This is a genomic window from Nonomuraea cypriaca, from assembly GCF_015645445.1.
In the GTDB taxonomy this organism is placed as follows: Bacteria; Actinomycetota; Actinomycetes; order Streptosporangiales; family Streptosporangiaceae; genus Nonomuraea; species Nonomuraea cypriaca.
Genome location: NZ_JADOGI010000089.1, coordinates 1 through 40,380 on the forward strand (window position 1 = coordinate 1; position 40,380 = coordinate 40,380).

Genomic DNA, 40,380 nt, shown 5'->3' on the forward strand with positions numbered 1-40,380 from the left:
CGGGGGCATGCCCCCCGCGACCCCCCCATCAAAGTCAAAGGCTTGGAAGAGGCTTCTTTTTTCGCAGGAAGCGAGCTTCCTGCGCTTGGACGAGGCTTTCGCCCTTCCAAGGGGTGGCTGGGGTCCCTTGGGGTGACTCCCCCCCAAAGGGGAGGGTTCTGAAGGGTGACTTCCCCAGGGTTCCGAAGGGTGGGCTCACTGAGGGGGTGCGAACCCGCCCGGAGTTGCCTGCGGCGGCTCCGGTGCGGGTGCGGCCGGCGGCCGGCGAGCCCCGTTGCCTCCCGAATACGGCTGCGGACCCGGCTGCGGGTACGACTGCGGCTGCGTATACGGCTGGGAGCCCGGTTGCGGCTGCGCGTAGGGCTGAGGGCTCTGTTGCGGCTGTGTGTAGGGCTGAGGGCCGGGCTGCGGGTGTGCGTAGGGCGGTGGGGGAGTGGTCTGTGGGTACGCGCCCCGCGCCGCCTGCCGCGCGAAACGCTCCTGCTCCCTCCTCCTGCGCTCGGCGAGAACGGCGCTCAGGTACGCGTGCGGCGGCACCCCGGCCGGCGCGGCGGGCGAGACGAACGACGCGACCTGGGTCGCGATCCGGATGCCCATCTCGTGCTGGACCTGCGGCGACAGGTCGTGCCATCGCGACAGGTACTGTCTGGCGGCCTGCGCCACCTCGCTGGGGAGCTGGGAGAGCTCCAGCGTGGCCGCCCAGTGCGCCAGCGAAGGCGGCATCATGATCCACTGCCCGCGGTCGCGCGGCGCCCGGTCGGAGATCACGATCGTGCCCGCGAAGACGTCGCCGAGCCGCTTGCCCCGCTGCGACACCAGCGAGGCGATCAGCGCGGGCGCACCCGAGAGCAGCCAGAACTCCACCACCCCTGCCAGCCCGCGGAACAACGCCTGCCTGAAGCGCTCAGGGCTGCCGTCGTCGCTGACCACCCGGAGTCCGAGCGCCAGCTTGCCGAGGCTGCGACCCCTGCTCAACGACTCGAAGAGCACGGGGTAGCCCACCAGCGCGAGCACGACCAGCACGATCATGGTGGCCTGCAGCATGGCGGGGTCCGAGATCGGCGCGAACGCGCCCACGATGGCGTAGGCGCCGAACAGCACGGTGATCTGCACGACCATGTCGATGATGATCGCCAGCGCGCGCGAGGGCGTCTGGGCCACCCGCACCTCGACGACGACGGCATCGCCGGTCACAACCTCTGACATATGTGGAGCCTAACGGCTATGTGCCACTGATCGAGCGGCCACAATGTTCAGGTGGACATCGATGCGTTCGTCACAGCTCACCGCCCCGCATGGGACCGGCTCGACCACCTGGTCAAGAACCGCTCGTCGCTGACGGGCGCAGAGGTGGACGAGCTGGTCGACCTCTACCAGCGGGTGGCGACGCACCTGTCCATCGTCCGCTCCTCCTCCGGCGACCCTACGCTCACCGGGCGGTTGTCCGCGCTGGTGGCCAGGGCCAGGTCCGCGGTGACCGGCGCGCACACGCCGGCCTGGCGAGAGCTGGCGAGGTTCTTCACGGTGTCGTTCCCCGTGGTGGCCTACCGGGCGCGCTGGTGGTGGCTGGCCGCCTCGGCGGCGTCCCTGGCGGTGGCCTGGCTGATCGGCGCGTGGGTGGCGGCCAATCCCGACGTCCAGGCGTCGATCGCCTCGCCCGAGCAGATCACCCAGCTCGTCGAGCACGACTTCGCCGACTACTACTCCGAGAACCCCGCCTCCTCCTTCGCCGGCCTCGTGTGGGCCAACAACGCGTGGCTCTCGGCTCAGATGATCGTCTACTCGGTCGTGCTCGGCCTCCCGATCCCGTACGCGCTCTACGCGAACGCCGAGAACGTCGCCATCTCCGGCGGCCTCATGGCCTCCAGGGACAAGCTGGACATCTTCTTCGGCCTGATCATGCCGCACGGGCTGCTGGAGCTGACCGCCGTGTTCCTGGCGGCCGCCGTGGGCATGCGGCTGGGCTGGACGGTCATCGACCCCGGGCCGCGCAGGCGGGTCGAGGTGCTGGCCGAGCAGGGGCGGGCGGTGATGAGCGTGGCGCTGGGGCTGGTCGTGGTGCTGTTCGCGTCGGGGTTGATCGAGGCGTTCGTGACGCCGTCCGGGTTGCCGACGTGGGCGCGCGTAGGCATCGGCGTGCTCGCCGAGCTGGTCTTCCTGGCGTACGTGATCCTCTTCGGGCGGCGCGCCGTACGCCAGAACGAGACCGGTGACATCGAACGCGCCCCGGACATCGCCCCATCAACCTGACCGGCGTCAAAGCCGCCCCATCGACCTGAGCGGCCTCATCAACCTGACCGGCGTCAGAGCCGCCCCGGTCGACCTGACCGGCGTCAGAGACGGCCTGCGGCCTTGAGCGCCAGGTACGCGTCCGCCAGGGCGGGTGCGATGTCCTCCGGGGGCGCGTCCACGACCTCAACCCCGTGCCGCCGCAGCTTGGCCGTGATGCGCCGGCGTTCGAGCTGCGTGTGCTCGGCCGCCGCCGCGTCGTAGACCTCCTCGGCCGACCCGCGCCGGGACGCCATGGCCGCGACGCGCGGATCGGACACCCCGGCCACCAGCACCAGATGGCGCGAGGAGAGCTGCGGGAGCACCGGCATGAGCCCCTCGTCCAGCGCCGCCGAGTTGAGGTCGGTGAGCAGCACGACCAGGCAGCGCCGCTTGGCCCGCGACAGGATCGCCGCCACCATGCCCTGCGAGTCGGCCTCGACCAGCTCAGCCTCGATCGGCGCCATCACGTTGACCAGCGACGACAGCAGCTCGGTGCGCGACGCCCCGCTCACCCAGGCGCGTACGGCCCGGTCGTGGGCGAGGAAGTCCACCTGGTCGCCGGCCCGCGCGGCGAGCGCGGCCAGCAGCAGCGCGGCGTCCATCGACCAGTCGAGCCGGGGCCAGCCGGGCGTCGGCCGCGGCTCCGGCCTGACCAGCAGCCCGCCGCCGGTCGCCCAGGCGCCCGCCATGGGGACCGGCGCGTCGCCCACCCGGCCCGCCGAGGTCCTGCCGGTGTCGAGCACGATCAGCACACGGCGGTCGCGTTCCGGGCGCCAGGTGCGTACGACCACGTCATGGCGGCGCGCGGTGGCCCGCCAGTCGATGGAACGCACGTCGTCGCCCACCACGTACTCGCGCAGGGAGTCGAACTCGGTGCCCTGCCCGCGTACGAGAGCGGGATGCTGGCCGTCCAGCTCGCGGAGCCTGGCCAGCCTGGAGGGCAGGTGCTTGCGAGACAGGAACGGCGGCAGCACGCGTACCGTCCACGGCGCCTGGTGGTCACCCTGGCGGGCGGCCAGGCCGAGCGGGCCGAGCGAGCGCACGGTGACGCCCGTCGACGACCGGTCACCGCGCCTGGTCGGCTCCAGCGTCAGGACGATCCTGCGGCGCTCGCCCCGGGGCACGTCGAGCTCGGTGACGCGCGGGGTGGCGCCCGCGGAGGGCTGCCAGGCGTCCCTGAGCACGCCGCGTACGCGCCTGCCGCCCGGGTTCTCCACGATCAACTCGACCGTGGCGCGCTGCCCGAGACGTACGAGAGTGTCGCCGGAGCGGTGGAACCGCAGCGGGCGCACCGCCCCGGCGAACAGCAGGTCCACCACGATCGCCGCGGCCAGCAGCAGACAGACCCCGGCCAGCGCGGCCCCAGGACGCGGCGCGAACAACACCACCACGATCCCGGCCACCGCGACCAGCCCGGCACGCCCCGTAAGAGCCATCAGCCCACCACCGCGTTCCCGCTCCCGGCCGGCGCCGCGTTCCCGAGCGAGGCCGGCGCCGCCACCACGACAGTCGGAGTCATCAGCGTGGGACCGGGACGGAGGCGAGGATGCCGTCCAGCAGGCCGTCGGTGGTCGCCCCCTCCAGCTCGGCCTCGGGGCGGAGCTGGACGCGGTGCCGGAGCGCGGGCCTGGCCAGCGCCTTCACGTCGTCGGGAGTGACGTACGGGCGCCCGGACAACCACGCCCACGCCCGCGCGGCCGCCAGCAGGGCCGTAGCACCACGGGGCGAGACGCCGAGCTGCAGCGACGGCGAGTTTCTTGTCGCGCGGGCCACGTCCACGATGTAGCCGAGCACCTCGGGCGCCACGTGAACCTGGGCGACCGCCTCCCGGCCCGCCGCCAGGTCCTCGGCCGACGCGACCGCCTTTACCTCCGACAGGTCGCGGGGGTCGAAGCCGCGGGCGTGCCGTTCGAGCACCGAGATCTCCTGCTCGCGCGGCGGCAACGGCACGGTCAGCTTGAGCAGGAACCGGTCGAGCTGCGCCTCGGGCAGCTGGTACGTGCCTTCGTACTCGACGGGGTTCTGGGTCGCGCACACCACGAACGGGTCGGGCAGGAGCCGGGCCGAGCCCTCCACGCTGACCTGCCGTTCCTCCATCGCCTCGAGCAGCGCGGCCTGCGTCTTCGGCGGGGTGCGGTTGATCTCGTCGGCGAGCAGCAGGTTGGTGAACACCGGCCCCTCACGGAACTCGAACTCCGCGGTCCTCGCGTCATAGATCAACGACCCGGTCACGTCACCGGGCATCAGGTCGGGCGTGAACTGCACGCGTTTGAAGTCCAGGGACAGGGCCGCCGACAGCGTGCGTACCATCAACGTCTTGGCCACGCCTGGCACGCCTTCGAGCAGCACGTGCCCCTTGCACAGAAGCGCGATGACCAGCCCCGTCACGACCGCGTCCTGCCCGACGACGGCCTTGGACACCTCGGTGCGCAGCGCGCCGAGTGCCTCCCTGGCGGAGTCGGCCGAGGTCGTCACGCGGTAAGTCTCCTCAGAGTTCACTGACCTGCCTTTCGATGAAGTCCAAGTATCCGGCCAGCCCGACGAGCCCGGAGTCGTCCGTGGGCGGGGGTCCGAAGAGCGCCGCCCCGAGCCGCCCCGCATCCTCTCCGGTACGGGCGGCGAGCGCCGGGACGACCTCCTGCGGTCCCGCGCCTGCGCCGAGCCCGAGCCTGGGCGTGAGCCGGTCGATCGTGCCCGCCCGCAACGCCTCGGCGGCCCGCTGCCTGGCGCGTCTGGCCCGGTAGAGCCGGCCGCGTCCCTCGACCGTCTCGGCCGCCCTGACGATGACCGGCAGCCGCTCCGTCACCACCGGCCCCAGGCGCCGGCCCCGCCAGAACGCGGTGAGCAGCACGGCGACGATCGCCATGAACACGGTCCAGCGGACGGATTCGGGCATCAGGTCGTACATCGTCTCGCCGCGCTCGCCCGCCAGCTGACCCGGGGGCGGGGTCTCCGGTCGCACCAGCCAGGTCACGGCCCTGCCGGTGCCGATCAGGTTGAGCGCGAGCGCCGCGTTGCCGTCCTCGGCCAGGTGCTGGTTGGTCATGAACGCGCCGTCGCCGACGACCGTGGTGACGCCGCCGTCGCGCGGGAACGTGACCAGCGCGTGTCCTTCGCCCGCCGGGTAGCAGCCGACGGCCCCCGCAGGGCCGCGGAAGGCGGCGCCGCCCATGAACGCGGTGCCCGCGGCGGTGGCGGCGGGCAGCGCGCAGGCGGGCTCGCGGGAACGGGTGCGCGGCACCTCGCCGTACCCGCTGCGCACTCCGGGGGCCAGGATGTCCAGGCCGTAGAGGTCGCCGACGATCAGCCGGTCGCCGTCGAGCCCGGCCAGGCGGAACTCGTCGAAGTACGCGGTGTCGGTGATCAGCAGCAGCCGGTTTCCCGTCCCCGACTTCTCGACCGCCGCGGCCACGGAGTCGACCCGGTCCACGGTGACGCCCCTGGCGCGCAGCAGCTCGGCCAGCGCCTTGGAGCCGGCCAGTGAGGTGTCCTGCGGGTCGAGCGGGCGTGACGGGCCCCTGTCCGGGCTGATCAGCACGCCGACTACGGCGGCCAGCACGATGAGCGCGCCGAGCAGCACGACGAGCCGCCCGGCCCGCCACGTGGAACGCGCGGTGGGGCTGGTGGGGTAGGACCCGCCGACCTCGGGCGGCCCGGTGACGACGCTCACGCCATGCCTCCCGGCGCCGCCGCCGTGGTCGCGAGGGCTACTGGGCGAGCCTGGCGGAGCCGGCCGTCGAGCCCGCTCATCGTCTCGTACGCCTCCCGCGTGCCGGGCACGCCACCGTACGTCACATCGTCGAACGACCGGGCGGCCGCGGCCAGCTCATCGGCGAAGGCGGGCAGCGCGACGGCGGCCTCCGCGGCCAGTTCGTCGGCCGTGCGCCCCGGCATGCCGTCGACCAGCGCGCGCTCCTCCAGGTCACGCGCGATGGCCCGGAGCCGCTCCTGTACGGCCTCGCTCCAGCGCCCCTCGGCGGCCAGCGTTTCCGCGGCCCGGCGGTGCTCCGCGGCGCTCATCGCCCGTTCGCCGAACAGCCCGCCCGAGGCGAGCGCGTTCTTGCGGGCGGTCTTGCGCAGCCGCCACGAGATCAGCGCGATCAGGCCGACGAGGATCAGCACGATCACCGCCGCCGCGATGATCCCGCCGGCGGTGCCGCCGCCCGTCGCCGCGTCCAGCAGGTCGCCGAGGAACTGCATGACGTGCCGGTAGATCTGGTCGACCAGCGACTCCTTCTCGTATTCCGGCTTGATCAGCTCGCCCGCGGCGCGGCCCGCGCCCTCCCCTCTGCCGATCGGACTCAGGACGGCCCCCACTGCCGAGCTCACAGCGGCGCTCACTGCCTGTTGGCCGAGTTGGACGGGTGCCAGAGCTCGTCGGCCGAGGCGTGCACCCAGCCCTGGCGCTGCTGCTCGATGGCCGCGGTCTGCAGCACGAGATCGAACGCCTCGGCGCGCATCCGCCGGTCGGCGTAGAGCAGGCCGGCGACCCCGGCTTCGAACGGGTAGGTGAACATCGAGCCGAGGGTGGTGCCGGCCGCGATCAGCACGGCCGACACCACGCTCGTGGCCACGGAGCCCACGCCGAGCACGCCGAACAGCGTGCCCGCGAGCGTGAACGGCACCGACAACACGCCCGCCACCAGCGCGACCATCACCGAGGTGAGCAGCAGGATGCCGAACACCCGCCAGAAGCTGCCTGTCACGAGGTTCCATGAGCGCCGCATGGCGTCGATCGGGCCGCGGCCCTCCAGCACCACGGCAGGCGCCGCGAACGCGAAGCGGGTCCTGAAGAACAGGTAGTAGGCGATGTACAGGATGACGAACGCGATCACCAGCAGGGCCAGCAGGCCGAGGCCGTCCTGGCCGGTGTTCGCGGCGAGCGCCACCAGGAGCACCACGAAGAGGATCATGGGGACGATCATGATGACCGCCATCAGCCCCACGACGCCGAACAGCGCGGGGATCCGGCCCTTGACGAGCTGCCAGGCCTCGCCCGCCGTGATGGCGCCGCCGAAGACGGCCCGGCCGAGTATGCGCGTCAGCACGCCGGTCAGCAGCGTGACCACGACGAACTGGACCGCGTACGACAGGAGGGTGCCGCCGTACTCGGTGAGGAAGCCGTAGAAGCCGGCGAGGTCGGCGGGGGTGCTGTCGGGGTCGCTCAGCACGGAGCCCATGGAGTTGAGCAGCAGCACCTGGCCGATGGCCAGCGGCACGGCGACGAGCAGCGCGGCGACGGCCGACAGGCCGAGCACGGCCTTCGGGTTGGACCTGATGAGCTTGATCGTGCCGTCGAGCAGGTCGCCGAGCCCCAGCGGGCGCAGCGGGATGATGCCGGGCCGCAGCGCGGGCGGTGGCGGCATGTAGCCGTAACCCGGCTGCGGCTGGGGCGGATATGGTGTTCGGGGCCCCTGGGGCTGCTGGGGAGCCTGCCCCCACGGCTGCCCGTACGGCGCCTGCTGCGGGGAGCCGGGCGCGGTCCACGGGGAAGCCTGCGGTGCGCTGTAGGGCGGGGGCTGTTCGGCCGACCAACCTGATGGCGTCGTCTCGGGCGGGGGACCGTGACCGTCTGACATATCCCAATCCTGGCATGCTGGGCGGGCCATTGGTGTCACGGAGGCCATTCGCCGGCCCATCTTGCCCGCATTCTCCGGCGAATCCGGTCAAGGTTCGCGTCCGGGGATGGCAGAAAGTCGCTCAGTTACCGCAGACTGAGATTGCGGTCGCGAGGGGCGGAGCTAAAATTCGCCTTTTGCGGGGCTCATGTCCCACTCATGGGCCTACCAAGGGTAACCTTCAGCGATCGTGCGGGTATGTCCCACAATGCGTAGAACGAATGAGGGGCCATGAAAGGTCGCGTGCTGGTCGTCGACGACGACGCCGCTCTCGCCGAGATGCTGGGGATCGTGCTGCGGGGAGAGGGCTTCGAGCCGTCATTTGTCTCCGACGGCGACAAGGCCCTGGACGCGTTCCGGGATACACGCCCGGATCTGGTGCTGCTCGACCTGATGTTGCCGGGCGCCGACGGCATAGACGTCGCGCGCCGGATCAGGGCCGAATCGGGCGTGCCCATCGTCATGCTCACGGCCAAGAGCGACACGATCGACGTCGTGCTGGGGTTGGAGTCGGGCGCCGACGACTACATCGTCAAGCCGTTCAAACCGAAGGAACTGGTCGCCAGGGTGCGGGCGCGGCTGCGCCGTACCGACGAGCCGACCCCCGAGATCCTGCAGATCGGCGACATCACCATCGACGTGGCGGGCCACTCGGTCAAGCGCGGCGAGGAGACGATCAACCTCACGCCGCTGGAGTTCGACCTGCTCGTCGCGCTGGCCCGCAAGCCGCGCCAGGTGTTCACCCGCGAGGTCCTGCTCGAGCAGGTGTGGGGTTACCGGCACGCGGCCGACACGCGGCTGGTCAACGTCCACGTCCAGCGGCTCAGGGCCAAGATCGAGAAGGACCCCGAACACCCCGAGATCGTGGTGACGGTCCGCGGGGTGGGCTACAAAGCCGGCCCGGCCTAGCCTGCCCCTGCCCCTGCCATGCCCCCGACCACGAACAAGAGGTTCCGCCGACGGACACTCCGCCAGATTCTCGGCGGCGTTCGCCGGCGGGTTCGTCGTGCGGCGGGCAGGACGCGCAGCGTGTGGCGGCGCTCGCTGCACATCCAGGTGGTCACCAGCACACTGGTGATCTCGGTGGTCGTCGTGGTCGTGCTGGGGGCGTTCCTGTCCACCCAGATCAACCAGTCCGTCATCAAGAGCAGGACGCAGTCCTCGGTCAGCGAGGCGTTCGCCGACCGCCTGCAGATCGCCGACGCGCTCGCCCCCGAGTCCGACGAGGTCAAGGCCGCGGAGGGCGGCAAGGTCTCCGCCAACCCGCTGGACGACGTCATGGACGCCGTCACCGGGGCTGGTGAGGACGGCTCGGAAAAGCGCTATGACGTGCTCATACTCAACTCGGCCAGCCCCGGCAGGTCGCGGGCGTCCGGCAGCGTCGTGCCCCAGAACGTGCCCGCCGACCTCCGGCTGGACCTGCAGCGCCTCGTGCTGAAGTTCGAGTACGAGAAGCCGGTCCACGCGATCGAGCGGATCAAGTTCCCCGACCAGAGCCAGGAAGCGCTCACGTACGTGGTCGGCGGTGTCGTACACGAGCCGTCCAGCGGCGAGAACTACGAGGTCTACCACTTCTTCCCGCTCGACGACGAAGAGGAGCTGCTGTCCAACGTCCGGCTCGCCATCGTCGTGGTGGGCCTCGGGCTCGTCCTGTTGCTCGCCGCCATCGCCTACCTGGTCGCCCGGCAGGTCGTCACCCCCGTACGGCTCGCCCGCCAGGCCGCGGAACGCCTGGCGTCCGGCAAGCTCGACGAACGCCTGAAGGTGCGCGGCGAGGACGACCTGGCCCGCCTCGGCAACTCGTTCAACGAGATGGCCGCCAACCTGGCGCTGAAGATCCACCAGCTGGAGGAGCTGTCGCAGGTCCAGCGCCAGTTCGTCTCCGACGTCTCCCATGAGCTGCGCACGCCGCTGACGACCGTGCGCATGGCCGCCGACCTGCTCTACGACGCCCGCGAGGACTTCGACCCGATGGCCGCCCGCTCGGCCGAGCTGATGCAGGCCCAGCTGGAGCGGTTCGAGTCGATGCTGGCCGACCTGCTGGAGATCAGCCGTTACGACGCCGGCGCCGCCACGCTCGACCTCGACTCCGTGGACGTGCGCGACGTGGTGCTGCGGGCCATCGCGGACTCCGAGGCGCTGGCCGAGCGGCACACGACCCGGTTCGAGCTCAGGCTGCCCAACGAGCCGTGCATGGCCGAGATCGACAACCGCAGGGTCGAGCGGATCCTGCGCAACCTGCTGTTCAACGCCATCGAGCACGGTGAGGGCCGTGACGTCGTGGTCACCGTGGGCGCCGACAGGGACGCCGTGGCCATCGCGGTACGCGACCACGGGATCGGGCTGAAGTCCGGCGAGGACACCATGGTGTTCGACCGGTTCTGGCGGGCCGACCCCTCGCGGGCGCGCACCATCGGCGGCACCGGTCTCGGCCTCGCGATCTCGCGCGAGGACGCCACGCTGCACGGCGGCTGGCTGCAGGCGTGGGGGCAGCAGGGCGAGGGCTCGCAGTTCAGGCTGACGCTCCCGAGGTCGGCCGGGGTCGACCTGAAGGGCTCGCCGCTGTCGCTGGTGCCGCCCGAGATCGAGATGCGGCGTACGTGGCGCGGCGCCATGACGCCCGTGCTGCTGCCCGCGTCGGCGGACGGGGGCGCGCATGAGGAGGTCTAGGCGGCTCGGCGTGGTGGTCGTGATCGCGACCGTCGTCGCCTGGGGCGGCTCCGGCTGCACGGTGATACCCGTGCAAGGTCCGAGCACCGTCACCGACGCCGGCAGCGGCGACCCGCTGGACAAGCCGTTCCAGCGCATGATCGCCATCGAGCCCCAGAAGACCTGGGGGCCGGAGCAGACCATCAGGGGCATGCAGGCCGCGATGGCCGCCTACGCCGACGATCCGACGATCCTGCCCCGATACCTGACGCCCGAGGCCCGGGCCAAGTGGAGCGCCTCGGGGCCGGTGACGGTGATCGAGGACGGGTTCGGCGTGGCGTACCCGACCGAGCCGGACGCCGACGAGACGACCGAGCAGATCGAGATCAAGACGCGCCAGGTGGCCCGCATCGACGAGGACGACGCCTACATCCCCTCCACCGGCCCCTGGGAGCGGTCCTTCGAGCTGACGAAGGCCCAGGGGGGCGGCTACCGGGTCAGCTACCTGCCCGAGGGGCTCGGGCTCGTGCTGACCAGGGCCGACGTGGCACGCGCGTACCGTGCGACCAACCTCTACTACCTCAACCGCACGCAGGACAGGCTCGTCGCCGACCGGGTGCGCCTGCGGATCCGCCCGACGGAGAGCTTCGCGCGGACCATCCTGGAGCGCCTGCTCCAGGAGCCGAGCTCGGCGCTGAAGGGCGCGGTGCTCACCAGCTTCGCCGCCGGCACGAAGGTCGAGTCCGTCAGGTCGGGCGAGGAACGCGTGGTGATCAACCTGTCCGGCCCACTCGGCCCGCTGGACCCCGGCGGCAAGGACGCCCTCATGGCCCAGATCAGGTGGAGCCTCAACGAGAACGGCATCGCCAAGGGCCGCGGCATCGAGGTCCAGGTCGACGGCGAGCTGTACCGCAGCGACCGGCCCAACTCCCACCAGCGCTGGCTCGACGACAGCGGCGACAGCGCCTACTACGTCAACAGGGGCGCGCTGCACTACATGCGCGACGACGGCCCGGGCGGCGCCGTCCCCGGCGCGGCCGGGAAGCAGCGCGCGGACCACTCCCACTTCGCCCTGGCCAAGCAGAGCGCCGCGATGGTCGCGGCCAAGACCTCGACCGGCATCTCGGTGGCCAGTCTGTCCCAGGACGGGCAGTGGCAGGAGGTCATTCAGGGGGCCGAGTTGACGCCGCCATCCTGGCATCGGGATGGCTCCCTATGGACGTACGACATCCAGAACGGGGTTGCTTTGCGGTATGACCCTGTTGGTGGGCGGGGGGCTGAGAGGATTTCCGCGCCCTATCTCAAGGGGCTGGATGTCACTCGGCTCAGGATCGCCAGGGACGGTGTGCGGGTGGTGGTGACCACCGGGAAGAACACCGTGCAGATCGGGGCGCTCACCGGGGCGGCGGCCGGGGTCATGCTGGGCAACTTCCAGCCCCTGACCACCACCGAGGGGGGAAACGAGATCGAGGACGTCGCCTGGGGGGATGACGAGCATCTGTTCGTGCTGGCCAAGAGCAAGGCCGGGCAGATTCTGAACGAGATCAACGTGGGGGACGGGGAGACCGTCGAGGTGCCGCTGAAGGATCGGCTGGAGTCCGTGGCCGCGCTGAACGACCGGGTTCTCGCAGAGGCGGACATGGACGGCGGGAAACCCAAGATCCTTGAGCTGAACCAGGATCGGCAGACGTGGAGCCCCAAGATCGATTCGGAGGCCAACACGCCGCTGTTCCCCCTGGGGTGATCTCGCGGTTCGGGGGCGGGCTGGAATTGTCAGTGGTCACCGGCATCGTGGGGCGGGTGCTGAGTGCCGTACTCGATCTTGTCATTCCGCCTGCCTGCGCCGGTTGCGGGGCCAAGGGGGCGCGCTGTTGCGCGGGCTGCCTCGCCGCGCTGGCCGGTGCGCCGGCCAGGCGCCTGCCAAGGCCGTTGCCCGCGGGGCTGCCCGACTGCTGGTCGGCGGGGTCCTACGACGGGGCGGCCCGGCGGGCGATCGTGGCTTACAAGGAGCGGGGCGCGGTGGGGCTGGCGGTGGTGCTGGCCGAGGTCGTGGCCTTCACCGCGATCACGGCGATCGCGCACACGGAGGTGTTGCGCGGCGGGTTCGCCGTGGTGCCTGTGCCCAGCGGCCGGCGGGCCAGGCGGGCCAGGGGGCACGATCCGGTCGGGCGGCTGGCCTGGCTCGTGGCGCGGCGGTTGCGGGCGGCCGGCCTGCCCGCGGTGCCGTGGGCAGGGCTGAGCCAGGCCAGGCGGGTGGCCGACCAGGCGGGCCTGAGCTCCGCTGAGAGGGGCGGCAACCTCGCCGGGTCCCTCTGTGTCCGCGGCGCCGCGAAAGGGCCTCCAGCGCGCTCTGCGCTGCTCGTGGACGACATCGTCACCACCGGCGCCACCCTCGCGGAAGCCGCCAGGGCGCTGCGGTCGGCCGGGGTCGCGACGCCCCTCGCGGTGACGGTCGCCGCGACACGCCGAAGATCTTGAAAAGCATTACGGTCACAGTCGGTAAAGAAAGATCCAAATCGGAACCCTGGCCCGGAGGTAACATGTCACTTCCTCCCAGGCGGCTGTGGGACTGCTCAGTAGGCGGGACTCCCGTACGCATAAGGGTTGTCGATCGGTTGTATAGGGCATTTGCCCCCACCTCCGGACCCATGGGAAGTCACGGAAAGTGATCCTTTGGCCGAGTCCCCGGCTGACATTCGCCCTGGATGCGGATAGCGTTCTGACATGGCACCCGTTCGGGTCCGTGGTTGCGCAGGGTCGGGGTTCCCGGCTCTGCTAGCCGATGCCAGCCGCAGGCAAAACGGTCCACGTAAGGCGACTTTTTGTCGACCGATCACGGTGCGGCTTAGGGATAAGTCCTGCCTTCCCGAGGGTCCAGATGTCCCTCGTCAGAAGAGAAGGGCAGTAGTGGCGACAGAGCTGCGAAATCCTCAGCAGGCGGATGTGGGGTCGAAGACCAGGTCGGCCGGATGGGTGCCAACCGCGTTCCCGGTGACCGCGAGCCGGAAGAGGGTAACGGTGACAGAAAGGCAGGCAGAAGACCCCGCCCGGCAGGCTCGTCGTCGGGCGCTCTTGCTCAGTCGTTAGACGAAGGGGGGCTGTTGCATGGACATCATCGTCAAGGGCCGGCACACCGGAGTGAGTGATCGGTTCCGCGACCTCGTGACGACCAAGCTGGCCAGGATCGAACGTCTGGACAACAAACTCATCCGAGTCGATGTGGAGGTGTCGAAAGAGCGCAATCTGCGCGTCGCCGATCAGCGGGAGCGGGTCGAGCTCACCATTCACTCGCGAGGGCCGGCGATCCGCGCCGAGGCCTCGGCCGACGATCGATTCGCAGCTCTCGACCTGGCTCTCGACAAGCTGGAAGGCCGCCTCAGGCGCATGGCCGACCGGCGCAAGGTCCACCACGGCAACCACTGCCCGCCCTCGGTGTCGGAGATCACCTCGGCGCTCCCCTCGGCCGGCTCACTCCCGCCGCTGACGGAGGAACCCACCGTCTCCAAGCAGGCCGAATCGGACGAGGACGAGCTCGTCCGGAGCGACGAACGTTACGACGACATCGTCCCGATCGAGATGGACGGCGATGGGCCGCTCATCGTACGCGAGAAGTACCATCGAGCAGAACCGATGACCATCGACCAGGCCCTCCTCGAGATGGAGCTGGTCGGGCACGACTTCTACCTGTTCCGCGACAAGGAGAGCGGCCAGCCGTGCGTCGTCTACAACAGACGCGGGTACAACTACGGCGTGTTGCGACTCGTTGAGCCCTGATCATGGGCTAAAAGATCTTCTCGACCACCCGAGAACCGTGGCGTACATGCCATCATGGCGGTTCGACGGCTCTGGCCCCCCGACGAGGAGGAGACGTGAGCGAGCTCAGTCAGGTTCAGTTGAGCGAGCGAAGCGAGGGTAAGACAGTCGCGAGGCGGAGCAGGGAGGCCTCGTGACGGAGTCTGACGAGGTCCGCCCGTCAGAGAGCGAGCCGATTCGCGTGCTGATCGTTGACGATCACGAGCTGATCAGGCGGAGCCTGGCGCTGGCGCTGGCCGCCGAGCCTGACATCGAGGTGGTCGGTGAGGCGAGCGACGGGCAGGAGGCGGTCGAACTGGCCGACCGCCTCATGCCCGATGTCGCCCTCATGGACGTACGCATGCCGCGGCAGGACGGGATCGAGGCGACGAAGGGCATCAAGGCCTCCGTGCCGAGCACCCGCATCATCATGCTGACGGTGAGCGACGAGGAAGAGGACCTCTTCGAGGCCATCAAGGCGGGAGCCACCGGCTACCTGCTCAAGGACGTCCAGATCAACGACGTTCCCGCCGCGGTGCGGGGCGTGCACGAGGGACAGTCGTTGATCAACCCGGCGATGGCGGCGAAGCTGATCAGCGAGTTCGCCAACATGAGCCGCAAGGAGTCCGAGCGCCCGCCCCAGCTCCCGGTGCCCCGGCTGACGGACCGCGAGATGGAGGTCCTGCGCCTGGTGGCCAAGGGCATGAACAACCGCGAGATCGCCAAGCAGTTGTTCATCTCGGAGAACACCGTGAAGAACCACGTGCGCAACATCCTCGACAAACTGCAACTCCATTCGCGGATGGAGGCCGTGGTCTACGCGGTCCGCGAACGCATGCTGGAAATCACCTAGTAGCGCGCGCCCGGAGTCATCCAGCGGCGCTACGGGCGAAGCCGATTCCAGTCGAGACGGACCCGGATCGGCCCTTCAGCCAGCGTTCCAGAGCCGGGTTCGAGGAGGGAGACGAGCCGGTAGCCGCCGATCCCGTGGTCCAGCGCGAGGATCTCGATGCTGGAAACGCCCTGATCGTCCAACCTGACGATCCAGTACCACGGGATGCCGGCAGCGGCGTATTCGGCGCGTTTGTCGACTGTATCGACTCTGCCCGTGCCAGAGACGACCTCGACGACGAGTAGCACCATGTGCGCCGGGAGAGGTTTCTCTTCTTCGGGCGCACATCGGAACAGGGCCGCATCGGGCCGTCGGATCTGCGCACGTGGCAGCTTCCAGAGCACCACGTCGAAGTCCATGTTGGCTTCGAGGCATTCTTCATGTTGGGCGCTGTGCCGTTGGGCAGCACGCTCAAGCATGTTGGTCAGACGTCGAGCTACCGTCTGGTGCAACCTTGAAGGCGATTCGCAGCGAATTGCTTGGCCGTCGACAACTTCGACCTGGCGGCAGAACTCCTCTGGAAGCCGCTTCCAGATGTCCACCGTGATGGGCTCCGGCTGGATTCCCGCCTTGTGTACCCAGTCGAAGATCTCCGACATGATGCCCTTCCGATCTCGAGATCGTGCTTACTTCACCGTACTGGTCATGCTCAGGATCGGCACGAGTTCGGGTGGGTCGGCGTGGTCGACGCGTACGGCGTCGCAGCCCACCCACTCGGCGGCCGACCACAGGGCATCCAGTAAGGCGCCGGCCCACTTGGCGGGCGAGAGGCCGGGCTCCAGGCTGAGTCGCCGGATCACCAGCGTGCTGCCCTCGCGGGCCGGGTCGACGCGGCCGATCAGGCGGCCGCCGGCCAGCACCGGCATCGTGAAGTAGCCGTGCACGCGCTTGTGCTTGGGGACGTAGAGCTCCAGCGTGTAGTGGAAGCCGAAGACACGCTCGGTGCGGCCGCGGTGCCAGATGAGGGAGTCGAACGGCGAGACCAGCGTCGTGCGGTGCCGGCCGCGCGGCTCCGATGCCAGGGCCTCGGGGTCGGCCCAGGCGTTGGCCTGGCCCTTCTTGCCCGGCCAACCGGAGACGGCCACGGGCACCAGCCCCGCGGCGCCGCTGAGCAGGACCTCGTCGAGCATCGCCGCGTAGCGGCCCTTGAGGCGCAGGAAGTCGATCAGGTCGGTCCTGTTGGCCACGCCCAGCGAACGGCCCGCGACGGCGGCCAGGCGCAGGACGCACTCCTCGTCGGAGAGGTCGTCGGCCAGGAGGCCGGCGGGGACGACGCGCTCGGCCAGGTCGTAGACGCGGCGCCAGCCGGTCCTGCGGGTGCAGACCAGCTCACCGATGTCGAGCAGCCACTCCAGGCCGATCTTGGACTCCGACCAGTCCCACCACGGGCCGCCGTTCTTCGCGCCGCCCACGTCGGAGGTCATCAGCGGGCCGGACTCGCGCACCCGCGCCAGGAGCTTGTCCACGTTGTCCGGCATCTGGTGCCAGCGGTATCGCCGCTCGCGGTAGGCCCTGCGCCTGAACGAGTAAAGAGGCCAGTGCTCGATGGGCAGGATGCAGGCGGCGTGGCACCAGTATTCGAAGCTCTGGGCGGGATTGTGCCAGTAGGCGCGCTCGATCGTGCTCCTGGCGACCGCGCCCAGCCTGGCGTACGCGACCAGCTCGTGGGAACGGGCGAGGACCGAGATCGTGTCGAGTTGCACGGCGCCCAGCCTGCGCAGCATGGCGTGCACCCCGCCCCTGCGCACGTCGGCGCCCATCAGGCCCTGCGAACGCAGGATCAACCGGCGCGCCTCGTCGGCGGTCAGATCGGTCACAGCGGTCATGTCCGCGACTCCGTACGGCGATGCATGCGAGCAATCTAGCGACGGGCACCGACAAAACCGCCTGGGGTCGTGGGACCCGAATGATGAGCGGGGTCTGAGGTCGCGTGGGACCCAGGATTGTCAGGGATCCAGTGGGACCCATGGCGCGCGTCAGGATCCAGTGGGACCCATGGTGCGCGATCCAGTGGGACCCATGGTGCGCGGGGAACCGCCGGTGGAAAAGGAAACGGCGGGCGGCCCGGAGTCGGGCGCCCGCCGTGTGAAACCGGCCTCAGCGGTGATCTTCAGCACGCATGCCCACGCGCGGCGCGTCGATCACGACGTCGGTGAAGATATCGAAGACGAGGGCGAGGATGCCGCCCACGACGAACAGGCCGGCGCCGATCCAGACCAGCGTCCAGTTGGCGGCCGTGAGTCCGAAGCCGGCGACGACGGTGCCGACCAGCATCACCGTCACGGCCAGCCACGAAGACGCCCGCCCGCCGTGGCTGCCGAGATTCTCCGTATGCTCCGACTTCTTCCCCTCAACCATGACAAATCCTTCCTTTGCCGGATATCCCGCATATGGTGCGAGCCGGCGCTCAACCGGCATACCCTCTGCCTAGACCCATTCTCCCAGACGAGTCTGGCAGCCTCGCCGTCACGGTGGCTGTGTCTGGTTGCGGAACCGCCTACGATGGCAAGCGGGGAAGTTTGTCTCAGCCTCTCCTCCTGGCGGCGCCGCCGGGGTAGACCTGCGAGGAGCTTTACATAAAGTGGCAGCCATTCTCGACAAGATCCTACGTGCCGGCGAAGGCAGAACCCTGCGCAAGCTCAGGCAGATGGCAGATCAGGTCAACTCCATCGAGGACGACTTCACGGCCATGTCCGACGCGGAGTTGCGCGCGCTGACTGCGGAGTTCAAGCAGCGCCATGCCGGCGGCGAAACGCTCGACGATCTGCTTCCCGAAGCGTTCGCGGCCGTGCGCGAGGCGGCCCGCCGCGTGCTCGGCCAGCGTCCCTACGACGTGCAGCTCATGGGCGGCGCCAACCTCCACATGGGCAACATCTCCGAGATGAAGACCGGTGAGGGCAAGACGCTGACCTGCACCCTGCCGGCCTACCTCAACGCGCTGTCCGGCAAGGGCGTGCACGTCGTCACGGTCAACGACTACCTGGCCAAGCGCGACGCCGAGAACATGGGGCGCGTCCACCGCTTCCTCGGCATGGAAGTGGGCGTGATCCTTTCCGGCCAGCAGCCGGACGAGCGCCGCAAGCAGTACGAAGCCGACATCACGTACGGCACCAACAACGAGTTCGGCTTCGACTACCTGCGCGACAACATGGCGTGGTCGCTCGAGGAGTGCGTGCAGCGCGGCCACAACTTCGCGGTCGTCGACGAGGTCGACTCGATCCTGATCGACGAGGCCCGCACGCCGCTGATCATCTCCGGCCCGACCAACCAGAATTCGCGCTGGTTCGAGGAGATGGCCAGGATCTCGATGCGCATGCGCGGCGTCGAGATCCGGCCGGAGCTGCTCAAGGGTCCCGACGGCGAGAAGTGGGCCGAGGAGCAGCGGGCCAAGTTCGACTACGAGTACGACCCCAAGAAGCGCACGGTCGGCGTGACCGAGCGAGGCGTCCAGAAGGTCGAGGACGAGCTCGGCATCACCAACCTCTACGAGGACAAGCACACGCACCTGATCGGCTACCTCAACAACGCGCTCAAGGCCAAGGAGCACTTCAAGAAGGACAAGGACTACATCGTCGCGGACAAGGAAGTCCTGATCGTCGATGAGTTCACCGGCCGCATCCTGCACGGGCGCCGTTACAACGAGGGCATGCACCAGGCCATCGAGGCCAAGGAAAACGTGCCGATCAAGGACGAGAACCAGACGCTGGCCACCGTCACGCTGCAAAACTACTTCAGGCTCTACGCCAAGCTCTCCGGCATGACCGGCACCGCGGCGACCGAGGCCAACGAGTTCCACCAGACGTACAAACTCGGTGTGGTGTCCATCCCGACCAACCGGCCGATGATCCGCAAGGACCAGGCGGACGCGGTCTACAAGACCGAGGACGCCAAGTTCAACGCGGTGGTCGAGGACATCAAGGAGCGCTACGAGGCCGGGCAGCCGGTCCTCGTCGGCACCACCTCGGTGGCGAAGTCCGAGCGGCTGTCCAAGGCGCTCAAGCTCCGCGGCGTGAATCACGAGGTCCTCAACGCGAAGAACCACGCGCGTGAGGCGGCGATCATCGCCGAGGCGGGCCGCAAGGGCGCCGTCACCGTCGCCACCAACATGGCCGGTCGAGGCACCGACATCATGCTCGGCGGCAACTCCGAGTTCCGCGCCGACCAGGAGCTGCGCCAGCGCGGCCTCGATCCGGTCGAGACGCCGGAGGAATACGACAAGGCCTACCCCGAGGCGCTGGAGAAGGCCAGGGCCGCGGTCAAGGCCGAGCACGACGAGGTCACCCAGCTCGGCGGCCTCTACGTCCTCGGCACCGAGCGGCACGAGTCGCGTCGCATCGACAACCAGCTCCGCGGCCGCTCCGGCCGCCAGGGCGACCCCGGCGAGTCGCGGTTCTACCTGTCGCTCGGCGACGACCTCATGCGCCTGTTCAACTCGGCCAGAGTCGAGGTCATCATGAACCGGCTGCAGATCCCCGACGACCAGCCGATCGAGTCCGGCATCGTCTCCAAGGCCATCGCCTCCGCCCAGCACCAGGTCGAGCAGCAGAACTTCGAGATCCGCAAGGAAGTTCTGAAGTACGACGAGGTGATGAACCGCCAGCGCAAGGTCATCTACGCCGAGCGGCTCCGCGTCCTGGAGGGCGCCGACCTGCACGAGCAGGTGCGCGGCTTCATCGGCGCCGTGATCGACGGCTACGTCGCGGGCGCCACGAGCGACGGCTTCGCGGAGGAGTGGGACCTCGAGAAGCTGTGGAAGGCGTTCAGCGAGCTCTACCCGGTCTCCGTCAACATCGCGGACCTCGAGGAGGAGGCCGGCGGCCGCGAGGAGCTGAGCGCCGAGTTCATCAGCGAGAAGATCAAGAAGGACGCGCTGGAGGCGTACGACAGGCGCGAGGCGGAGTTCGGGGCCGAGACCACGCGTGACCTCGAGCGCCGGGTGATCCTCTCGGTCCTCGACCGCAAGTGGCGCGAGCACCTCTACGAGATGGACTACCTGCGCGAGGGCATCGGCATGCGGGCCTACGCGCAGAAGGATCCGCAGGTCGAGTACCAGCGCGAGGGCTTCGAGATGTTCACCGCGATGATGGAGGGCATCAAGGAGGACTCCGTCGGGTTCCTGTTCAACCTCGAGGTGGAGGTGCAGGAAAACCCGATCGTCGAAGAAGAGGACGCGGTGCTGGCGGAGACCCGTTCGATCATCGCGCGCGGGCTGCGCGGGCCTGAGCGGCCGGCCGAGCTCGAATACTCCGCTCCCGGCGAGCAGGGTGACGTCGAGCACACCCGCGTCACCACCACGGCCGAGCGGGCGGCGTACGGCAACGTCGAGCGCAACGCGCCCTGCCCCTGCGGGTCGGGCAAGAAGTACAAGCGCTGCCACGGCGACCCGAAGCACGCCGGCTGACCGCTGTTCCACTTCGGGACCCCCGCTTTCCGCCCCGTCGGAAGGTGGGGGTCCGTGGTCTCATCGGGGCATCACGCCGTTTCGAAGTCCGTGCACAGCCAATGGACGCCGCGTCGTTCCAGCCGGATGGCGAGGACGTGGTTGCGTTCGCCGCAGTGGACGAGCACGCACATCTCCACCGCGCCGTCGCGGGGTTCCTTCATGTGCACGCTTCCCGCGAACGGCGGGCGGTCCGTCTCGATCATCCGCCCCGCCCGTACGAGGTCGCGGTACGCCCGGTCGGTCAGCCGGTCGGCGACGCTCTCCGGCGGGCGGCGGCCGGCCAGCACCTCGGCCATGGCCTGACCGAGGTGGCGTAGCCTGCGCTCGTCCGGCATGGCGCCCGGCGGCCCCCACACCAGCGGGTACGTGTCCAGGGCGAGGGATCCGTGGACCTGCGGTTGTTCCGCTCTGTCACAGGGCGGATCTGGGGCCGGGGTGGCGTCGACGTGAGGTGCTGCGGACACGCATCCTCCAATTCCTGAACGGGGAAAGACTCGATATAAGGAGTTTTCGGGCCGCGCCGGCCATAACCTGGGTCGCCAACTTCCCCGATTCCCGCCCGATTTTGTCCGCCGAGGTGCAGAACGTTTTCCGCAGTTGGATTCCCCGCCCTTTTGTTTCGGCCATGATGGATCCTCTTTGCGGATGGGCCCAAAACGGTTATCGCCAATAGGTCCGAATCCAGGGGGTCAGGTCGGCCGGGGTGACTCCTCCGGGGGTTCGCGGCCGGGGGTGGGGATGTCGAGGTAGCGGATGAGCATGGTGAAAAGGACGTAGTAGAGGACGAAGTAGACCAGGCCGAAGCCGATGATCAGGCCCAGGTCGTGCGTGTTCGACTTGCCGGCGTTCAGGAGCATGTCGATGGCGCCGCCAGAGAAGGTGAACCCCAGACGGGCGCCCAGTTCGGCCATCAACGCCATCGACAGGCCCGTCAGCAGCGCGTGCACGACGAACAGGACCGGCGCCACGAAGATGAACGCGAACTCCAGAGGCTCGGTGATGCCGGTGACGAACGCGGTCAGTCCGGCGGAGAGCATGATGCCGCCCACCGTCGTACGCCGGTCGGGCGGGGCGGCGCGCCACATGGCGATGGCCGCCCCCAGGAGGCCGAACATCATGACGGGGAAGAAGCCGGTCATGAAGATGCCCGCGCCTTGCTCGCCCGCGAAATAGCAGTTCAGGTCGCCTGCCGCGTCCCTGGTCGCGCCGTTCACGCCCGCGCGGCACTCGGGGAGGGTGAACCAGACGATGGTGTTGAGGAAATGGTGCAGGCCGATGGGGATGAGGAGCCGGTTGATCACGCCGTAGATGCCGGTGCCGGCCGTGCCGTGGGCCGAGAGCCAGTCGCCCACCACCGTCAGCCAGTCGCCGATGGGCCGCCACAGCAGGCCGAAGACGACTCCCAGGACGAGGGCGGCGACGGCGGTGATGATCGGGACCGAGCGGCGGCCGCCGAAGAAGGCCAGCCAGGCGGGCGGCTTCAGGCGGTGGAAGCGCTGCCAGAGCAGGGCCGCCGTCAGGCCGATGACGATGCCGCCGAGCACGCCGGTCGGGTTCTGGGCGCCCAGGTTGAGCATGGGGGCGCCGTCGGCCCTGAGCGCGACCTTGTCGTAGACCGCGCCGCGTCCGGCCTCGAAGAAGAGCGACTTGCTGACGCGGTCGAAGACGAGGTAGCCGACCAGGGCGGCGAGCGCCGTCGAGCCGTCGGAGCGACGGGCGAAGCCGATGGCCACGCCCACGGCGAACAGGAGGGGCAGGTTGTCGAAGAGCGCGCCGCCGGCGGCGGCCAGCACCGACGCCACGGGCAGGACCCAGGGCACTACGCCGCCGAGGCCGTCCGCGCCGAGCATGTCGGGCTGGCCGAAGCGGAACAGCAGGCCGGCGGCGGGCAGCACGGCGATGGGCATCATGAGCGAGCGCCCGATGCGTTGCAGCACCGCGAAAGCCGATGACCAGGCCGAGGCCGCCGAGTCCGTGGCCACACCCACCCCCGCGTGGTGATCCGTTCGCGGGGGATGCGGGGGAATGGTGGATTCTTACCACAGTGGGTGACACGGAAACCGAGCGTGGCGCGCCGACCGGCAGCCTGCCGAGGGCAGCGCGCGAACCCGGGGCGCGCGAACCCGGGGCGCGCGAACGTTAGGTTTCGCCTGAGTCGATGTCCGGCTCTGGTTCGCGGCCCGGGGTCAGGATGTTGAGCTTGCGGATGAGGAACGTGAACGCGGCGTAGTACACCGCGCCGTAGACCACGCCCAGGATCAGGATCCCCGGGAGGTTCTCGGTGTTCGACTTGCTGGCGTTCAGCAGCATGTCGAGCAGGCCAGCCGAGAACCCGAACCCGAGCTGCCCCCCGATCAGCGTGGTCAGCGCCATGGCCAGGCCGGTCAGCAGGGCGTGGACCACCAGGAGCAGCGGCGCCACGAAGATGAAGGCGAACTCGATCGGCTCGGTGATCCCGGTGACGAACGACGCCAGCCCGGCCGAGAGCATGATGCCGCCCACCGTGGCCCGCCGGTGGACCGGGGCCGCGCGCCACATCGCCAGGGCGGCGGCGGGCAGCGCGAACATCATGATCGGGAAGAAACCGGCCATGAACTGGCCGGACTCCGGATCGCCGCCGAAGTAGCAGTTCCAGTCGCCGCCGAGCACCTGGCCGCCCACGTCGCACTGCGGCACGACGTACCACACGACCGAGTTGACGAAGTGGTGCAGGCCGAGGGGGATGAGGAGGCGGTTGATCACGCCGTAGATGCCGGTCCCGACCGGGCCGAGCGCGCTGAGGGCCTCTCCTGCGTGCCGGATCCACTCGCCGAGCACCGGCCAGAGCCAGCCGAAGACCACGCCGAGGAGCAGTGCCACGATGGAGGTGATGATCGGCACGAACCTGCGCCCGCCGAAGAACGCCAGCCAGGACGGCAGCTTGATGCGGTGGAACCGCTGCCAGAGCAGGGCGGTGACCAGGCCCATCAGGATGCCGCCGAGGACCTTGGTCGGGTTCTGCATGCCGTAGTCGATGATCTCCTTGACGCCCTGGTCCTGGACCTCCCTGATCAGCACGGTGTCCCTGATGTCCGAGCCGAAGAACATCACCTTCGTCACGCGGTCGAAGACCAGGTAGCCGACCACGGCGGCCAGCGCCGTCGAGCCGTCGGACTTGCGGGCGAAGCCGATCGCCACGCCCACGGCGAACAACAGCGGCAGGTTCTCCAGCAGTGCCGCGCCGGCCGCGGCCAGCACCTCGGCGACCTGGTTCATCCACGCGAACCCCGCCACGTCCGCCAGCCCGCCCGGCTCGCCGCCGTTGGAGCCGAGCATGTCGGGCTGGCCGAAGCGGAGCAGCAGCGCGGCCGAGGGCAGGGCGGCGATGGGCAGCATCAGGGAGCGGCCCAGCCGCTGGAGCACGGTCATCACGCGAGCGAACGGCGAAGGCCGGGCGGCGGTGGTCTCGTTCACCGGGCGTTCCTCCGGGGGGTGGGAGTCGGGCGGTCCACCGGAGGAGCCGCGCCGGGCCTGCGGCGGTCTTCCGGTGGGGCCTGCCCTCAGCCCCGTCTGACGGGCATTTCGAGAATGGTACGGAGCTGGTAGCGGTCGGCGCGGTAGGTGGACACGCCGAGCTCCGCGCAGACGCCGCCCGAGAAGGACCTGCGCTGCAGCAGCAGTACGGCGCCGCCGCGCGGCAGCTTCAGCAGGTCGGCGTCGCTCGGGTCGGCGATGCCGCCGTCGATGGTGAGTTCGCCGGCGTCCATGACGAGGCCGTAGCGGCTCTCCAGCAGCTTGTAGAGCGATTTATCGGACAAGTCGTGGGCGGCGAGGTCCGGGGCGAGCTTCACCGGGATGTGCGCCCGTTCGATGGACAGCGGCTCCCCGTCGGCCGTCCGCAGGCGCTCGATGAAGTGCACCTCCTCGCCCGGCTGGATCCCCAGCTCCTTGGCCAGGTGGGCGCTGGCCCGCACGACTCGCCGATCGAGGTCGCGCGAGCCCGGGATCATGCCGCGCGCCCTCATGTCGTCGGTGAACGACGTCAGCTGCAGCGCCAGCTCGATCTTCGGCCTGGCGACGAACGTCCCCTTGCCCGGCACGCGGTGCAGGCGGCCCTCGGACACGAGGTGGTCGACGGCCTGCCGCACGGTCATCCTGGAAAGACCGAAACGCTGGCAGAGCTCGCGCTCGGACGGGATGGCCGCGCCGATGCTGAGCTCGTCGCTGTCGATGAGGTCCAGCAGGATCTCGCGAAGCTGGAAGTATTTGGGCACCGGGCTGTCCGGATCGATGTGCGGCACGGATCCTCCTCTCGATCGGCCCTTCAATCGGTCCTCAATCGGTGACGCGGAAACCCGCCGTTCACCAGGCACGACACTTGCGCGGCTGGCTGAGAAGCAGATTTCCTGTATGTCGGACATGGGCTATGGTTCGTACTGGTCTAGTCCGGACTAGACCACATGTTGCGAAAGACGGTCAAGTCAGAGTCGGAATGATGTGAGGGCAGGCCCAAGATGACCACGAAGATGCGCAGCGAGATCGCCGAGCAGCCGGCCGCGCTGCGGGCCACGCTCGACTCCCTGCTCCCCAGGATCGACGAGGTGAGAGCGGTGGGGGAGCGGGCTCGCCAGCTGCTGTTCATCGCGCGTGGCACCTCCGACAACGCCGCGGTTTACGGCCGCTACCTGGTCGAATCGCACGCCGGCCGGCTCTCGGCGCTGGCCGCGCCGTCGATCGCGACGACGTACAAGCGGCGGCTCGACCTGGACGGGGTGCTGGCGGTCGCGATCTCCCAGTCGGGGCGTACCGAGGAGATCGTGGAGACGCTGGCCTGGGCCAAGGACTGCGGGGCGAAGACCGTCGGCATCACGAACGGGGGCGCGGACAGCCCGCTCGCGCAGGCGGCCGACGTGGCGCTGTGCACGGTCGCGGGCGAGGAGAAGGCCGTTCCCGCGACGAAGACGTACACGACGCAACTCGCCGCGCTGGCCGTGCTGGCGCTGGGGCTCGGCGCCGAGGTGAGCGTGGCCGAGTTGCGGCGGGTGCCTGAGGCGGTGGAGAAGCTGATCGCCGAGCCCGGGGACCTGGACGCCGTGGTCGAGGGGCTGCTCGACAAGCCCGGCGTCGTCGTGTCCGGGCGCGGGCTGGTGTTCTCCACGGCGCTGGAGACCGCGCTGAAGCTCAAGGAGGCCTGTTACCTGCACGCCATGGGCCTGTCGTACGCCGACCTGTTGCACGGCCCCATCGCCGTGGTCGACGCCGACACCCCCGCACTGCTGGTCGCCTCGGAGAACAGCCCCACGCTGTCCGGTACGGTCGCGCTCGCCGAGCGGGTGGTGGCGGCCGGCGCGGCGGCGTACACGATCGGGGGCGGCGAGGCGCTCGCACAGGCGGGCACCGCCGCGCTCAACGGTCCCGACCTGCCCGAGTGGGTGGCGCCGATGGGCCTGATCGTGCCCGGGCAGTTGCTGACCGAGGCGCTGGCGCGCCGGCTGGGCATCGACCCCGACGCGCCGCGCGGATTGAACAAGGTCACGCAGACGGACTGATCTAGCCTGGTCGGAGTGTGAGTTCCGAGGGAGGGGCGGATGGCGGCGGATGTGAACGCGATCATCGCCGGGCTGGGCGGCGCCGGCAACATCATTGAGATCGAGCCCTGCATCACCCGCTTGCGCACGGAGGTGCGCGACGCGTCCAAGGTCGATCAGGCCGCTCTCCGGGCGGCGGGCGCGCATGGCGTGATGGCCGCGGGGAACGTGGTCCAGGTGGTCGTCGGGCCGGAGGCGGACACGATGGCCAGCGACATCGAGGACATCATCGGCTAAGGGCGAGACCATGACGACTGTTCTCGCCCCGGTCGAGGGGGCGGCTGTGGGGTTGGCCGCCGTGCCCGATCCGGTGTTCTCCGCGGGCATGGTGGGGCCGGGAACGGCGATCGACCCGCTGAGGGGGCGAGTCGGCCGGCGCTGCGAGGCCGTGGCCCCCATATCGGGAAAAATCATGAAACTGCATCCGCATGCGTACGTCATCGTCGGGGACGACGGCAGAGGCGTGCTGGTGCATCTGGGCATCGACACGGTCCAGCTCAAAGGCAAGGGTTTCCACCTGCTGGCGGCGGAGGGCGACAGGGTGAGCGCCGGCCAGCCGGTCGTGGCGTGGGACCCGGCGGCGATCGAGGCGGGCGGCCGCTCGCCGGTCTGCCCGGTGGTCGCGCTCGACGCGCCGGCCGAGTCCGTGACGGGCATCACCGAGGGCGCGGTCCAGGTGGGACAGGAGCTCTTCCGATGGGAATAGCCGCGCCGCGCGTCGCCGCCTGGATCAGACGCAGCCGCGAGAACGACACAATAGGCAGGCTGCCGATTCACCCCCGGATCGGGCAGCCGCACGCACATGGGTCCGGCTGGTCTGGACCGGTACAGAAGGAGGATGGAGTCGATGGGTGAGCGCAAGGTCACCGTGGCGGCTGAGGTGGGGCTGCACGCCCGTCCCGCGGCGACGTTCGTGCAACGGGCGATGAAGGCCACGATGGACATCACGGTGGCGAAGGCGTACGGCGGTGCCGGGCCGGTCAACGGCAAGAGCATCCTCGCGATCATGGCGCTCGACGTCAGGCAGGGCGAGACCGTGGTCATCAGCGCGGAGGGCGAGGGTTCGGAGGAGCTCCTCGACGAGCTGGCCGAGATCGCCGGTACGCCATGAACCTGCGGGGGGTGGGGGTCAGCCCGGGCATCGGGCACGGCCCCGCGTACGTGCTGACCGTCTCCGTGCCCGAACCCCCCGAGGGCGCCACGTACACCGGTGAGGCGGATGAGGAGAAGGAGCGCGCCATGACCGCGCTCACGCGGGTCGCGGCCGAGCTGGAGGCCCGCGGCAACCGGGCGGGCGGCGAGGCCGAGGAGATACTCAAGGCCCAGGCGCTGATGGTCGAGGATCCCGGCCTGGTGGTGAAGGTGCGGGTGCTGATCGATCGCGGTCTGGCCGCCCCCAGGGCGATCTTTGAGGCTTTCACGAAATATCGGGACGTACTGGCCGGCGCCGGAGGTTATCTGGGCGAGCGGGCCGCCGACCTGGACGACATCAGGGGCCGCGTGATCGCGCTCCTCTACGGGCAGGCCATGCCGGGGTTGCCGACGGCGCCTGAGGAGCCGTACGTGCTGGTCGCGCGCGACCTCGCCCCCGCCGACACGGCCCTGCTGTCCAGGGACGACGTCGCGGCGTTCGTGACCGAGGAGGGCGGGCCGACCAGCCACACCGCGATCATGGCCAGGTCGATGGGCGTGCCCGCGGTCGTGGCCTGCCCAGGCGCGACCGGCATCCCGCCGGGCGTGCGGGTGATGGTCGACGGGACCTCGGGCGACGTACGCGTGGAGCCGGCCGAGTCCGACGTGGCCGACGCGGTGAGCGCGGCGACGGCCAGGCAGGTGGCGTTGTCCGCGGCGAGGGGCCCAGGCAGGACGGCGGACGGGCATCCGGTTCCGCTGCTCGCGAACGTGGGCGGCCTCGCGGACATCGACGCCGCCGTCCTCGCGGGGGCCGAGGGGATCGGGCTCTACCGCACGGAATTCCTCTTCCTGGACCGGGCCGAGCCCCCTTCGGCCGCCGAACAGGCGGAGGCCTATCGGGCGGCGCTGGAGGCGTTCCCCGGCGGCATGGTGGTCGTGCGGACGCTGGACGCGGGCGCGGACAAGCCGCTGGCATTCCTGCCCGCGCCGGCCAGGGAGCCGAACCCGGCGCTCGGGGAGCGGGGGGTTCGCCTGTTCAGAAGGTTCCCCGAGGTGATGGACGCGCAACTCGACGCGCTGGCGCGGGTCGCCGGCGAAGGGCTCGAGGTGATGGCACCCATGGTGGCCACGGCCGAGGAGGCCGGGTGGTTCGCCCGGGTGTGCCGGGCCAAGGGGCTGCCCGCCGCCGGCGTGATGATCGAGGTCCCGTCGGCCGCGCTGCGTGCCGGGGACCTGCTCGCGCGGGTGGACTTCGTCTCGATCGGGACCAACGACCTCGCCCAGTACGCCTTCGCCGCCGACCGCCAGGTCGCCGCCGTCAGCGCGCTGCAGGACCCGTGGCAGCCGGCGTTGCTCGACCTCGTGGCCATGACGGCCACCGCCGCCGAGGCGGCAGGCAAGCCGTGCGGGATCTGCGGGGAGGCGGCCGCCGATCCGGTGCTGGCCTGCGTGCTGGCCGGGCTCGGGGCCTCGACGTTGTCGATGGCGGCCACGTCGCTGGACGCCGTACGCGCCGGGCTGGCCGTGCACACGCTGGCCCAGTGCCGGCAGGCCGCCGAGGTCGCGCGGGAGCAGACGACGGCGGCAGAGGCGCGTACGGCGGCCCGTGCGCACCTGCCCGGACTGGGCGCGCTCGGCCTGTAGCGGCTCATGGGTTTTCGCGGGCTCACGGACGGGTGCACGGGCTGGTCGTGCCGGGTGGTTCGCGAACTCCTGGGCGAAAGTGTGCTCTGGCCGCGTCGCCGGATGGATACCTTGGAAGGCATGTTTCGACGGATTGGTACGGCCGGCCTGCTCCTGTTCGCCCTGACGGCCTGCGGTGGAGGCGACGGCCCGGCGGGCGCGTCGCCGAGCGGCGGCAAGGCCGCCTCCGCCAAGGGCGGGCCCGCCAAGGCCGAGCCCGTGCCGAGCCCCGCGCCCACGCGGGAGAGCGAGGTCGAGCGCGTCCTGTCGAAGATGAGCGTCGAGGAGAAGGTCGGCCAGCTCTTCATGCCCGTCCTGTACGGCACCTCGGCCACCACGGTGTCCGGCGAGAACCAGGCCAGGTACGCCGCCCGGACCCCGGCCAAGGTGATCGAGAAATACAACCTCGGCGGCGTCATCCTCTTCCCCCAGAACGTGCGGAGCGCCGGCCAGGTCGTCGCACTCACCAACGGCATGCAGCGCGCCTCGAAGAAGGTCCCGCTGCTGATCGCCACCGACCAGGAGAACGGCCAGGTGTCCCGGATGGGCACGCTCATGACCGACTTCCCCGGCGCCGCCGCGATCGGCGCGACCAAGGACGCCGACCTGTCGCGGGCGGTGGCCGAGGCGACCGGCGAGGAGCTGCGCGCGCTCGGCGTCAACCTCGACTTCGCCCCGGTCGCGGACGTGAACGTGAACCCGAGGAACCCCGTCATCGGGCCGCGGGCGTTCGGCGACGATCCCGCGCGGGTGTCCAAGATGGTCGCGGCGGCGGTCAAGGGGTTCGCGGACGCGAAGGTGGCCGCCACCGCCAAGCACTTCCCCGGACACGGCGACACCAGCGTCGACAGCCACACCGGCCTGCCCGTGATCAAGCACACGCGGGCCGAGTGGGAGCGGCTCGACGCGCCGCCGTTCAAGGCCGCGATCGACGCCGGCGTGGACGCCGTGATGAGCGCCCACCTCGTCTTCCCCAAGCTCGACCCGTCGGGCGACCCGGCGACGCTGTCCAAGCCGATTCTGACCGGTCTGCTCAGGGAGAAGCTCGGCTTCGACGGCGTGGTCTCCACCGACGCGCTCAACATGGCGGGCGTGCGCAAGAAGTACAACGACGGTGAGATCGCGGTGCGTGCCGTGCTGGCCGGGGCCGACCTGCTGCTCATGCCGAACGACCTGCCGAGGGCCTACCGGGCGGTGCGGGCGGCGGTGAAGTCCGGCCGGATCTCCCAGCAGCGCCTCGACCAGTCCGTCTCCAGGCTGCTCACGCTCAAGCAGGCCAGGGCGGGGCTGAGCGAGGCCCCCGTCGCGTCGGCGCAGCGGGCGGCCGACGTGCTGCGCTCTCCGGAGCACCGCAAACTGGCCGCCCGCTTCTGACTGAGGACTAGTGCGAGCCGTGCAGGCCGCTGGCGATGAACATCGCGGCGAGCATGGCGAACAGGAACGCCTGCAGGAACTGGATGAACATCTCGAACGCGGTCAGCGCGATCGTCACCACCACGCCGATGACGCCGACGCCCGCGCCGAGCGGGGTGAGTTGCTCGAACAGGAACCAGAAGCCCACATAGCTGAAGAAGGCCACGAGGAGGTGGCCGGCGAACATGTTCGCGAACAACCGGATGACGTGGGTGAACAGCGACGTGATGAACACCTCGGCCAGGATTATCGGGGCGTAGAGCGCGAACGCCCAGCCGGGCAGGCCGGGCAGGTGCACGATGCCCCTGATGTAGCCGCGCACACCGTGGTGCTTGACGCCGAGGTGGAGCTTGATGCCGTACACGCTGAGCGCCAGCGCCAGGGGGAAGTCGATGTGCGCGGCGACCGGGAACTGGATGAACGGGACGACGCCCATCAGGTTCCAGACGAGCACGGTCAGGAAAATGGTGAGGAGCAGGCCCATCCACCGGTCGGCGTCCTTGCCGAGGCTGGGGCGGGCGATCTGGTCGCGTACGAACGTGTACGCGTACTCGCCGACGCTCTGCCAGCCGCGTGGCACGATCTTCGGCTTGGCGTACGCGGCCCAGCACACGGCGATGACGATGACCGAGCTGAGCAGGGCGATGAGGACCGGTTTGGTGAGCCATTCAGGGCCCCCCAGGAAGATCGGCGAGAACTCGAAAAGTTCGAGTCCCGGGGCGGTCCACTGGTCGGGGGAGGTGATCAGGATCGTCGTCCGCACGGCGGTCCCTTCTGGGTAGCGATCTAACGCTGGAAAGGCAGTTTAACCAGGGGTTTCGGCCGACTTTTAACCGGATTTCAGGACATGTCGGGTGGAAGGCTGGAGCCCTGCCGGAGGGACGGACACGGCATTTCGGGGCGAACTGCTTCTACTCTGGAACGAGGCTCGTTCGAGGAGGTCTGAAGTGGCGGCAGGTGTGCTGATCGACTGGGGTGGCGTGCTGACGACCAGCCTCTCCCACTCCATCGCGAAGTGGATCGAGGCGGACCGGATCGACGGCGACCACTACCGCGACGTGATGCGGACCCTGGTCGATCACGCCTACCGAGGGGACGACGGGGAGAGCGTCGTGCACGCGCTGGAGCGGGGCGAGCTCGAAGGGCCCGCCTTCGAACGCGAGCTGGCCGCCATGCTGCTGACCGTGGACGGCGTGCCGCCGGTGGCCGAGGGGCTGCTGGACCGGATGTTCGCGGGATTCGAACGGGTCGACGCCATGTACGACATGTTGCGCGACGTACGGAAAAATGGGGTTAAGACGTGTTTGGTGTCTAATTCCTGGTCCAACGAGTACCCGCGTGACGGCTGGGACGAGGTCTTCGACGCGATCGTGATCTCCGGCGAGGTCGGCATGCGCAAACCCGAGCCGCGCATCTTCCACCACGCGCTCGGCCAGGTCGGGCTGGCGGGTGAGGAGTGCGTGTTCATCGACGACATCGAGGCCAACATCGTGGCCGCCCGCGCCCTCGGCATGACCGGGATCCACCACCGCGACGCCGGCTCCACCATCACCGAACTCGAGTCTCTCCTCCGCCTCACGCTGAGACGGGCATGATAGAGCCCTTGAACGCTGAGATGGATCCGCGGCGAAGCGAGGACCTCCATCTCGGCACACCGGGCTGAGCTCGGCCAGAAAGTACGAAAGGTTCGTCATGCGCGTCTATCTGCCCTGCACTCTTCCCGCCCTGACCAAGGCGGTCCAGCAGGGAGGGCTGGGCCCGGCCCCGCTGACCGGCTACGCGGTGACCCCCGCGCTGACCGAGTGGTACGCCTCGGGCGACACCGAGGAGCTCGAGTACGTCGCGCTCGGCGACGCGGCCCGCGCCTCGCTGCGGATGCTGGCCGCCGACCGCGCCGACGGCGTCGAGGCCGCCCCCCGCCGCGTCGTGGTCGTGGCGGAGGTGCCGGACGGCTCGGTGTCCGCCGGCGCCGACCTCGAGGAACGCGCCAGAGTGCGCGTCACGGAGGCGGTCCCGATGACCAAGGTGGCCGCGGTGCACATCGACGACCTCGGCGCGGCGCCCGACATCGAGGCCGCGATCGCCGCGCTGCCCGCCTCCGACGACGGCGACGACGACGCGCGCTTCATCGTGGACGGGGCGGAGGCGCACGAGCTCATGTGGTACGCCACCCAGGAGATTCCCGACCTGCTGGGCTCGTGACCGGCGGGCGTTCACGGGAATGTCACAGCCGCCCACTAAGCTTGCTCCGACATGACAAAGCACATTGTTTGGGATTGGAACGGCACGCTCTTCCACGACATCGACGCCGTGGTCGGAGCAACCAACGAGGTTTTCAAGCCGTACGCGCTGCCCGAGATGACCGCCGACGGCTTCCGCGCGGTCTACACGCGGCCCATCTGGCTCCTCTACGAGCGGATGCTCGGCCGTCCGCTGGCCGAGGGCGAGTGGGAGTTGCTGGACGACGGGTTCCACGAGCACTACTTCCGGCTGAGCGCCGCCTGCGGGCTGGCCTCCGACGCCGAGCACGCGCTCATGAGCTGGACCGGCACGCAGTCGCTCTGCTCGATGGCGCCGCACGGCCATCTGGTGCCGAAGGTCGACTCCTTCGGCATCACCCGGCACTTCACCAGGATCGACGGGGTGGGCACCACGGGCGGTGAGAAGGCCGCCCACATGACCGCGCACATCGAGGCCATGAGCGTCGATCCGCGCGAGATCCTGGTGATCGGTGACAGCGTGGACGACGGGCTCGCGGCCGAGCACGTGGGCGCCAGGGCCGTGCTCTACACCGGGGGGATGACCCCGCGGTTCGAGCTGGAGGGGACCGGGCTGCCGGTCGTCGACACGCTGGCCGACGCGCTCGGCTACGCGTAGGATCACCGGCGCGTTCGATCATGCTCAAATCGCCTGGGCGGGGGCTCTGAACCCGGCGACGGCCATACCCTTGCAGGGACCCCCCAGGAGGCTGCCATCAACCGCCTTGTGCTCTGGAACGTCGACCTGACCCTGGTCGACGTCGCCATCGTGACCAGAGACGCCTACGCCGAGGCGTTTCGCATCGTGACCGGGCGGCCGCTCGTCAAGCTCGTGCCGCCGCTCGGCCGGCCGGACTCCGAGATCGTCTTCGAGACGCTCGCCGTCAACGGCGTAGTGGCCGAGGACGATCACCTGCCCAGGTTCCTGTCCGCGCTCGCCATGGCCTTCGCCGACCGGCGCGGGCGGCTGGCCAAGGAGGGGCGGATGATGGCGGGGGCCAAGGACGCTCTGAAGGCGGTGTCCCGGCTCGACGGCGTGGTCCAGACGGTGCTGACCGGCACGATCAAGGGCAACGCGGTGCACAAGCTGAAGGCGTTCGGGCTCGACAAGCACATCGACTTCGAGCTCGGCGGCTACGGGGAAGAGGTCTACCCCAAGGCGACGCTGCTGCAGGTGGCGCAGTCGCGGGCCAAGCAGCGGCTCGGCACGCCGTTCACGGCCGCCAACACCGTGCTCATCGGCGACTCGACGAGGGACGTGCAGGCGGCCAGGATCGGCGGGGCCGCGATGATCGGCGTCGCGTCGGGCCGCTCGATGGCGGGCGAGCTGCGCGACGCCGGCGCCGATCTCGTGCTCCCCGATCTCTCCAACGCCTCCGAGGTGGTCGCGGCGGTGGCTTCTTTATCCTCCGCGCGTGCGGGCTGAACCTGCGGCAAGGTCACAGCGCGTCTTTTATGGCGGTGTTGAGATCACACCATCTGTTACGGCGCTGCCAAGGTCACCGCACGCGCCGACATGGGTTTCCCTCTGTCATGGCCGGTCGTGAAGGCTCACGGGATGCTCGCCGTGACGAGCGTGATCTTGACCCACTCCGTGGTTCCGTCTGGCTCAGGGGAGGGCGTTGAGGAAGTCGGCCGCTATCGGGGCCGCCACCGCGGAGCCGGCGCCGCCGCCCTCGACGATTACCGCGAAGGCCACGTCGTCCTTGTAGCCGATGAACCATGAGTGGGCGGGTGGTTCCTTGCCGGAGCCGTACTCCGCTGTGCCGGTCTTGCCTGCCGTGCCGGCGGGGAAGCGTACCGCGTGGGCCGTGCCGTCGGTGACGACGGCGGGCATGAGGTCGCGGAGCGCGGTCACCACGGCCCGCTCCAGCGGGCGGGGATTGTCCGGCTGGGCGTCCGGGATCAGTTCGCCGGTGACCAGCGTGGGTGCGATCCAGGCGCCCGAGGCGATGGCGGCGGCGACCGAGGCCATGTTCAGCGGGCTCGCCAGCACCCGGCCCTGGCCGATGGCCGCGGAGGCCAGGTCGGTGGCGTCCTTCGGGTCGGGGAACTCGGCGCGCACGGCAGGCACGCCGGGCGTGATGGACGTACCGAAGCCGAAGCTCCTGGCGACCTCGCCCAGCCGGGCGCCGTCCAGCTCGTTCACGCTGAGCTGCCCGAACGTGGTGTTGCACGAATGCGCGAACGCGTCACGGAACGACAGCGTGCCGAAGTCCTCGAAACCCGCGTTGTGAAACGGGAAGCCGCCGATGTTCCGCTCGGCCGGGCACGCGACCCGCTCGTCCGGCTCGACCCCGTCGGCCACCAGCGCGGAGGCCGTCACGACCTTGAACGTCGAGCCCGGCGGGTACTTCCCGAGCAGTGCCCGGTTGAACCCGCCCGGCGCGTTGACCACCGCCAGGATCTCCCCGGTGGAGGCTCGCAACGCCACCAGGGAGGCGGGCTTCGACACGCCTTCGAGCGCCTGCGCCCCCGCGCGGTGCACCTTCAGGTCGATCGTGGTCTGGAGCGGCCTGTTGCCGCCGGCCTTCAGCACCGTCCGGACGACCTCGTCCCCCTGGTAGAGGTCGATGCGGAAGCGCTCAGGGGACTGGAAGCGGTCGGGGAAGGTGCCTTTGATGCCCTCGACGAGCTGCTGCACCGAGCCTGGCGCGTCCGGGGTGTTGACCGGGGTGCCGTCGGCGGCCAGGACCCGCAGCGGGTCGGCCTCCTCCTTGACCAGCCGCAGTGAGCGGTCCTTCGTCAGCAGGGGGTGGATGGCGGCGGGCGTCCAGGCCACCTTCCATGCGCCGTCGCGCTCGACGAGCTTGAGCTCCCCGTCGTAGTCCCAGTCCCGCCGCCCGGCCAGCTTCGCGCTGAAGGGGACGACCCCGCCGCTCCCCGCGGCGGAGCCGGGGAAGATCTTCGCAGGCTCCGGGAGCTGGAAGTGGGCCTGGGTGACCTTGAGGTCGGTGAGGAAGCGCCGGTGCCGGCTTTCGAAGTCGGCGGGCGGGTCGGCGACCAGGGCCCGCATCGCCGGATAGTTCTGGGCGGACCAGGCCACGAGATACGCGTCGGCCGTCTCCTCCGGTGAGCCCTCCGTGCGCAGCGCCCAGATGACGCCTCCCGCCGCGACGACCGGGACCAGCAGGGCCGCCAGGATCCATGGCCATCGTCTGCGTCGTCGCCGCCGTCGTTCGGGCTTGAGGTATGCGTACTCTGTGCCCGTTTGTGGTGCCATGACGCAGAGGACACCAGAGAGGCGGCGATGATGTCCAATACTGATATGGCGGTCTTAAGGATATAAATCTGGATATAGTGGCTGGTCATGGACCTTGTCCGGCATCTGCGTTACTTCGCCGTCGTGGCGGAGGAGCTCCACTTCGGCAACGCCGCCATCCGGCTCGGCATGGCGCAGCCGCCGCTCAGCCAGCGCATCAAGCGGCTGGAGGAGGAGCTGGGCGTGCGGCTGTTCGACCGCTCGGCCCGCCAGGTCCGGCTCACCGAGGCGGGCAGGCTGCTGCTCGGCGAGGCGCGCGAGATCGTGGCCAGGGTGGACCGGCTGCACGAGCTGGCCAGGCACGGCGAGGGCGCGGTGCTCAAGGTGGGCGTGCCGCCCGACCTGGCCGCCGCCGTGATCGCCGCGCTGGTCGCCGGCTTCCGCGAGACCAACCCCGAGGTACGTCTCGCGCCCGCCGAGATCTGGACCGCCGACCAGGTGCCCGCGCTGGCCGAGGGCAGGATCGACGTCGGCCTCGTCCGCCATCCGGTCGCCGCGCCCGGCCTGAGCTTCGGCCAGGTACTCCTGCAACCGCAGGGCGTGCTGCTGGCCGCGGACGACCCGCTCACCCGCGTCGGCGAGGTGCACCTGGGCGACCTGGCCGGCCGGGAGTTGCTGATGCCGCCCAAGGAGGGCGAGCCCGGGATGCACGTCGAGATCATGAGGGAGTGCCGCCGCCACGGCTACGTCCCCGCGCAGGTGCACCAGGGCGCCGGGCTCGGTCTGGTGCTGGCGGGGGCGGCGGTGGCGTTCGGGCCGAAGGTGGAGCAGCCGGGGCTGGCCTGGCGGCCGCTGCTAGGCTCGCCGATCATGTGCCGGGTCTCCACCGCCTGGCGCGTGGCGACCACCGCCGTCACCGGGTTCTCGGCCGTGGCCGCGCGGACGTTGAAGGAGAGCGCCGGGATGACGGACGAAGGCGCCGTGCCCGTACGGCGGATCAGCCGCAGGCCGGGGATGCTGGCGTGAGCGCGCCCGATTTCGAGCGCCTGTTCCACGCGGCGGGCGTGACCGGCTGGCTCTACGCGGCCGACGTCGACACCGGCAGGGAGGTCGGGCACGGCGCCGACGAGCCGCTGCCCACGGCGTCGATGTTCAAGGTGCCGCTGCTGGTGGAGTTCTGCCGGCAGGCCGACGCCGGGCTGCTCGATCCCAAGGAGCGGGTGACGGTGACCGCAGGGGACCGGGTGTCCGGGCCGACGGGGATCTCGGCGATGCTCGACGACGTGACGATCTCGCTGCGCGACCTGGCGTACCTGATGATCGCGGTGAGCGACAACAGCTCGGCGGACCTGCTGCTCAGGCGGGTCGGGATCGGCGCGATCAACGCCATGCTGGAGGCGTTCGGCCTCGGTGCCTCGCGGGTGGCGCAGAGCGGCCGTGAGCTCCTCGGGAGCCTGGCGGTGGACACCGGGCACGGGTGGCCGTACCTGGAGCCTGACGACATCGCGCGGATGAGCGCGCTCGACCCCGCGCGGACGAACCGGGCCACCCCGCGCGAGATGGCCGCGCTGTTCGGCCTGATCTGGCGGGACGAGGCGGCCTCGGCTGAGTCGTGCGCCTGGATGCGCAGCGTGTTCACCATGCAGGTGTGGCCGCACCGGCTGGCCTCCGGCTTCCCGTACGACGACGTCGCCGTCAGCGGCAAGACCGGCACGTTGCCGACGCTGCGCACCGAGTCCGGCGTCGTCGAATACCCCGACGGGGCGCGCTACGCGGTGGCCGTCTTCACCCGCTCCTTCAGCACCGCGCTGAACCAGCCGCGAGCCGACGCGGTGATCGGCACGTCCGCACGTATGGCGGTTGACCATCTACGGAGATAGCAAGGTATGTGGAGAGCCGGGTATGACTTTCGTCTGATCGGGCGACAGGATGGGGCACATGGTTGCTGAGGGCGCGCTTCTGTGGGAGCCGAGCGAAGAGGCCGTCGCGTCGGCCAGGCTGACCCGCTACCTGGAGTGGCTGGGGCGCTCCGGGCCCTATGAGGACGTGTGGCAGTGGTCGGTCGATCATCCGGCCGAGTTCTGGACGTCGGTCTGGGACTATTTCCAGGTCATCGGGGACCGTGGGGACGGGCCGGCCCTCACCGGGACGATGCCAGATGTGCGGTGGTTCGCCGGGAGCACGCTCAACTACGCCGAGAACGCGCTGCGCCTGAGCTCGCGCACCGAGGGCACCGCCGTCGTGTTCGTGTCCGAGGACGGCGCCCGCCAGGAGTTGACCCGCGCCGAGTTGCGCGAGGAGGTCGCGCGGGTGCGGGCCGGGCTGGTACGCCTCGGCGTCGGGCGGGGCGACCGGGTGGCCGGCTACCTGCCCAACATCCCGCAGGCGCTGATCGCCTTCCTCGCCACCGCGTCGCTGGGCGCGATCTGGTCGGCCGGGTCGCCGGACTTCGGGGTGCCCAGCATCGTCGACAGGTTCCGGCAGATCGAGCCCAAGGTGCTCATCGCGGTCGACGGCTACCACTACAACGGCAAGAGCTACGACCGGTCGGCCGCGGTCAACGAGATCGCCGCCGAGTTGCCTTCGCTGCGTGCGACCGTGTGGATCCCGTACCTCGCGGCGGCCGGTGAGGGCCGCGCGCCGCAGCACGCCGAACCCGCACCCGCCCACACCGGTGAGGTGCCGCACGGCGAGGTGATCGGCTGGGAGGGGCTGCGGGCCGAGGAGGGGCCGCTGGAGTTCGAGCGGGTGCCGTTCGACCACCCGCTGTGGATCCTCTACTCCAGCGGCACGACCGGGCTGCCCAAGCCGATCGTGCACGGGCACGGCGGCGTCGTGCTCGAGCATCTCAAGTCGCTCTCCGTCCACCAGGACCTGGGCGAGGGCGATGTGTTCTTCTGGTACACCACCACGGGCTGGATGATGTGGAACTACCTCATCGGCGCCCTGCTGGTGGGGGCCACGCCCGTGCTGTACGACGGCTCGGCCACCTATCCGTCGCCCGCCGCGCTGTGGCGGATCGCCGCCTCGGAGGGGGTGACGTACTTCGGGGTCGGGGCGCCGTACATCATGGCCTCGCTGAAGGCCGGGGTTCATCCCGAAGGGCTGGAGCGCCTGCGCGGGGTCGGCTCGACCGGGTCGCCGCTGCCGCCGGAGGGGTTCGCGTGGGTGGCGGCCGAGCTGCCCGGGATCCCGATCGGGTCGTTCTCCGGCGGCACCGACGTGTGCACGGGCTTCGTCGGGGCCACCATGCTCCACCCGATCAGGGCGGGGATCATCCCGTGCCGGTCGCTGGGGGCGAAGGTGGAGTCGTACGACCCCCAAGGCGAGCCGGTGGTCGGCGAGGTGGGCGAACTGGTGGTGACCCAGCCGATGCCGTCGATGCCGGTGATGTTCTGGAACGACCCCTCCGGCGAGCGGTACTTCGAGAGCTACTTCGACGTCTACCCCGGCGTGTGGCGGCACGGCGACTGGATCAAGATCAACAAGGACGGCAGCTGCGTGATCTACGGCCGCTCCGACTCGACGCTGAACCGGGGCGGCGTCCGGATGGGTACCAGCGAGTTCTACCGGGTCGTCGAGCGGTTCGAGGAGATCGCCGACAGCCTGGTGATCGACACGGGCCGGCTCGGGCAGGAGGGCCGGCTGCTCCTGTACGTCACGCTCGCCGAAGGAGTCACGCTGACCGAGGGGCTCGAACGTGCCCTCTGCGACGCCCTGCGTCAGGAGCTGTCGCCCCGCCACGTGCCCAACGAGATCAACGTCGTGCCCGGCATCCCGCGTACGCTCTCCGGGAAGAAGCTGGAGGTCCCCGTACGCAAGATCCTGCTCGGCACGCCCGTCGAGGAGGCGGCCAACCCGGACGCCATGGCCAACCCGGAGGTGCTGCGCCACTTCAGCCCGTTGGCAGAATGACCTTGCCGCGAGGCGTGCCCCTCCGTTGTTAAAACGTAATAATGCACCGCGTGGGCCGGAACTGTTGACGCGTCGTGGCTCGCTGATCTACCGTCCTCACACTCCTTAAAACGATTTTGGCTCGGGAGTGCGGCGCATGGATGAGGCTCCCGTTCTGTCCCTCTCACAGGTCAGCAAGGCGTTCGGTGCGGTGCGGGCCGTACGCGAGGTGTCCCTGGAGCTCTTCCCCGGCGAGGCGCACGCGCTCGCGGGCGAGAACGGCGCGGGCAAGTCGACGATCGTGAAGATCCTCTCGGGCGTCCACCGGCCCGACTCCGGGCAGATCCTCCTGGACGGCGAGCCGGTGGAGTTCGGCGGGCCGGCCGACGCGCAGCGGGCCGGTGTGGCGGTGATCTACCAGGAGCCGACCCTGTTCCCTGACCTGTCGGTCATGGAGAACATCTTCATGAGCCGCCAGCCACGCGGCCGCCTCGGCATCGACCGGCGGGCCATGCGCGCGGCCACCGCCGAGCTGTTCGCCAGGCTCGGGGTGCCCCTCGACCC

Annotated in this window: 37 protein-coding genes; 22 read left to right on the top strand and 15 right to left on the bottom strand. The window is 69.9% G+C overall.

Translation table 11 applies throughout. From position 1 onward, the window contains the following. Nucleotides 1-195: 195 nt before the first annotated feature. Nucleotides 196-1,206, bottom strand: coding sequence for an RDD family protein (locus ITP53_RS27115; protein WP_195898278.1), 1,011 nt, complete (start codon nucleotides 1,204-1,206; stop codon nucleotides 196-198). A 51-nt stretch (nucleotides 1,207-1,257) separates the two neighbouring features. On the opposite strand from ITP53_RS27115, the gene ITP53_RS27120 reads away from it, so the two are divergent. After that, entirely contained in the window at nucleotides 1,258-2,250 is a 993-nt protein-coding gene (locus ITP53_RS27120) for a stage II sporulation protein M (RefSeq protein WP_195898279.1), read from the top strand. Between the two features lie 83 nt (nucleotides 2,251-2,333). Here the strand turns inward: ITP53_RS27120 and ITP53_RS27125 are convergent, their stop codons facing one another. The 5 genes from ITP53_RS27125 to ITP53_RS27145 form a co-directional block, all read right to left on the bottom strand. Continuing rightward, the gene (locus ITP53_RS27125; RefSeq protein WP_195898280.1) at nucleotides 2,334-3,707 is read right to left on the bottom strand and encodes a DUF58 domain-containing protein; all 1,374 of its coding nucleotides are present in this window, start codon (nucleotides 3,705-3,707) and stop codon (nucleotides 2,334-2,336) included. An 82-nt stretch (nucleotides 3,708-3,789) separates the two neighbouring features. Beyond that, nucleotides 3,790-4,746, bottom strand: a complete 957-nt coding sequence (locus ITP53_RS27130; RefSeq protein ID WP_328815880.1) for an AAA family ATPase — start codon at nucleotides 4,744-4,746, stop codon at nucleotides 3,790-3,792. Nucleotides 4,747-4,759: 13 nt separating this feature from the next. Next, nucleotides 4,760-5,941, bottom strand: a complete 1,182-nt coding sequence (locus ITP53_RS27135) for a DUF4350 domain-containing protein (RefSeq protein WP_195898282.1) — start codon at nucleotides 5,939-5,941, stop codon at nucleotides 4,760-4,762. After that, nucleotides 5,938-6,600: a DUF4129 domain-containing protein gene (locus tag ITP53_RS27140; RefSeq protein ID WP_328815883.1), complete on the bottom strand. Its 663-nt coding sequence runs from the start codon at nucleotides 6,598-6,600 to the stop codon at nucleotides 5,938-5,940. Before ITP53_RS27140 ends, ITP53_RS27135 begins: the two co-directional genes overlap by 4 nt. A gap of 8 nt (nucleotides 6,601-6,608) precedes the next feature. Continuing rightward, complete coding sequence (locus ITP53_RS27145; protein ID WP_195898283.1) at nucleotides 6,609-7,850, bottom strand: proline-rich domain-containing protein; 1,242 nt, start codon at nucleotides 7,848-7,850, stop codon at nucleotides 6,609-6,611. 270 nt (nucleotides 7,851-8,120) lie between these two features. Here ITP53_RS27145 and mtrA point away from each other — a divergent pair, with 270 nt between their 5' ends. From mtrA to ITP53_RS27175, 6 genes are all read left to right on the top strand, one after another. Continuing rightward, nucleotides 8,121-8,798, top strand: a complete 678-nt coding sequence (gene mtrA, locus ITP53_RS27150; RefSeq protein WP_043620615.1) for an MtrAB system response regulator MtrA — start codon at nucleotides 8,121-8,123, stop codon at nucleotides 8,796-8,798. An 18-nt stretch (nucleotides 8,799-8,816) separates the two neighbouring features. After that, complete coding sequence (mtrB, locus tag ITP53_RS27155) at nucleotides 8,817-10,559, top strand: MtrAB system histidine kinase MtrB (RefSeq protein WP_195898284.1); 1,743 nt, start codon at nucleotides 8,817-8,819, stop codon at nucleotides 10,557-10,559. After that, the gene (locus ITP53_RS27160) at nucleotides 10,546-12,282 is read left to right on the top strand and encodes an LpqB family beta-propeller domain-containing protein (RefSeq protein ID WP_195898285.1); all 1,737 of its coding nucleotides are present in this window, start codon (nucleotides 10,546-10,548) and stop codon (nucleotides 12,280-12,282) included. The genes mtrB and ITP53_RS27160 overlap by 14 nt, the downstream gene beginning before the upstream one ends. Beyond that, nucleotides 12,279-13,016, top strand: coding sequence for a ComF family protein (locus ITP53_RS27165; protein ID WP_328815888.1), 738 nt, complete (start codon nucleotides 12,279-12,281; stop codon nucleotides 13,014-13,016). Before ITP53_RS27160 ends, ITP53_RS27165 begins: the two co-directional genes overlap by 4 nt. A gap of 627 nt (nucleotides 13,017-13,643) precedes the next feature. Continuing rightward, nucleotides 13,644-14,312 carry a ribosome hibernation-promoting factor, HPF/YfiA family gene (gene hpf / locus ITP53_RS27170; RefSeq protein WP_195898286.1) on the top strand — a complete coding sequence of 223 codons (669 nt, stop codon included), beginning with the start codon at nucleotides 13,644-13,646 and terminating at the stop codon, nucleotides 14,310-14,312. Between the two features lie 172 nt (nucleotides 14,313-14,484). After that, complete coding sequence (locus ITP53_RS27175) at nucleotides 14,485-15,183, top strand: response regulator (protein WP_195898287.1); 699 nt, start codon at nucleotides 14,485-14,487, stop codon at nucleotides 15,181-15,183. Nucleotides 15,184-15,212: 29 nt separating this feature from the next. On the opposite strand, the gene ITP53_RS27180 is transcribed toward ITP53_RS27175, so the two are convergent. The 3 genes from ITP53_RS27180 to ITP53_RS27190 all read right to left on the bottom strand — a co-directional run bounded on the left by ITP53_RS27180 (nucleotide 15,213) and on the right by ITP53_RS27190 (nucleotide 17,640). Further along, on the bottom strand, nucleotides 15,213-15,821 hold the full coding sequence (locus ITP53_RS27180) for a Uma2 family endonuclease (protein ID WP_195898288.1): 609 nt from the start codon (nucleotides 15,819-15,821) through the stop codon (nucleotides 15,213-15,215). Between the two features lie 27 nt (nucleotides 15,822-15,848). Further along, nucleotides 15,849-17,048 (bottom strand): winged helix-turn-helix domain-containing protein, encoded by a 1,200-nt coding sequence (locus ITP53_RS27185; protein ID WP_195898289.1) that lies wholly within the window; start codon nucleotides 17,046-17,048, stop codon nucleotides 15,849-15,851. Nucleotides 17,049-17,319: 271 nt separating this feature from the next. Next, complete coding sequence (locus tag ITP53_RS27190) at nucleotides 17,320-17,640, bottom strand: HGxxPAAW family protein (protein WP_236051220.1); 321 nt, start codon at nucleotides 17,638-17,640, stop codon at nucleotides 17,320-17,322. Between the two features lie 163 nt (nucleotides 17,641-17,803). On the opposite strand from ITP53_RS27190, the gene secA reads away from it, so the two are divergent. Next, nucleotides 17,804-20,623 carry a preprotein translocase subunit SecA gene (gene secA, locus ITP53_RS27195; RefSeq protein ID WP_195898290.1) on the top strand — a complete coding sequence of 940 codons (2,820 nt, stop codon included), beginning with the start codon at nucleotides 17,804-17,806 and terminating at the stop codon, nucleotides 20,621-20,623. A 71-nt stretch (nucleotides 20,624-20,694) separates the two neighbouring features. On the opposite strand, the gene ITP53_RS27200 is transcribed toward secA, so the two are convergent. The 4 genes from ITP53_RS27200 to ITP53_RS27215 all read right to left on the bottom strand — a co-directional run bounded on the left by ITP53_RS27200 (nucleotide 20,695) and on the right by ITP53_RS27215 (nucleotide 24,945). Then, entirely contained in the window at nucleotides 20,695-21,129 is a 435-nt protein-coding gene (locus tag ITP53_RS27200) for an Rv3235 family protein (protein ID WP_328815893.1), read from the bottom strand. Between the two features lie 225 nt (nucleotides 21,130-21,354). After that, nucleotides 21,355-22,575, bottom strand: a complete 1,221-nt coding sequence (locus tag ITP53_RS27205) for a PTS transporter subunit EIIC (RefSeq protein WP_195898311.1) — start codon at nucleotides 22,573-22,575, stop codon at nucleotides 21,355-21,357. Nucleotides 22,576-22,804: 229 nt separating this feature from the next. Next, nucleotides 22,805-24,118 (bottom strand): PTS transporter subunit EIIC, encoded by a 1,314-nt coding sequence (locus ITP53_RS27210; protein ID WP_328815897.1) that lies wholly within the window; start codon nucleotides 24,116-24,118, stop codon nucleotides 22,805-22,807. Between the two features lie 86 nt (nucleotides 24,119-24,204). Next, complete coding sequence (locus tag ITP53_RS27215; RefSeq protein ID WP_195898291.1) at nucleotides 24,205-24,945, bottom strand: GntR family transcriptional regulator; 741 nt, start codon at nucleotides 24,943-24,945, stop codon at nucleotides 24,205-24,207. 213 nt (nucleotides 24,946-25,158) lie between these two features. Between ITP53_RS27215 and ITP53_RS27220 the strand changes: the two genes are divergently transcribed. The 6 genes from ITP53_RS27220 to nagZ all read left to right on the top strand — a co-directional run bounded on the left by ITP53_RS27220 (nucleotide 25,159) and on the right by nagZ (nucleotide 30,423). Further along, nucleotides 25,159-26,193, top strand: coding sequence for an SIS domain-containing protein (locus ITP53_RS27220; protein WP_195898292.1), 1,035 nt, complete (start codon nucleotides 25,159-25,161; stop codon nucleotides 26,191-26,193). Nucleotides 26,194-26,232: 39 nt separating this feature from the next. Beyond that, nucleotides 26,233-26,469, top strand: coding sequence for a glucose PTS transporter subunit EIIB (locus tag ITP53_RS27225; protein WP_195898293.1), 237 nt, complete (start codon nucleotides 26,233-26,235; stop codon nucleotides 26,467-26,469). A gap of 10 nt (nucleotides 26,470-26,479) precedes the next feature. Next, complete coding sequence (locus ITP53_RS27230) at nucleotides 26,480-26,938, top strand: PTS sugar transporter subunit IIA (protein ID WP_195898294.1); 459 nt, start codon at nucleotides 26,480-26,482, stop codon at nucleotides 26,936-26,938. Nucleotides 26,939-27,079: 141 nt separating this feature from the next. Continuing rightward, nucleotides 27,080-27,343: an HPr family phosphocarrier protein gene (locus ITP53_RS27235; protein ID WP_195898295.1), complete on the top strand. Its 264-nt coding sequence runs from the start codon at nucleotides 27,080-27,082 to the stop codon at nucleotides 27,341-27,343. Next, nucleotides 27,340-29,010: a phosphoenolpyruvate--protein phosphotransferase gene (gene ptsP, locus ITP53_RS27240; protein ID WP_195898296.1), complete on the top strand. Its 1,671-nt coding sequence runs from the start codon at nucleotides 27,340-27,342 to the stop codon at nucleotides 29,008-29,010. Before ITP53_RS27235 ends, ptsP begins: the two co-directional genes overlap by 4 nt. Before the next feature lie 120 nt (nucleotides 29,011-29,130). Continuing rightward, nucleotides 29,131-30,423: a beta-N-acetylhexosaminidase gene (gene nagZ, locus ITP53_RS27245; RefSeq protein ID WP_195898297.1), complete on the top strand. Its 1,293-nt coding sequence runs from the start codon at nucleotides 29,131-29,133 to the stop codon at nucleotides 30,421-30,423. Between the two features lie 7 nt (nucleotides 30,424-30,430). Here nagZ and atpB read toward each other — a convergent pair whose 3' ends face one another. Beyond that, complete coding sequence (gene atpB, locus ITP53_RS27250) at nucleotides 30,431-31,225, bottom strand: F0F1 ATP synthase subunit A (RefSeq protein ID WP_195898298.1); 795 nt, start codon at nucleotides 31,223-31,225, stop codon at nucleotides 30,431-30,433. A gap of 184 nt (nucleotides 31,226-31,409) precedes the next feature. Between atpB and ITP53_RS27255 the strand changes: the two genes are divergently transcribed. The 4 genes from ITP53_RS27255 to ITP53_RS27270 all read left to right on the top strand — a co-directional run bounded on the left by ITP53_RS27255 (nucleotide 31,410) and on the right by ITP53_RS27270 (nucleotide 34,146). Further along, on the top strand, nucleotides 31,410-32,057 hold the full coding sequence (locus ITP53_RS27255) for an HAD family hydrolase (RefSeq protein ID WP_195898299.1): 648 nt from the start codon (nucleotides 31,410-31,412) through the stop codon (nucleotides 32,055-32,057). Between the two features lie 97 nt (nucleotides 32,058-32,154). After that, nucleotides 32,155-32,664 carry a DUF6912 family protein gene (locus ITP53_RS27260; protein WP_195898300.1) on the top strand — a complete coding sequence of 170 codons (510 nt, stop codon included), beginning with the start codon at nucleotides 32,155-32,157 and terminating at the stop codon, nucleotides 32,662-32,664. 51 nt (nucleotides 32,665-32,715) lie between these two features. Beyond that, nucleotides 32,716-33,339 carry an HAD family hydrolase gene (locus ITP53_RS27265; protein WP_195898301.1) on the top strand — a complete coding sequence of 208 codons (624 nt, stop codon included), beginning with the start codon at nucleotides 32,716-32,718 and terminating at the stop codon, nucleotides 33,337-33,339. A 108-nt stretch (nucleotides 33,340-33,447) separates the two neighbouring features. Then, nucleotides 33,448-34,146 (top strand): HAD family hydrolase, encoded by a 699-nt coding sequence (locus tag ITP53_RS27270; protein ID WP_195898302.1) that lies wholly within the window; start codon nucleotides 33,448-33,450, stop codon nucleotides 34,144-34,146. Nucleotides 34,147-34,329: 183 nt separating this feature from the next. On the opposite strand, the gene ITP53_RS27275 is transcribed toward ITP53_RS27270, so the two are convergent. Then, a complete protein-coding gene (locus ITP53_RS27275; RefSeq protein WP_195898303.1) occupies nucleotides 34,330-35,943 on the bottom strand; it encodes a penicillin-binding transpeptidase domain-containing protein in 1,614 nt (537 codons plus the stop codon). An 87-nt stretch (nucleotides 35,944-36,030) separates the two neighbouring features. Here ITP53_RS27275 and ITP53_RS27280 point away from each other — a divergent pair, with 87 nt between their 5' ends. From ITP53_RS27280 to ITP53_RS27295, 4 genes are all read left to right on the top strand, one after another. Next, nucleotides 36,031-36,948, top strand: coding sequence for a LysR family transcriptional regulator (locus tag ITP53_RS27280; protein WP_195898304.1), 918 nt, complete (start codon nucleotides 36,031-36,033; stop codon nucleotides 36,946-36,948). Then, nucleotides 36,945-37,802 (top strand): serine hydrolase, encoded by an 858-nt coding sequence (locus tag ITP53_RS27285; protein ID WP_195898305.1) that lies wholly within the window; start codon nucleotides 36,945-36,947, stop codon nucleotides 37,800-37,802. The genes ITP53_RS27280 and ITP53_RS27285 overlap by 4 nt, the downstream gene beginning before the upstream one ends. A gap of 58 nt (nucleotides 37,803-37,860) precedes the next feature. Next, a complete protein-coding gene (locus tag ITP53_RS27290; protein ID WP_195898306.1) occupies nucleotides 37,861-39,837 on the top strand; it encodes an acetoacetate--CoA ligase in 1,977 nt (658 codons plus the stop codon). 136 nt (nucleotides 39,838-39,973) lie between these two features. Beyond that, the coding region (locus tag ITP53_RS27295; RefSeq protein WP_195898307.1) for an ATP-binding cassette domain-containing protein at nucleotides 39,974-40,380 on the top strand (407 nt) is incomplete at its 3' end.

Excerpts from the sequence above, each read along its gene's own strand:
- ITP53_RS27115 (WP_195898278.1), bottom strand. The coding sequence starts at position 1,206 with ATGTCAGAGGTTGTGACCGGCGATGCCGTCGTCGTCGAGGTGCGGGTG.
- ITP53_RS27125 (WP_195898280.1), bottom strand. The coding sequence starts at position 3,707 with ATGGCTCTTACGGGGCGTGCCGGGCTGGTCGCGGTGGCCGGGATCGTG.
- ITP53_RS27145 (WP_195898283.1), bottom strand. The coding sequence starts at position 7,850 with ATGTCAGACGGTCACGGTCCCCCGCCCGAGACGACGCCATCAGGTTGG.
- mtrA (WP_043620615.1), top strand. The coding sequence starts at position 8,121 with ATGAAAGGTCGCGTGCTGGTCGTCGACGACGACGCCGCTCTCGCCGAG.
- mtrB (WP_195898284.1), top strand. The coding sequence starts at position 8,817 with ATGCCCCCGACCACGAACAAGAGGTTCCGCCGACGGACACTCCGCCAG.
- ITP53_RS27160 (WP_195898285.1), top strand. The coding sequence starts at position 10,546 with ATGAGGAGGTCTAGGCGGCTCGGCGTGGTGGTCGTGATCGCGACCGTC.
- hpf (WP_195898286.1), top strand. The coding sequence starts at position 13,644 with ATGGACATCATCGTCAAGGGCCGGCACACCGGAGTGAGTGATCGGTTC.
- ITP53_RS27180 (WP_195898288.1), bottom strand. The coding sequence starts at position 15,821 with ATGTCGGAGATCTTCGACTGGGTACACAAGGCGGGAATCCAGCCGGAG.
- ITP53_RS27185 (WP_195898289.1), bottom strand. The coding sequence starts at position 17,048 with ATGACCGCTGTGACCGATCTGACCGCCGACGAGGCGCGCCGGTTGATC.
- ITP53_RS27190 (WP_236051220.1), bottom strand. The coding sequence starts at position 17,640 with ATGCCGGTTGAGCGCCGGCTCGCACCATATGCGGGATATCCGGCAAAG.
- ITP53_RS27205 (WP_195898311.1), bottom strand. The coding sequence starts at position 22,575 with ATGATGCCCATCGCCGTGCTGCCCGCCGCCGGCCTGCTGTTCCGCTTC.
- ITP53_RS27220 (WP_195898292.1), top strand. The coding sequence starts at position 25,159 with ATGACCACGAAGATGCGCAGCGAGATCGCCGAGCAGCCGGCCGCGCTG.
- ITP53_RS27225 (WP_195898293.1), top strand. The coding sequence starts at position 26,233 with ATGGCGGCGGATGTGAACGCGATCATCGCCGGGCTGGGCGGCGCCGGC.
- ITP53_RS27230 (WP_195898294.1), top strand. The coding sequence starts at position 26,480 with ATGACGACTGTTCTCGCCCCGGTCGAGGGGGCGGCTGTGGGGTTGGCC.
- ITP53_RS27235 (WP_195898295.1), top strand. The coding sequence starts at position 27,080 with ATGGGTGAGCGCAAGGTCACCGTGGCGGCTGAGGTGGGGCTGCACGCC.
- ptsP (WP_195898296.1), top strand. The coding sequence starts at position 27,340 with ATGAACCTGCGGGGGGTGGGGGTCAGCCCGGGCATCGGGCACGGCCCC.
- nagZ (WP_195898297.1), top strand. The coding sequence starts at position 29,131 with ATGTTTCGACGGATTGGTACGGCCGGCCTGCTCCTGTTCGCCCTGACG.
- ITP53_RS27260 (WP_195898300.1), top strand. The coding sequence starts at position 32,155 with ATGCGCGTCTATCTGCCCTGCACTCTTCCCGCCCTGACCAAGGCGGTC.
- ITP53_RS27265 (WP_195898301.1), top strand. The coding sequence starts at position 32,716 with ATGACAAAGCACATTGTTTGGGATTGGAACGGCACGCTCTTCCACGAC.
- ITP53_RS27275 (WP_195898303.1), bottom strand. The coding sequence starts at position 35,943 with ATGGCACCACAAACGGGCACAGAGTACGCATACCTCAAGCCCGAACGA.
- ITP53_RS27280 (WP_195898304.1), top strand. The coding sequence starts at position 36,031 with ATGGACCTTGTCCGGCATCTGCGTTACTTCGCCGTCGTGGCGGAGGAG.
- ITP53_RS27290 (WP_195898306.1), top strand. The coding sequence starts at position 37,861 with ATGGTTGCTGAGGGCGCGCTTCTGTGGGAGCCGAGCGAAGAGGCCGTC.